At 65.2% G+C, this 56291-nt stretch carries 54 protein-coding genes and 1 pseudogene (1 of these 55 running past the window's edge); 33 read left to right on the forward strand and 22 right to left on the reverse strand.

Annotated elements, in window-relative coordinates:
* Positions 1-560 (reverse strand): annotated as a pseudogene (locus LV82_RS15170) (IS6 family transposase); the annotation flags it as partial.
* A gap of 236 nt (positions 561-796) precedes the next feature.
* Between LV82_RS15170 and LV82_RS13045 the strand changes: the two are divergent.
* The 7 genes from LV82_RS13045 (at position 797) to lpxK (ending at position 5520) form a co-directional block, all read left to right on the forward strand.
* The gene (locus LV82_RS13045) at positions 797-1126 is read left to right on the forward strand and encodes a hypothetical protein (protein WP_104072396.1); all 330 of its coding nucleotides are present in this window, start codon (positions 797-799) and stop codon (positions 1124-1126) included.
* 85 nt (positions 1127-1211) lie between these two features.
* Positions 1212-2120, forward strand: a complete 909-nt coding sequence (locus tag LV82_RS13050) for a thioredoxin family protein (protein WP_104072397.1) — start codon at positions 1212-1214, stop codon at positions 2118-2120.
* Between the two features lie 19 nt (positions 2121-2139).
* The gene (locus LV82_RS13055) at positions 2140-2778 is read left to right on the forward strand and encodes an LON peptidase substrate-binding domain-containing protein (RefSeq protein ID WP_104072399.1); all 639 of its coding nucleotides are present in this window, start codon (positions 2140-2142) and stop codon (positions 2776-2778) included.
* Positions 2779-2804: 26 nt separating this feature from the next.
* The gene (locus LV82_RS13060; RefSeq protein WP_104072527.1) at positions 2805-2957 is read left to right on the forward strand and encodes a Trm112 family protein; all 153 of its coding nucleotides are present in this window, start codon (positions 2805-2807) and stop codon (positions 2955-2957) included.
* Between the two features lie 86 nt (positions 2958-3043).
* The gene (locus LV82_RS13065) at positions 3044-3289 is read left to right on the forward strand and encodes a DUF4170 domain-containing protein (RefSeq protein WP_104072528.1); all 246 of its coding nucleotides are present in this window, start codon (positions 3044-3046) and stop codon (positions 3287-3289) included.
* A 15-nt stretch (positions 3290-3304) separates the two neighbouring features.
* Positions 3305-4528 (forward strand): 3-deoxy-D-manno-octulosonic acid transferase, encoded by a 1224-nt coding sequence (locus tag LV82_RS13070; RefSeq protein WP_104072401.1) that lies wholly within the window; start codon positions 3305-3307, stop codon positions 4526-4528.
* A complete protein-coding gene (lpxK, locus tag LV82_RS13075; protein ID WP_104072403.1) occupies positions 4528-5520 on the forward strand; it encodes a tetraacyldisaccharide 4'-kinase in 993 nt (330 codons plus the stop codon). Before LV82_RS13070 ends, lpxK begins: the two co-directional genes overlap by 1 nt.
* On the opposite strand, the gene LV82_RS13080 is transcribed toward lpxK, so the two are convergent.
* From LV82_RS13080 to LV82_RS13090, 3 genes are read right to left on the reverse strand one after another with little or no spacing between them, the layout of a single operon-like run.
* Positions 5517-6659: a CaiB/BaiF CoA transferase family protein gene (locus LV82_RS13080; RefSeq protein ID WP_104072405.1), complete on the reverse strand. Its 1143-nt coding sequence runs from the start codon at positions 6657-6659 to the stop codon at positions 5517-5519. The two genes, lpxK and LV82_RS13080, sit on opposite strands and share 4 nt — an antisense overlap.
* A complete protein-coding gene (locus tag LV82_RS13085) occupies positions 6656-7339 on the reverse strand; it encodes a DsbA family protein (RefSeq protein ID WP_104072407.1) in 684 nt (227 codons plus the stop codon). The genes LV82_RS13080 and LV82_RS13085 overlap by 4 nt, the downstream gene beginning before the upstream one ends.
* Positions 7340-7343: 4 nt before the next feature.
* A complete protein-coding gene (locus tag LV82_RS13090; protein ID WP_104072409.1) occupies positions 7344-7853 on the reverse strand; it encodes a DUF721 domain-containing protein in 510 nt (169 codons plus the stop codon).
* Between the two features lie 118 nt (positions 7854-7971).
* On the opposite strand from LV82_RS13090, the gene LV82_RS13095 reads away from it, so the two are divergent.
* Together LV82_RS13095 and LV82_RS13100 are read left to right on the forward strand one after the other, a co-directional pair.
* Positions 7972-9039, forward strand: coding sequence for an A/G-specific adenine glycosylase (locus LV82_RS13095; protein WP_104072530.1), 1068 nt, complete (start codon positions 7972-7974; stop codon positions 9037-9039).
* A 62-nt stretch (positions 9040-9101) separates the two neighbouring features.
* Positions 9102-10259 carry an alkane 1-monooxygenase gene (locus LV82_RS13100; RefSeq protein WP_104072532.1) on the forward strand — a complete coding sequence of 386 codons (1158 nt, stop codon included), beginning with the start codon at positions 9102-9104 and terminating at the stop codon, positions 10257-10259.
* Positions 10260-10400: 141 nt separating this feature from the next.
* On the opposite strand, the gene LV82_RS13105 is transcribed toward LV82_RS13100, so the two are convergent.
* The 3 genes from LV82_RS13105 to LV82_RS13115 all read right to left on the reverse strand — a co-directional run bounded on the left by LV82_RS13105 (position 10401) and on the right by LV82_RS13115 (position 12888).
* Entirely contained in the window at positions 10401-11510 is a 1110-nt protein-coding gene (locus LV82_RS13105; RefSeq protein ID WP_104072411.1) for a site-specific DNA-methyltransferase, read from the reverse strand.
* A gap of 89 nt (positions 11511-11599) precedes the next feature.
* Positions 11600-12235 (reverse strand): ribonuclease HII, encoded by a 636-nt coding sequence (locus LV82_RS13110; RefSeq protein ID WP_104072413.1) that lies wholly within the window; start codon positions 12233-12235, stop codon positions 11600-11602.
* 146 nt (positions 12236-12381) lie between these two features.
* Positions 12382-12888, reverse strand: coding sequence for a hypothetical protein (locus tag LV82_RS13115; protein ID WP_104072415.1), 507 nt, complete (start codon positions 12886-12888; stop codon positions 12382-12384).
* Between the two features lie 189 nt (positions 12889-13077).
* Here LV82_RS13115 and LV82_RS13120 point away from each other — a divergent pair, with 189 nt between their 5' ends.
* The 4 genes from LV82_RS13120 (at position 13078) to LV82_RS13135 (ending at position 16529) form a co-directional block, all read left to right on the forward strand.
* Positions 13078-13320: a hypothetical protein gene (locus LV82_RS13120; RefSeq protein ID WP_104072417.1), complete on the forward strand. Its 243-nt coding sequence runs from the start codon at positions 13078-13080 to the stop codon at positions 13318-13320.
* 44 nt (positions 13321-13364) lie between these two features.
* Entirely contained in the window at positions 13365-14054 is a 690-nt protein-coding gene (locus LV82_RS13125; RefSeq protein ID WP_104072534.1) for a winged helix-turn-helix domain-containing protein, read from the forward strand.
* Positions 14055-14140: 86 nt separating this feature from the next.
* Positions 14141-15235, forward strand: coding sequence for a carboxynorspermidine decarboxylase (gene nspC / locus LV82_RS13130; RefSeq protein ID WP_104072419.1), 1095 nt, complete (start codon positions 14141-14143; stop codon positions 15233-15235).
* Between the two features lie 52 nt (positions 15236-15287).
* On the forward strand, positions 15288-16529 hold the full coding sequence (locus LV82_RS13135) for a saccharopine dehydrogenase family protein (protein ID WP_104072421.1): 1242 nt from the start codon (positions 15288-15290) through the stop codon (positions 16527-16529).
* Between the two features lie 226 nt (positions 16530-16755).
* Here LV82_RS13135 and serB read toward each other — a convergent pair whose 3' ends face one another.
* On the reverse strand, positions 16756-17628 hold the full coding sequence (serB, locus tag LV82_RS13140) for a phosphoserine phosphatase SerB (protein ID WP_104072423.1): 873 nt from the start codon (positions 17626-17628) through the stop codon (positions 16756-16758).
* 155 nt (positions 17629-17783) lie between these two features.
* On the opposite strand from serB, the gene LV82_RS13145 reads away from it, so the two are divergent.
* The 4 genes from LV82_RS13145 to LV82_RS13160 all read left to right on the forward strand — a co-directional run bounded on the left by LV82_RS13145 (position 17784) and on the right by LV82_RS13160 (position 22676).
* Complete coding sequence (locus LV82_RS13145) at positions 17784-18941, forward strand: phosphoserine transaminase (protein WP_104072425.1); 1158 nt, start codon at positions 17784-17786, stop codon at positions 18939-18941.
* Positions 18942-18987: 46 nt separating this feature from the next.
* Entirely contained in the window at positions 18988-20583 is a 1596-nt protein-coding gene (gene serA / locus LV82_RS13150) for a phosphoglycerate dehydrogenase (protein ID WP_104072427.1), read from the forward strand.
* Between the two features lie 63 nt (positions 20584-20646).
* The gene (locus LV82_RS13155) at positions 20647-21387 is read left to right on the forward strand and encodes a metallophosphoesterase family protein (protein WP_104072428.1); all 741 of its coding nucleotides are present in this window, start codon (positions 20647-20649) and stop codon (positions 21385-21387) included.
* Positions 21388-21497: 110 nt separating this feature from the next.
* Positions 21498-22676 carry an acetyl-CoA C-acyltransferase family protein gene (locus tag LV82_RS13160; protein WP_104072536.1) on the forward strand — a complete coding sequence of 393 codons (1179 nt, stop codon included), beginning with the start codon at positions 21498-21500 and terminating at the stop codon, positions 22674-22676.
* A 64-nt stretch (positions 22677-22740) separates the two neighbouring features.
* Here LV82_RS13160 and recQ read toward each other — a convergent pair whose 3' ends face one another.
* Entirely contained in the window at positions 22741-24804 is a 2064-nt protein-coding gene (gene recQ, locus LV82_RS13165) for a DNA helicase RecQ (RefSeq protein ID WP_104072430.1), read from the reverse strand.
* Positions 24805-24820: 16 nt separating this feature from the next.
* Positions 24821-25114, reverse strand: coding sequence for a YggT family protein (locus tag LV82_RS13170; RefSeq protein WP_104072538.1), 294 nt, complete (start codon positions 25112-25114; stop codon positions 24821-24823).
* Between the two features lie 141 nt (positions 25115-25255).
* On the opposite strand from LV82_RS13170, the gene LV82_RS13175 reads away from it, so the two are divergent.
* From LV82_RS13175 to LV82_RS13205, 7 genes are all read left to right on the forward strand, one after another.
* A complete protein-coding gene (locus LV82_RS13175; RefSeq protein ID WP_104072432.1) occupies positions 25256-25786 on the forward strand; it encodes an acyl-CoA thioesterase in 531 nt (176 codons plus the stop codon).
* A gap of 90 nt (positions 25787-25876) precedes the next feature.
* Positions 25877-27226, forward strand: coding sequence for an MFS transporter (locus tag LV82_RS13180; RefSeq protein WP_104072434.1), 1350 nt, complete (start codon positions 25877-25879; stop codon positions 27224-27226).
* Complete coding sequence (gene mepA / locus LV82_RS13185; RefSeq protein ID WP_104072436.1) at positions 27223-28113, forward strand: penicillin-insensitive murein endopeptidase; 891 nt, start codon at positions 27223-27225, stop codon at positions 28111-28113. The genes LV82_RS13180 and mepA overlap by 4 nt, the downstream gene beginning before the upstream one ends.
* Positions 28086-28976 (forward strand): esterase-like activity of phytase family protein, encoded by an 891-nt coding sequence (locus LV82_RS13190; protein ID WP_104072438.1) that lies wholly within the window; start codon positions 28086-28088, stop codon positions 28974-28976. The genes mepA and LV82_RS13190 overlap by 28 nt, the downstream gene beginning before the upstream one ends.
* Before the next feature lie 96 nt (positions 28977-29072).
* A complete protein-coding gene (locus LV82_RS13195; protein ID WP_104072440.1) occupies positions 29073-29699 on the forward strand; it encodes a queuosine precursor transporter in 627 nt (208 codons plus the stop codon).
* 267 nt (positions 29700-29966) lie between these two features.
* Positions 29967-30386, forward strand: a complete 420-nt coding sequence (gene arfB / locus LV82_RS13200; RefSeq protein ID WP_104072441.1) for an alternative ribosome rescue aminoacyl-tRNA hydrolase ArfB — start codon at positions 29967-29969, stop codon at positions 30384-30386.
* 72 nt (positions 30387-30458) lie between these two features.
* Entirely contained in the window at positions 30459-31895 is a 1437-nt protein-coding gene (locus LV82_RS13205) for an oligosaccharide flippase family protein (protein ID WP_104072443.1), read from the forward strand.
* A gap of 20 nt (positions 31896-31915) precedes the next feature.
* Here the strand turns inward: LV82_RS13205 and LV82_RS15235 are convergent, their stop codons facing one another.
* A complete protein-coding gene (locus LV82_RS15235) occupies positions 31916-32479 on the reverse strand; it encodes an acyltransferase (protein ID WP_104072444.1) in 564 nt (187 codons plus the stop codon).
* Positions 32480-32535: 56 nt separating this feature from the next.
* Here LV82_RS15235 and LV82_RS13215 point away from each other — a divergent pair, with 56 nt between their 5' ends.
* The 3 genes from LV82_RS13215 to LV82_RS13225 all read left to right on the forward strand — a co-directional run bounded on the left by LV82_RS13215 (position 32536) and on the right by LV82_RS13225 (position 36061).
* On the forward strand, positions 32536-33450 hold the full coding sequence (locus LV82_RS13215; protein WP_104072446.1) for an esterase-like activity of phytase family protein: 915 nt from the start codon (positions 32536-32538) through the stop codon (positions 33448-33450).
* 99 nt (positions 33451-33549) lie between these two features.
* Entirely contained in the window at positions 33550-34863 is a 1314-nt protein-coding gene (locus LV82_RS13220) for a nucleotide sugar dehydrogenase (RefSeq protein ID WP_104072447.1), read from the forward strand.
* Entirely contained in the window at positions 34847-36061 is a 1215-nt protein-coding gene (locus LV82_RS13225; protein WP_104072449.1) for a glycosyltransferase family 4 protein, read from the forward strand. Before LV82_RS13220 ends, LV82_RS13225 begins: the two co-directional genes overlap by 17 nt.
* Here the strand turns inward: LV82_RS13225 and LV82_RS13230 are convergent, their stop codons facing one another.
* The 6 genes from LV82_RS13230 to LV82_RS13255 all read right to left on the reverse strand — a co-directional run bounded on the left by LV82_RS13230 (position 36062) and on the right by LV82_RS13255 (position 43730).
* Entirely contained in the window at positions 36062-36676 is a 615-nt protein-coding gene (locus LV82_RS13230) for a rhomboid family intramembrane serine protease (protein WP_104072451.1), read from the reverse strand.
* 5 nt (positions 36677-36681) lie between these two features.
* On the reverse strand, positions 36682-38277 hold the full coding sequence (gene xrtD, locus LV82_RS13235; protein WP_104072453.1) for a VPLPA-CTERM-specific exosortase XrtD: 1596 nt from the start codon (positions 38275-38277) through the stop codon (positions 36682-36684).
* A 66-nt stretch (positions 38278-38343) separates the two neighbouring features.
* On the reverse strand, positions 38344-39762 hold the full coding sequence (locus LV82_RS13240) for a hypothetical protein (RefSeq protein ID WP_104072455.1): 1419 nt from the start codon (positions 39760-39762) through the stop codon (positions 38344-38346).
* A gap of 21 nt (positions 39763-39783) precedes the next feature.
* The gene (locus tag LV82_RS13245; RefSeq protein ID WP_104072457.1) at positions 39784-40419 is read right to left on the reverse strand and encodes a polysaccharide biosynthesis/export family protein; all 636 of its coding nucleotides are present in this window, start codon (positions 40417-40419) and stop codon (positions 39784-39786) included.
* Between the two features lie 129 nt (positions 40420-40548).
* Complete coding sequence (locus LV82_RS13250) at positions 40549-43041, reverse strand: tetratricopeptide repeat protein (protein ID WP_104072459.1); 2493 nt, start codon at positions 43039-43041, stop codon at positions 40549-40551.
* Positions 43041-43730: a sugar transferase gene (locus tag LV82_RS13255; RefSeq protein ID WP_104072460.1), complete on the reverse strand. Its 690-nt coding sequence runs from the start codon at positions 43728-43730 to the stop codon at positions 43041-43043. Before LV82_RS13255 ends, LV82_RS13250 begins: the two co-directional genes overlap by 1 nt.
* 429 nt (positions 43731-44159) lie before the next feature.
* Between LV82_RS13255 and LV82_RS13260 the strand changes: the two genes are divergently transcribed.
* The 3 genes from LV82_RS13260 to LV82_RS13270 are packed head-to-tail and all read left to right on the forward strand — an operon-like array spanning position 44160 to position 47448.
* The gene (locus tag LV82_RS13260) at positions 44160-45053 is read left to right on the forward strand and encodes an ExeA family protein (protein ID WP_104072540.1); all 894 of its coding nucleotides are present in this window, start codon (positions 44160-44162) and stop codon (positions 45051-45053) included.
* The gene (locus LV82_RS13265) at positions 45050-46594 is read left to right on the forward strand and encodes a GumC family protein (protein ID WP_104072462.1); all 1545 of its coding nucleotides are present in this window, start codon (positions 45050-45052) and stop codon (positions 46592-46594) included. The genes LV82_RS13260 and LV82_RS13265 overlap by 4 nt, the downstream gene beginning before the upstream one ends.
* Before the next feature lie 20 nt (positions 46595-46614).
* The gene (locus LV82_RS13270; RefSeq protein ID WP_104072464.1) at positions 46615-47448 is read left to right on the forward strand and encodes a CpsD/CapB family tyrosine-protein kinase; all 834 of its coding nucleotides are present in this window, start codon (positions 46615-46617) and stop codon (positions 47446-47448) included.
* 75 nt (positions 47449-47523) lie between these two features.
* On the opposite strand, the gene LV82_RS15180 is transcribed toward LV82_RS13270, so the two are convergent.
* Positions 47524-48186, reverse strand: a complete 663-nt coding sequence (locus LV82_RS15180; RefSeq protein WP_245873167.1) for a VPLPA-CTERM sorting domain-containing protein — start codon at positions 48184-48186, stop codon at positions 47524-47526.
* A gap of 363 nt (positions 48187-48549) precedes the next feature.
* Between LV82_RS15180 and LV82_RS13280 the strand changes: the two genes are divergently transcribed.
* Positions 48550-49416, forward strand: coding sequence for a glycosyltransferase family 2 protein (locus tag LV82_RS13280; RefSeq protein ID WP_104072466.1), 867 nt, complete (start codon positions 48550-48552; stop codon positions 49414-49416).
* Between the two features lie 55 nt (positions 49417-49471).
* On the opposite strand, the gene LV82_RS13285 is transcribed toward LV82_RS13280, so the two are convergent.
* Positions 49472-51211, reverse strand: a complete 1740-nt coding sequence (locus LV82_RS13285; RefSeq protein WP_104072468.1) for a right-handed parallel beta-helix repeat-containing protein — start codon at positions 51209-51211, stop codon at positions 49472-49474.
* 367 nt (positions 51212-51578) lie between these two features.
* On the opposite strand from LV82_RS13285, the gene LV82_RS13290 reads away from it, so the two are divergent.
* Positions 51579-51839 carry a spike base protein, RCAP_Rcc01079 family gene (locus tag LV82_RS13290; protein ID WP_104072470.1) on the forward strand — a complete coding sequence of 87 codons (261 nt, stop codon included), beginning with the start codon at positions 51579-51581 and terminating at the stop codon, positions 51837-51839.
* Positions 51840-51911: 72 nt separating this feature from the next.
* On the opposite strand, the gene LV82_RS13295 is transcribed toward LV82_RS13290, so the two are convergent.
* The 3 genes from LV82_RS13295 to LV82_RS15240 all read right to left on the reverse strand — a co-directional run bounded on the left by LV82_RS13295 (position 51912) and on the right by LV82_RS15240 (position 55611).
* Entirely contained in the window at positions 51912-54146 is a 2235-nt protein-coding gene (locus tag LV82_RS13295; RefSeq protein ID WP_104072472.1) for a LamG-like jellyroll fold domain-containing protein, read from the reverse strand.
* Between the two features lie 190 nt (positions 54147-54336).
* Entirely contained in the window at positions 54337-55059 is a 723-nt protein-coding gene (locus tag LV82_RS13300; RefSeq protein WP_104072474.1) for an SGNH/GDSL hydrolase family protein, read from the reverse strand.
* Positions 55060-55062: 3 nt separating this feature from the next.
* Entirely contained in the window at positions 55063-55611 is a 549-nt protein-coding gene (locus LV82_RS15240; RefSeq protein WP_211289220.1) for an acyltransferase, read from the reverse strand.
* A 158-nt stretch (positions 55612-55769) separates the two neighbouring features.
* Here LV82_RS15240 and LV82_RS13310 point away from each other — a divergent pair, with 158 nt between their 5' ends.
* Positions 55770-56291 carry the 5' portion of a glycosyltransferase family 2 protein gene (locus LV82_RS13310; RefSeq protein ID WP_104072541.1) on the forward strand. The gene runs 444 nt beyond the window's last position, so the window shows 522 of its 966 coding nt (coding positions 1-522); it begins with the start codon at positions 55770-55772; its stop codon lies off the right edge, out of view.

The raw sequence follows: 56291 nt of genomic DNA on the forward strand, positions 1-56291 counted from the left end.
ATCTTCTCTCGCCGTCGGGTGTGTCGGTGCGATGCCTCGGCCCGATTGTTCAACCCCCTTGTGGTCACCCTTGTGGGCCCGGTGATCGGCGCTCGTGCAAAGCGTGAGTCGGGCCACGCCGTAGCTGGGCAGCTTGTCGGTGACCAGCACGCGCGGCGGTCCCCAGCGGCGCATCAGCTTGCGCAGGAACCATTTGGCCGCTTTGGCATTCCGGCGACTCTGCACGAGGATCTCCCCTGTATCGCCCCTGGCGTCGACAGCGGCCAGAGCCAATGCTTCCGGCCGCGAATCGAGATCACCACCCCATCGAGATGCCGCTTGTCCGCCGCGCCGGGCCGATCCCGCCGGATACACCCGCCGGATACATGCGGCAAACTGCGGCCCGAAGCGGGCAACCCAGGCTCGGATCGTCTCGCAGCTGACTGCACGCCCTGCTCTGCCAACAGGCCCTCGACATCGCGCAAGCTGAAGGCAAACCCGTGATACGCCCAGACTGCATAAGCGATGATTGAGCGCGGGAAGCGGTACCCTTCGAGCGAGGGAGCTTCGATGGTGATCATCCAGACCTGCCAGGCGCCAGACCACGCCTCGTCAACCTGACAGAGCCTGTCAAACTCCCAGCGGGTTTCACCGCACAGGCAGCGGCCGCGTTTCGTCATGATGTCCTCCGCCGCCTTTTCGTGACCAGTCTGACCGGACGAAGGGCCCGGGCGCGTCAAAAAGCGACACGGCATCCGGGAACAGCGTCCAGCTGCCAAGCTTGACCAATGACCGGCCCCCGGCTAAGGGCCACGGTATGGAAAAGCAAAAGAAACCTTCGCGCCAGCAGGTCTATACCCTGCTGGTTCAGGTCGGACGGAAGAAGGGCGACGGCCTGCCGGATGGCGCGACCGGCGCGGCGCTGATGTGCTATGCCAGCGGCGTGGACGAGGCCGAGGCCGTGCGCGAGACGGTCGCGATCCTGCGGCAGGCCGACATGGCGCCGCTGGATGTCACCGGCCACGGCACGATCGAGGAACGCGAGGCGCGCGGCGAAGAAATCCCGCCCGAGGAACGCGCGCTGATGGATCGTGCCCTGCGCGAGAACGCGGTCATCGTCGCGCAGGTGACGCCGTTCTACGACTGATCCGGGCTGCCCCGTCCGGGGGGGCTTGGAGTCGCGCGCCTGCGCACTCATATAGATTGCGACTGACATTCACACGGGGGCAGACATGCTCGAACTGGGACAGAAACAGCCTTCGGCGCAGGCGGGCGATCTGGTGCGCGACGTGACCGAGGCCGAATTCATGAAGGCGGTCATCGAGGCCAGCCAGGAAGTGCCCGTGATCGTCGATTTCTGGGCGCCGTGGTGTGGCCCGTGCAAGGCACTGGGCCCGGCCCTGGAGGCCGCGGTCGTCGCGGCCAAGGGAAAGGTCCGCATGGCCAAGGTCAATGTGGACGAAAACCAGATGCTGGCCGGACAGCTGCGCATCCAGTCGATCCCGACGGTCTATGCCTTCTGGCAAGGGCGTCCGGTTGATGGCTTTCAGGGTGCGTTGCCCGCATCCGAGGTCAAGGCGTTCGTCGATCGCGTCGCGGCGCTGGCCGGTGACGGTGGGCTGGGCGAGGCCATCGAGGTCGCCGAGCAGATGCTGACCGAGGGCGCAGCCGTCGACGCGGCCGAAACCTTTGCGGCCATCCTGGCCGAAGACCCGAAGAACGCCGCGGCCTATGGCGGCCTGATCCGGGCGCATCTGGCCGCCGGCAACACCGAGCAGGCCGAACAGCTTCTGGCCGCCGTTCCCGCCGAAATCGCGTCGAGCGCCGAGATCGAGGCCGCGCGCGCCCAGATCGAACTGGCGCAACAGGCCCGGAATGCGGGACCGATCGCCGAGCTCAGCCAGACGGTCGAGGCCGATCCGAACGACCATCAGGCCCGCTTCGACCTGGCGCTGGCCCTGCACGCGGCAGGCAGGGTCGAGGAAGCGGTGGACACTCTGCTGGAGCTTCATCGCCGTGCGCCCGACTGGAATGACGGCGCGGCGCGCAAGCAGCTGTTCACCATCTTCGACGCGCGCAAGCCAACCGATCCGATCGTGCTGAAGGGGCGGCGCAAGCTGGCCTCGATGCTGTTTGCCTGATCTTGCGCGAGGGCAAGGCATGAGACTGCGCGGCGGCCTGCCGGACAAGATCCCGCTTTTCCCCTTGCCGGGGGCGATCCTGTTGCCGCGCATGCGTCTGCCGCTGCAGATCTTCGAGCCGCGCTATCTGGCGATGCTCGAGGATGTGCTGAAGACCCCGCACCGGCTGATCGGCATGATCCAGCCCCGGCCGGGCCCCGAAGGCCAGCCGCAACTGGCCCGGATCGGCGGGGCGGGGCGGGTCACGGCCTTCAGCGAGACCGATGACGGGCGTTACATGATAACCCTGACCGGGATATCGCGCTTCAGGCTGATGCGCGAAGTGTCGGGCTTCGCCCCCTATCTGTCGGGCGAGGTCAGCTGGGACGACTTCGCAACCGATCTTGCCGGCGCGGAGGAGGACCCCGACTTTGATCGCGAGCAGTTCCTGCGCCTGTTGTCGCGCTATTTCGCGGCGCATGACATGCGCGCCGACTGGGACAGCCTGCGCGAGGCCGATGACGAGATGCTGATCAATTCGCTGGCCATGCTCAGCCCCTTCGAGCCCGAGGACAAGCAGGCCCTGCTGGAGGCCGCAACCCTTGGCGAAAGGCGCAGGATGCTGGAGACGCTGATGGAATTCGCCCTGCGGGGCGGAGGCGAGGAGATCGTCCAGTGAGCGAGGAAATCCGATTCGATCGCAGGATGCTCGAGGCCCTGGTCTGCCCGGTCACCCACGGCCCGCTGACCTATGACGCCGAACGGCAGGAACTGGTTTCACGCGCGGCGCGGCTGGCCTTTCCGATCCGCGGGGGCATCCCGATCATGCTGGTCAGCGAGGCGCGCGCGCTGGACTGAGCCGCCCAGCGATGCTTGAGCCCGACGGCGCGATCGCATAGGGTCCGCGCAGCATGAACACCCCTTTCCACGCAACGGAGATCTTCATGGCACAGCGCCTTCATCTCGTCTTTGGCGGCGAGCTTGTCGATCCGTCGAAAAACGTCTTCAAGGATCCCAGGAACATCCACATCGTGGGCATCTTCCCGAACTACCAGGAGGCCTATAACGCCTGGAAGGCCGAGGCCCAGCGCACCGTGGACGACGCCCATACGCGCTATTTCATCGCGCATCTGCATCGCCTGCGCGACGAAGAGCGCGAGGCCGGCCCGACCGAGGAGCTGGGCGACTGATCGCCCCGGTGCAGGATGAGCTGGTCGCCCGCGCTTGCCCTGTATCTGATCGCCGCCCGGCGCGGGGCGGCGCGGAGCGTGGCAGCACGACCGGAACGGCCCGGCGAGCGGTTGATCTGGCTGCATCCTGGTGGAAGCGGAACGCCGCGCCGGCTGGCGCAACTGGCGCTTCGCATCACGGCGCGGGACGATCCGCCCGCCATTCTGGTCACGGGCCAAGAGGGTGCCGCGCCGGAGCTTGACGATTTTCCCGACGGAACCTTGTTCGACCTGCTGCCGCCGGACCGGATTGCGGATCTTCGCGCATTCCTGCGGCATTGGCGGCCCGATGCCCTTGTCCTGACGGAAACGGAACTGCCGCCCGCGCTGATCGTCGAGACGCATCGGCGTGGAATCCCGATTCTTCTGGCCGATGCCGCGATCGGGGCCGCGGAAGATCGATTCTGGCGTCGGGGAATGGCGCGGGCCCTGCTCTCGCGGATCGATCGGATCCTCGCGCGCGATCCCGAGAGCGCCGAGCGGCTGCGCCGTCTTCTTGGTCCGCAGGCGCCTGTGGAAGTGGCAGGGCGGATCGAGGAAACGACCGATCCGTTGCCTTGCAAGGACTCCGATCGTGAATGGCTGGCGGAACTGACCAGCGCGCGCCCCGTCTGGCTGGCGGCATCCTGCCCGCAGGGCGAAGAGCCCGCGGTCATCGCCGCGCATGCCGAAGCGCTGCGGTTTGCGCACCGCACGCTGCTGGTCGTCGTGCCGGATACGCCCGCGCGTGCGCCCCTCCTGGCCGCAAATCTGCGGGCTCAGGGCTGGATCGTCGCCGAGTGGGACAAGGGCGAGGAACCGGCCCGGGACGTGCAGATCCTGGTCGCGGCCGACGAGGCCGATCTGGGCCTGTGGTACCGCCTGGCCCCGGTGACCTTCATGGGCGGAACGCTGCTGGCCGAAGGTGCCGGGCGTTCTCCCTTCGAGCCCGCCGCTTTTGGCTCGGCGATCCTGCATGGTCCGCATTTCGGTGCCTATCCCGAGGCCTATGCCCGGCTGATCGAGGCGCGCGCCACCCGGATGGTGGACCAGGCCGAGGAGCTCGCGCGCGCCGTGACCGACATGATGGCACCTGATCGTGCCGCGATCCTGGCGCATAATGCCTGGGCGGTGTCCTCGGGCGGGGCCGAAGTGGCCGAGCGCGTGGCCCGCGCCGTCCTCGATCTGATCGAGGCCCGGCCCCGGACGGAGGTTGTCTGATGCGTCCGCCCGCTTTCTGGTATCGTGATGCGGCGCATCCCGGGCTGACGGCACGGCTGTTGTCCCCGCTGGGGCGTCTTTATGCGCGGGCGACGGCGCGCCGTCTGTCCCGGGAAGCGGCGCTGCGGGCGGATGTCCCCGTCATCTGTATCGGAAACCTGAATGCGGGCGGCACCGGCAAGACCCCGACCGTCATCGCGCTTGTCCAGCGCCTGGCGCAGCGCGGGATCGCGGCCCATGTCGTCAGCCGCGGTCATGGCGGCCGCCTGACGGGACCGGTGCGGGTGGACGAGCGGCGGCACTCGGCCGGCGAATGCGGCGACGAGCCCCTGCTCTTGGCGGGATTCGCCCCGACCTGGGTCGCGCGCGACCGCGCCGCTGGCGTGCGCATGGCACAGGATGCGGGCGCGCAGGCCATACTTCTGGACGACGGGTTCCAGAACCCCTCGGTGCACAAGGATCTGTCAATCGTCGTGGTGGATGCCGCGCGCGGCTTCGGCAATGGGCTGTGCCTGCCCGCGGGGCCGCTGCGCGAGCCAGTTCCCGTGGGTCTGGCGCGCGCGGATTTCGTGCTGTCCATCGGCGACGAGGACGCCCAGCGCAGATTCGTTGCCCAGTGGGGATGCGCGTTGCCCTGCCCGCACCTGACGGGCCGGCTGCGCCCTTTGCAGACCGGGATGGATTGGCAGGACCTGCCGGTTCTGGCCTTCGCTGGGATCGGTCACCCCGAGAAATTCTTTGCCACGCTGCGGGATCTGGGCGCGCGGATCGTGCGCAGCGTGTCGCTGGATGATCACCAGCCGCTGGCACCCGCATTGCTGCGCAGGCTCGAGGCCGATGCCGAGGCGATCGGCGCGCAATTGGTCACGACGGAGAAGGACGCGGCCAGGCTGCCCGCCGAATTCCGCCCCAAGGTGTTGACCCTGCCCGTCCGGCTGGAGATCGACGACTGGTCCGCCCTTGATGCCGCGCTGGAGCGGCTGGGGCTTTAATCCGACTTCTTTCGACTGCTCTTGAATTCGGCATCGTGACTGCCAAGCCGTGGCGAGGCACGGTTCAGGGAAAGCTCGGCCTCCGAGAACCGGAAGGGCGAGCGGACGCCGGGAATGCCCTCGGGCGCGATCCGCATGGCGCGGGCCGCGATCTGCGGATCGGCAAAGACGTCGCGCATGTCGTTGATCGGACCTGCGGGAATTCCCGCGGCCTCGCACGCCGACAGAAGTTCGTCGCGCCTGCGCTGGCGCGTGGCGTCGGTGATCAGGGCCGTCAGCTCTTCGCGGTTCGCGACGCGGTCGGCATTGGTGGCAAAGCGCGGGTCGGTGGCCAGCGCGGCCAGGTCCAGCAGCTCGCACAGCCGGCGATATTGCGCATCGTTGCCCGTGGCGATGATGATCCAGCCATCCGCGCAATCGAACACCGAATAGGGCACGATATTGGGGTGCGCATTGCCCATGCGCGAGGGCGGCTTGCCCGAGACGAGGTAGTTCATGGCCTGGTTCGCCATGATCGCGGTGGCCACGTCGAACAGGGCCATGTCGATATGCTGACCGCGTCCGGTACGGTTACGTTGATGCAGTGCGGCCAGGATCGCGGTGGCGGCATAGATGCCGGTGAAGATGTCGGTCACCGCGACGCCGACCTTCTGGGGCTGACGATCCGGCTCGCCCGTCACGCTCATCAGGCCGGACATGCCCTGGATGATGAAGTCATAGCCCGCGCGCGGCGCATAGGGTCCGGTCTGGCCGAACCCGGTGATCGAACAGTAGATCAGCCGGGGATTGAGTTTCATCAGGCTGTCATGGTCCAGCCCGTATTTCCTGAGCCCGCCGACCTTGAAGTTTTCGATCACCACATCGGCGTCGCGGACCAGTTCGCGCACGAAAGCCTGGCCTTCGGGCGTGCGGAAATCCGCGGTTACGGATTTCTTGCCGCGATTGCAGGCGTGGAAATAGGCGGCCGAGCGGTCGCCTTCGCGTTCGACGAAGGGGGGACCCCAGCGGCGCGTGTCGTCGCCTTCGGGAGATTCGACCTTGATGACCTCGGCGCCCAGATCGGCAAGCGTCTGGCCGGCCCACGGACCGGCCAGGATCCGGGCCAGCTCGATCACGCGCAGGCCCGAAAGTGGCGTCATTCGGCCTTTTCCGCCAGCTTCTCGTCCAGGATGGCCGAGAAATCGGCATAGGACATGTTGGAATATTTCGTTCCGTCGATGACGAATGACGGGGTCGAGTTGATGCCGTCCCGCGTGGCATTGGCCTGATAGGTGGCGATCATCGCCTTCATCTGGTCCTCGTCGCGCAGGCAGGCATCGACCTGTTCGGCCGTCATCCCGGCCTTGATGCCGATCTTGCGCAGATTGTCGGCGATGGTGGCGGGTGTCCCGTCGCCGATCCATTCCTTCTGGGTGTCATAGATCATGTCGGCCACGGCGAAATACTTCTCGGGCCCCGCACAGCGCGCGACGGCCGCGGCCCACAGGCCGAACCGGTCGAAATAGACCTCGCGATAGACGAAGCGCACCTTGCCGGTGTCGATATAGTCGCGCTTGAGGTCGTCAAAGACCGTTTCGTGGAAATGTGCGCAATGCGGGCAGGTGAACGATGCGTATTCGATCACTTCCACGGGCGCCTCGGCAACGCCCAGCACCATGTCTGGCACGCGCTGGGCCTCGGCGCTGGGGGTGGCTTCCTGCGCGAGTGCGGCGGTCGAGAAGCCTTGCGTCAGCGGCGTTCCGGCCCGGTTGGCCGACAGCCCGATACCGGCAAGCACGGCAAGCGCGGCACCGGCGGCGATCATGGAGGTTTTCGACATAGGCTCAACCCTTGTTGTTGCGTGAGCGAGATAAGACCTTTTCGGCCAGCGCTTCAAGCGCGGCCCGCAGGGTCGGGTCCTGGACCTCACCCGAAAGTGTTCGCGCCGTGAGCCGGATTTCGGGGTCGGGCGGGGTTTCGTCGGCCTTGGGCCGGGGCGCGAAGGCCACCTGGCCCTCGGCAAAGCCAGTGGGCGCGGTCTGGGTCACCGTGATGCGCGAGACCGCGTTGTAGCCGTAACAGGCGTTCACCCGCTCGCGGATCTGGGGCAGACGCATCTGCAGGATTGGCGCCTGCGCGCCCGTGGTCAGCAGGGTCAGCGTGCCGCCCATTCCTTCGCGGCCATAGGAAATGCGCACCGGCACGGCCATGGCGGCGATGTCTTCACCCACGATCTCGGGCCAATGGGTCAGCAGGCGGGACACGGCAAAGCCGCGGGACTCGCCGACGGCGCGGATACGCTTGCGCAGCAGCCCCCCGGCCGGCACGAAGCCCCGCCCGCGTCGTTCGGTCATGGTTGCGTTCACGCCCTTTTCCTGTCCTTGATCCTGGCATGATCATCCTAGAGCCAAAGGTGGGGTTTGCCCACCATCCACGTCAACACGGATGCCCCCAACACGGATGCTTCGGGCCATGACGCACGAACGGCGCATCGCCGCAACCCTTCTGGCCTGGTATGACGCCAATGCACGCGATCTGCCCTGGCGGACCGGGCCGGATGCGGCGCGGGCGGGCCTGCGTCCCGATCCCTATCGCGTTTGGCTGTCAGAGGTCATGCTTCAGCAGACCACCGTGGCGGCGGTGCGCGACCGCTTCCTGCGTTTCGTCGAACGCTGGCCGGACGTGGCCGCGCTGGCCGCCGCGCCCGATGCCGAGGTGATGGCCGAATGGGCCGGGCTTGGCTATTACGCCCGGGCGCGAAATCTTTTGGCCTGTGCGCGGATCGTGGCCCGCGACCTTGACGGGCAGTTCCCCCGAAGCCGCGCCGGGCTGCAGGCCCTGCCCGGGATCGGCCCCTATACGGCGGCGGCCATCGCGGCGATCGCGTTCGACCTGCCCGAATGCGCGGTCGACGGCAATGTCGAGCGGGTCGTGGCGCGGCTCTTCGCGGTTGCCGAGCCCCTGCCGGCTGCGCGGGCGCGGATCGGGTCGCTGGCCGCCGCACTGGTTCCCGGCGACCGGCCCGGGGACCACACGCAGGCGATGATGGATCTGGGCGCCACGATCTGCACGCCGCGCAATCCCGACTGTGACGCCTGTCCGCTTCGGGCGTTGTGCGGCGGCCATGCCCGGGGGATCGCCGCCGACCTGCCGCGAAAGGCGCCGAAGGCGGCCAAGCCCGTCCGGCGCGGCATCGCCTATGTCGGGCGCCGCGCCGATGGCGCATGGCTGCTGGAACGTCGGCCCGCGCGCGGGCTGCTGGGCGGCATGCTGGGTTGGCCGGGCACGGAATGGACCGTCTCGCCCGCACGTCCTGCCCCGCCCGCCCGGGCCGAATGGCGCGCCGTTCCCGGCGAAGTGCGTCACACCTTCACCCATTTCCATCTGGCCCTGTCGGTGATGGTGGCCGAACTGCCTGCCGGGGCCAACCCGGAGCGTGGTGAATTCATCGCGTCCGACCACTTTCGCCCGGCCGATCTGCCCACCGTGATGCGCAAGGTCCATGCGCATGCCTTGGCCGGTGGATTCGAAGGTCATTGAGCACGAAGGCCCGGGCGCCTAATCTGCGGGCAGGCATGACGGATCAAGGCAGAGGCAAGCCCATGTCGGACATCACCGCCACATCGTCGCGGCGCGCCGGGGGCATAAAGGCCGCCGCGCCCTTCTGGATTTCCCTGCTCATGGTGCCGCTGGCCGTGGCAGGCGCGGCTTATGGCGGATGGACGGTTCTGTTGCTGCCGATCTATGGCTGGATCGGCACGACGATCCTGGATGCGCTTGCCGGGCACGATACCTTCAATGCCGATCCGCAAACGCCCGAACGCGAATTGTTCTGGCATCGGCTGATCACGCTGCTGTGGTTTCCGATTCAGGCCGCGGTTCTCTACGGGCTGATCTGGTACGTGCCGCGCGCCGCCCATCTGGGCACGGCCGAAAAGATCGGTCTGTTCTTCGGAGTCGGTGTCATCTCGGGCTCCATCGGCATCACCTATGCGCATGAGCTGATGCATCAGCGCAACCGGCTGGAGCGCTGGCTGGGCGACCTGCTGCTTGCCACGGTCCTGTACAGTCATTTCCGCACCGAGCATCTCCTGGTGCATCACCGCTATGTCGGGACACCGCGCGATGCGGTGACGGCGCGCTACAACGAAGGCTTCCATCGGGCCTTCCTTCGCGTGCTGCGCGACTGTCCGCGATCGGCCTGGCGGGCCGAAAGGATGAAGCTGGCCCGCGCGGGCCGGCCGGTCTGGCACCGATCGAACCCTTTCTGGCGTTACGCGATCCTTCAGCTGGTCGCGCTGGGCCTGGCCTTCGGCCTGGGTGGCTGGCAGGGGCTGGCGCTGTTCTCATGGCAGGCCCTTGTCGCGATCTGGCAGCTGGAGCTGGTGAACTACGTCGAGCATTACGGCCTGACCCGGCGTCATCTGGGCGATGGCCGCTACGAGCATGTCCTGCCGCGACATTCGTGGAATGCCGATCACAAGGTCACGAACTGGCTCTTGATCAACCTGCAGCGCCATTCCGATCATCACTACAAGCCGGACCGGCGGTTTCCCCTGTTGCAGACCTATCCCGAGGACGAGGCGCCGCAGCTTCCCATGGGGTATCCCGCGATGACGGCGCTGGCGATGATCCCGCCCCTGTGGCGGCGCAAGATGAATCCGCGGGTGCGGGAATGGCGGCGCCGTCACTATCCCGACATCACGGACTGGAGCGACTACAATCGCGGCACATTGCCTATGCCGCGCGGTTCGGTCTGAGGCCGCGGCATCAAAAAGGCATCAAAAATCCCCGCCGGACCTGGGCCGGCGGGGTCAGTTCGTGCCCACGCGCGCGCTCCGCGCCTTTCGCGGCGCGGGCGGGTGGGCACCGGCGGTTCGATGGATGCCCGCGATATCCGGTCAGTTCGGGCGCGCGCCGCTCATCTCGGCGCGGATCTGCTGGCGCAGCATGTCGATCGGGACCAGCTTGCCGTCACGCTTGAAGTGCCAGTAGGTCCAGCCGTTGCAGGATGGCGCGCCTTCCAGCTGGGCTCCGACCTTGTGGATCGAGCCCTTGACGTCCTTGCCCACCAGCGTCCCGTCCGCGCGCACCTTGGCGCGGAAGCGGTTGCCAAGCGAATAGAGCTCCTCGCCCGGGCGCAGAAGTCCCCGCTCAACCAGCTGGCCGAAGGGGACGCGGGGTTCGGCGCGTTTCGAGGTAGAAACCTCCAGCACATCCGCGGGCAGGGGGCGGACCTTCTCCAGCCGCCGCTCGGCGATCTCGCGATATTCGGCCTCGCGCTCGATTCCGACATAGTTGCGGCCCAGCATGCGCGCTACGGCGCCCGTCGTTCCGGTGCCGAAGAACGGGTCCAGCACCACGTCGCCCGGATTGGTCGTCCCGATCAGGATGCGGTGCAGAAGGGCTTCGGGCTTTTGCGTCGGGTGGGCCTTTTCGCCGCGTTCGTTCTTCAGCCGCTCGGACCCGGTGCAGATCGGGATCACCCAGTCCGACCGCATCTGGACGCCCTCGTTCAGCGCCTTGAGCGCCTCGTAATTGAAGGTATAGCGGCTGTTTTCGCTTTTCGACGCCCAGATCAGCGTTTCGTGCGCGTTGGTAAAGCGCTTGCCGCGGAAGTTCGGCATCGGGTTGGACTTGCGCCAGATCACGTCGTTCAGGATCCAGAAGCCCTGGTTCTGAAGTTCGGCGCCCAGACGGAAGATGTTGTGATACGAGCCGATGACCCAGATCGCCCCGTCGGGCTTGAGCAGCCTGCGCGCGGCGGCCAGCCATTCGCGGGTGAAGTCGTCATAGGCCCTGAAGCTGTCGAACTGGTCCCACGCATCGTCCACCGCATCCACGCGGCTGTTGTCGGGGCGATGCAATTCGCCGCGAAGCTGCAGGTTGTAGGGCGGATCGGCAAAGATCAGGTCGACACTCTCGGCGGGAAGCGCGCGCATCACCTCGATGCAGTCGCCGCCGAGAATCCGGTTCAGCGGAAGCTCGGTTCTGGTGGTTTCTTTTTTCATCACTGCCTCATGTTCCGGCCTCTCTGTGCCGGTCTTGTTATGCAGGCAGGATGCCGCCCAGCGGATTCCGCGTCAATTTCTTTTTTGAATCAAGGGGTTACACTTTTCGCTTGGCACAACATCTTGTGTACGGGGGCGAAGGAACGTCTATGATGTGGGGTGACCCCAAGATCTTGGAGCGCCCGAAGGTGGTCCTTCGTGGGATAGCCCGCGTTGCGTTCCCAGCCATAGCCCGGATGGCGGCGGGCAAGATCGTGCATGATGCGATCGCGCCACACCTTGGCCACGATCGAGGCCGCCGCGATCGACAGCGACAGCGCATCGCCCTTCACCACCGCCCGTCCCGGGCAGGGCAGTTCGCGGGGAATCATGTTGCCATCGATCAGGGCCAGATCCGGTGGCGCCGGCAGCGCGCCAATCGCGCGGCACATCGCCAGATGGCTGGCCCGCAGGATGTTCAGCTCGTCGATCTCGGCGACGCTGGCCTCGCCGATGCCGACCTCGGCACAGGCCATGATCTGGTCGAACAGGGTTTCACGGCGCCGGGCCGTCAGCTTTTTCGAATCGTTCAGCCCATCGGGCAGGCGGGCGGGGTCCAGGCGCACGGCCGCGGCGACGACAGGGCCACAAAGCGGGCCGCGACCGGCCTCGTCCACGCCGACGATCCGGGCAATGCCCTGGCCCAGGGCCTCGAATTCCATGGACAGGTCTGGTCGGGTACGCATGGCAGGCAGATTGCCGCCCTTCGACGCGGGTGCAAGTACGATTCATCGCCTGCGTCAAAAAAGAGGGGCGGGCAATGCCCGCCCTCAGGTCACGGCGCATGCGTTGGCGCCGACTGCTCGATCCGGTTCCTTTTCATGCCGCCCGATCAATCGTCGCGGTCATGCTTGTGCCGGTGGGAATCGTGGCCATGGCGGGCATGCCTGTCGAAGCGGAAGCCATAATTGCGCAGGCAGCGCGTGTCATAGACCGTGCGCTTGCCCCAGCGAGTTCTGATCTTGAAACCGCATCCGTCCGGCAGGTGGCTGCGGACGCCGAATTCCTCCATGCAGCGCGCCGAGACGACATCGCGCCCGCCGACCGGAAAGACACAGGCCGCCGGAATGGCACGCGGGTGGTACCGACCGGGCCGCTTGTCGCGGTGAGATTCGGTTTTCCAATCGTCCAGCCGTCGGGTTTGCGTCGAGCCGGATTTCGAAACCTTCTTCTTGTCGTTGTCCTTGCTGATCTCGTTGATCAACAGGCCGATTGCCGCCGCGCCCAGTAGCACGCCCAAGGCCTCCTGGTTCCTGTCGGCCGACAGGGCCGGTGCGGGGGCAAGACCGGCCATCGCGACGGCGATTGCGGCAAGGGCGGAAATCATCATGCGTTTCATCGGGTCTCTCCCGTTCTGGGGGCGGGGGCTCTCGCTGGATGTGTGGCGCCCGCCTTTGATGACCCGACCCTGCGGCCACAGCGCGCGGCAGCACAATAACGCCGGGTTGCTAGCCGATAACAGACGAACGGTGCGCGCCATGCGCCGCTGGTTATTGATTAGCGGCCCGCGCCGGCGCATCTTCGGGGCATGAAAACGCATCGTCTGATATCCGCCCTGATCGCGATCGCGCTGGCTGGCCCGGCGCTGGCCGATTGCCGCGTCGAATACAAGGCCAAGCAGGACAATCCGCTGCGCCTGAGCTTTGGCACCGCGACGCTGCCCGAGAAGGCCTGCGCCGACAAGAAGGCGGCGGCCCGCGCATTGGCGCCGCAGCTTGCGAAACAGGGCTGGACGCTGCTTTCCATCGTGTCCATCCTGCCCGACAAGTGACGACAGGCAGCGAGGGCCGCGTGAGCGACACCCGAAAGGCAAGGATGGACCGTATCCGAACGGCCCTGGACGGCAATCGCGTCGTGGTCTGGGGCGTCGTGGCCATCGTGGCGATCCTGGCCGCGGCGGCGGTCATGCTGTTCCTGTCGCTGCCCGATGCCAACGCCTTCAACGAGAGGGTCGAGCGGATCTTCGTCGAGAATGACGCCTTGCGCACGGCCGAGCAGATCCGCCTGCTGGAGATCCTTGCCCAATCCGGCACCGCCTTTTCCGAGGTTCTTGCCAGTTACCGGATGATCATCTTCGTCCTGCTGGTCTTTGCCGTGGCGCTGATGGTGGCGGCGATCATCTTCCTGGTCACGATCGCCGTTCTGAACCGCCGCATGGAGGAAATCGAACGTCAGGGGATTCGCGTCTCGTCGCTGATGATCAGCCGCGAGGAAAACTCGGTCATGCTGAATGACATGGCCTTTCGCCTGACGCCCGCCGCGATCGAGACGCTCTCGGTCCTGGCCGAGGCGCGTCTGGACGGCGACATCATGTCGGGGGCCGAGATCGAGGCCGTCATCTCGGGCAAGGATCCGGCCGATTGCGACGAGGCCGCGGGCGCCATGCGGATCAAGCGCCTGCGCGATGCGCTGGGCAACCAGATCGTGTCCGAGCTTCTGGTGCGCAACATCGCCCGGCGCGGCTATGTCCTGGCCGTCGAGCCCGAGAAGATCCGCATGATCTGACGCCCCGCCGCCGCGGTCGGCGCCCTTGCGCGCGCGGTCCGGGGTGGCTATATGCAGCCTTCAACCTGACCGGTGGGGGGACGCCCGTGATCCAGACGCCCTACTATCTGATCGACAAGTCGAAGCTGTTGCGCAACATGCAGGTCATGGACCGGCTGCGCGAAGGGTCGGGGGCGAAGACGCTGCTGGCGTTGAAGTGTTTCGCAACCTGGTCGGTCTTCGACCTGATGCGCGAACACATGGATGGCACGACGTCGTCCTCGCTGTTCGAACTGCGCCTTGGGCGCGAGAAGTTCGGCGGTGAAACGCATGCCTATTCCGTGGCCTGGGCCGATCACGAGATCGACGAAGCGGTGTCCTATGCCGACAAGATCATCTTCAACTCGATCGGTCAGCTGACCCGGTTCGAGGCGGCCTCGGCCGGCATCCAGCGCGGCCTGCGGCTCAACCCGCGCTTCTCGACCAGCGGCTTCGACCTTGCCGATCCCGCCCGGCCCTTTTCGCGCCTGGGCGAATGGGACGTCGGCAAGATCGAGACCGTGATGGACCGCATTACCGGTTTCATGATCCACTACAATTGCGAGAACCGCGATTTCGGCCTGTTCGACGAACAGCTGGGCCGGATCGAACGCGAATTCGGCCGCCTCTTGGAGCGCGTGCAATGGGTCAGCCTGGGCGGCGGCATCCACTTCACCGGCGAAGGCTATCCGGTCGATGACCTGGCCGCGCGGCTGAAGGCCTTCGCCGAGAAGTTCGGCGTCCAGGTCTATCTGGAACCGGGCGAGGCCGCGATCACCAACACCACGACGCTGGAAGTCACGGTGCTGGACCTGCTCAACAACGGCAAGGATCTGGCGATCGTCGATTCCTCGATCGAGGCGCATATGCTGGATCTTCTGATCTACCGCGAGCAGGCCAAGCTGCCCCGGACGGGCGATCACGAATACCAGATCTGCGGCAAGTCCTGCCTGGCCGGCGACGTCTTCGGCGATGCGCGCTTCGAACGCCCGCTGCAGGTCGGCGACCGGATCTCGATTCAGGACGCCGCGGGCTATACGATGGTCAAGAAGAACTGGTTCAACGGCGTCAAGATGCCGGCCATCGCGATCCGGGAACTGGACGGCAGCATCCGTCTGGTGCGAGATTTCGGCTACGAGGATTATGCCTCGAGCCTGTCGTGAGCGCAGCTTGCGCTCTCCTTCAACTGGCCTCTGACGAAAGGAGACAGCCGAAGTGAAAAAGAACGTGCTCATCATCGGCGCGGGCGGCGTGGCGCAGGTCGTCGCGCACAAATGCGCGCAGAACAACGACGTTCTGGGCGACCTGCATATCGCCAGCCGCACCAAGGCGAAATGCGATGCGATCATCGACAGCGTCCGCGAGAAGGGCGCAATGAAGGTGCCGGGCACGTTCGAATCGCATCAGGTCGATGCGACCGACGCGACCGCAGTGGCCGACCTGATCAAGGCGACGGGCGCGCAGATCGTGATCAACGTGGGTTCGGCCTTCGTCAACCGCCATGTGCTCGAAGCCTGCATCCGCACCGGCGCGGCCTATATGGACACCGCGATCCACGAAGAGCCCGACAAGATCTGCGAAACCCCGCCGTGGTATGCGAACTACGAATGGAAGCGGCGCGAGGATTGCGAAAAGGCCGGCGTGACGGCCATCCTGGGCGTGGGCTTCGACCCGGGCGTGGTGAACGCCTATGCGCGGCTGGCCGAGGACGAATTCCTCGACACGATCGAATCGATCGACATCGTGGACATCAATGCCGGCAGCCACGGCAAGTATTTTGCCACCAATTTCGACCCCGAGATCAACTTCCGCGAATTCACGGGCACGGTCTGGTCGTGGCAGAACGGCCAGTGGCAGGCCAACAAGATGTTCGAGATCGGCCGCGAATGGGATCTGCCGGTGGTGGGCAAGCAGAAGGCCTATATGACCGGCCATGACGAGATCCATTCGCTGTCCCAGCGCTATCCAAATGCCGATGTGCGTTTTTGGATGGGATTCTCGGACCATTACATCAACGTCTTCACGGTGCTGAAGAATATCGGATTGCTGTCCGAACAGCCCGTCAGGACCGCCGAGGGTCAGGAGGTCGTGCCGCTGAAGGTCGTCAAGGCCTGTCTGCCCGATCCCGCCAGCCTTGCGCCGAACTATACCGGCAAGACCTGCATCGGCGATCTGGTCAAGGGTACGAAGGATGGCAAGCCCGCCGAGGTCTTCATCTACAACGTGGCCGACCACAAGGAAGCCTATGAGGAAGTCGGCAGCCAGGGCATTTCCTATACCGCGGGCGTTCCGCCGGTGGCCGCGGCGATCCTGGTCGCCAACGGCACCTGGGATGTGGGCAAGATGGTCAATGTCGAGGATCTGGACCCCAAGCCCTTCATCAGCCTGCTGAACCGGATCGGCCTGCCGACCCGGGTCAAGGACGAACAGGGCGACCGTCCGGTGGATTTCGCCTGACCCACTGTCGCCGCAAGCCAGTCTGCGACGCCCGGCCCGAAAGGGTCGGGCGTTTCGCTTTGACCCGGCGGCATCGCCGAAGGCCTGCGCCCGTCAGCCGCTTCCTGACGCCCCCCAGCCATTGAAGACCCCATGCCGGTCCGGCCGGGGCTGTGTGAGGCAGGGCGCATTGTACCGGACCCGCCAAGCTGCCCGATCCCGCTGCCATGGGCGCGGCGGGCGCCTTTCAGGCGAATTCCGTAACAGCATAGCCCTGCAGGTACAGCAGGGCGGTCAGGTCGCCGTGGTTGATGCGCACATCGCACTGCGCGGCAACCGAAGGCTTGGCATGTAGCGCGACCCCCGTACCGGCAAGGCCCAGCATCCCCAGGTCGTTTGCCCCGTCGCCCACGGCGATCACGTCGTCGGGCGTCAGACCCAGCCGTGCGGTGATGTCGTGCAGGGCCTGCACCTTGGCCTCACGCCCAAGGATCGGGCGCGCGACATCGCCGGTCAGGCGCCCCTCCCTGGCCAGCAGGACGTTGGCACGGTGTTCATCGAAGCCCAGCGCGCGCGCAACCGCTTCGGTGAACGCCGTGAACCCGCCCGAAACCAGGGCCGCATAGCCGCCATTGGCCTTCATCGTCGCGATCAGCTCGCGTCCGCCGGGCGTCAGGGTGATGCGCTCGCGCAGCACATCCGAAATCACGCTTTCCGGCAGGCCGCGCAGCAGGCCCACGCGCTCCAGCAGCGCTTCCTCGAAGTTCAGTTCGCCGTTCATCGCCCGGGCGGTGATCTGCGCCACGCGCGGCCCGACGCCCGCCATGTCGGCCAGTTCGTCGATGCATTCCTGCCCGATCATGGTCGAATCCATGTCCGCCAGCAGCATCCGCTTGCGGCGCCCTTCGGCCGGTTGCACCACAAGATCGATGCCGATGCCCTGCAGCCCTTCCCAGACCTGCCAGCGGTTCTCGGGCAGCCGGTCGATATCGAATTCCGCGGCGATGCCGGGATTGAGCCAGCGCGCATGGCCGCCCCCCCAGGCGTCTCGCAGGGCTTCGACGGTCGCGCGGTCGAGATCCGCGCGGGCAGGATTGGCAAGCAGGGTGGCAACGAACATGAAGAAAGTTTCCGATAGTGGTCGGGACGGGTCGCAATTGATATCCGATGCGCCGACTTAAAGCAGTTTTCCGGCTTGTGCCAGAGCGCGCATGGTCATATGCCCATCGGCGGGACACCCCTCCCCAACGAGGGGCGCATATCTGGAAGGATACCATGACAGATCAGACGATCCCGGCCGCGCGGCCGGCCAATCCGCGCTTTTCTTCTGGCCCCTGTGCCAAGATCCCCGGATTTACCCTGGACATGCTGTCGGACGCGCCGCTGGGCCGTTCGCATCGCTCGGCGCTGGGCAAGGCGAAACTCGCCGAGGCCATCGACCTGACGCGCGAGATCCTGGGCGTGCCGGCCGATTACCGCATCGGCATCGTTCCGGCCTCGGATACCGGCGCGGTCGAGATGGCGATGTGGAACCTGCTTGGCCAGCGCAAGGTCGATATGCTGGCCTGGGAAAGCTTTGGCGAGGGCTGGGTGACCGATGCGGTCAAGCAGCTCAGGCTCGACGCCAATGTGCATCGCGCGCCCTATGGCCAGATCGTCGATTTCGCCAGGGTCGATTTCGACAATGACGTCGTGTTCACCTGGAACGGCACCACCAGCGGCGTGCGTGTCCCTTCGGGCGCTCTGATCCCGGCCGATCGCCAGGGCCTGACGATCTGCGACGCCACCAGCGCGGTCTTCGCCATGGACCTGCCCTGGGAGCGGCTGGATGTCGTGACCTTCAGCTGGCAGAAGGTGATGGGCGGCGAGGGCGCGCATGGCGTCCTGATTCTGTCGCCGCGCGCCGTCGAGCGGCTGGAGAGCTACAGCCCCGCCTGGCCCCTGCCGAAGATCTTCCGCCTGACCAAGGGCGGCAAGCTGATCGAGGGCATCTTCCGCGGCGAGACGATCAACACGCCGTCCATGCTGTGCGTCGAGGATTACCTGGTCGCGCTGAAATGGGCGAAGTCCATCGGCGGGCTTCCTGCCCTGATCGCGCGCGCCAATGCCAATGCCGGCGTGGTGGCCGATTTCGTCGCAAGCCGTGACTGGATCGCGAATCTCGCCGAGGACCCGGCGACGGCCTCGACCACAAGCGTCTGCCTGAAATTCACCGATCCGCGCATCAGGGACGGCGCCGCCTTTGCCAAGGCCGTCGCGAAGCGGCTGGAGAAGGAAGGCGTGGCCTTCGATATCGGCGCCTATCGCGATGCGCCTCCGGGTCTGCGCATCTGGTGCGGCTCGACCGTCGAGACATCGGATGTCGAGGCCCTGATGCCATGGATCGAATGGGCCTTCGAACAGGAACTTGCCGCGCAGGCCGAAGCGGCCTGACGGCGCCCCCGACATCGCAATCCATCCCAATCAAGGAGCCACGACAATGGCACCCCGTGTTCTCGTGTCCGACAAGCTGTCGGAAACCGCCGTCCAGATCTTCCGCGATCGCGGGATCGAGGTCGATTACATGCCCGATCTGGGCAAGGACAAGGATCGCCTGCTGGAGGTGATCGGCGATTATGACGGCCTGGCGATCCGCTCGGCCACCAAGGTGACCGAAAAGCTGCTGGAGCGGGCAAGCCGGCTGAAGGTGATCGGCCGCGCCGGCATCGGCGTGGACAATATCGACGTGCCCGCGGCCTCGCGCCGTGGCGTGATCGTGATGAACACGCCGTTCGGCAACGCGGTGACGACGGCCGAACATGCGATCGCCATGATGTTCGCCGTCGCCCGCCAGCTGCCCGAGGCCAGCGTCTCGACCCATCAGGGCAAGTGGGAAAAGAACCGCTTCATGGGGGTCGAGCTGTTCAACAAGACTCTGGGCGTCATCGGCGTGGGCAATATCGGCTCGATCGTCTGCGACCGGGCGCTTGGCCTGCACATGAAGGTCATCGCCTATGACCCCTATCTGTCCGAGGAACGCGCCCAGAAGCTGGGCGTGACCAAGGTCGATCTGGACGAGCTTCTGGCCCGGGCCGATTTCATCACGCTGCATGTGCCGCTGACCGAAAAGACGCGCAACATCCTGTCGGCCGAGGCGATCGCCAAGACCAAGAAGGGTGTGCGGATCATCAACTGTGCACGTGGCGGCCTGGTGGACGAGGCCGCGCTGGCCGAGGCGCTGAAATCGGGCCATGTCGCCGGCGCCGCCTTCGACGTGTTCGAGAAGGAGCCGGCCACCGACAGCCCGCTTTTCGGCCTGCCGAATGTCGTCGTCACGCCGCATCTGGGCGCCTCGACCACCGAGGCGCAGGAAAACGTCGCCATCCAGGTGGCCGAGCAGATGTCGGACTATCTGCTGACCGGGGCGGTGCAGAACGCGCTGAACATGCCGTCGGTCACGGCCGAGGAGGCCGCGGTGATGGGCCCGTGGCTGAAGCTTGCCCAGCATCTGGGCGCCTTTGCCGGCCAGATGACGCAAGAGCCGATCACCGCCGTCAACATCCTGTATGACGGTGTCGTCGCGGGCATGAATCTCGAGGCGCTGAACTGCGCGGCCATCGCGGGACTGATGAAGGTGGTCAACCCGGATGTGAACATGGTGTCGGCCCCGATCGTGGCGCGCGAGCGCGGCATCAGGATCTCGACCACGCACCAGGAAAAGAGCGGCGCATTCGAAGGCTATATCAAGCTGACCGTCGTCACCGATGGCCGCGAACGGTCGATCGCCGGCACGGTCTTCTCGGATGGCAAGCCGCGCTTCATCCAGATCAAGGGCATCAATATCGATGCCGAGATCGGCGCGCACATGCTCTATACCACCAACGAGGACGTGCCCGGCATCATTGGCACACTGGGCCAGACGCTGGGCGAGGCGGGCGTGAACATCGCCAACTTCACCCTTGGCCGCGCGGCGCCGGGTGGCGATGCGATCGCCCTGCTGTATCTCGACAAGCCGGCCGATCCCGCCGTGCTGGACGCGCTGCGTGCCACGGGCAGGTTCCATCAGGTCCAGCCGCTGGAATTCGACGTCGCCTGAACCGGTTGCGTGGCGTCATCGTGCCGCGCTAGGGTCCGCCCGGACAACAGGGGGCGGACCCGGATGCGGACCTATGCGATCGGCGACATTCACGGCCATCTGGACAAGCTGGAGCAGGCGCATCGCCTGATCGAAGAGGACCGGGCGCGGGTTGGCGACAGCTCTGCGCCCGTCGTGCATCTGGGCGATCTGGTCGATCGCGGGCCGGATTCGGCGGGTGTCGTGGACTATCTGATCCGCGGGATCGAGGCGGGCGCGCCGTGGATCGTTCTGAAGGGAAACCACGACCGGATGTTCACCGGGTTCATGTCCGATCCGGATCACCAGGATCCCGGCCTGCGCGCCGATCTGCACTGGACCCATCCGCGGCTTGGCGGCGATGCGACGCTGGCTTCTTACGGCGTGCCGGGCGCGGGCGAGCGCCTGTTGCACGACCTGCACGAAGAGGCCCGGGCCCGCGTGCCCGAACGCCACCTGCACTTTCTGCGCGCATTGCCGTCACGGGCGCTCATGGGCGAGGTCCTGTTCGTTCATGCGGGCATTCGTCCCGGCATCCCGCTGGAAGATCAGGTCGAGGACGACCTTCTGTGGATCCGCCGTCCCTTCCTCGACTGGACCGGGGATCACGGCGTTCTGGTCGTCCACGGCCATACGGCGGTCGACGCGCCCGAACATCACGGCAATCGCGTCAATCTGGACAGCGGCGCGGGCTATGGCCGGGCGCTGACCGCGGCGGTGTTCGAGGAACGGCGCGCCTTCATCCTGACCCCCGAAGGCAGGATCGAACTGGCCCCGGCGACCTGAACGCCGTGCCGTCACGTCGCGGCGCGTTTGCTCTGGCAACACCGCCGCGCGGGGCGTAGCCTGTCCGAAAGTCAGGGAAATCCGCCCGGATGGGCGGCAAGGAGGGGCAAATGACCGACGATATCGTGATCCTGTCCGGCGCCCGAACGGCGATCGGGACCTTTGGCGGCACGCTTGCGGGCATGGCGCCGATCGACACGGCGACCGCGGCCAGCCGCGCGGCGCTGGAACGCGCGGGCGTCGAGCCGGGCCAGATCGGCCATGTCGTCTTTGGCCATGTCATCAATACCGAGCCGCGCGACATGTACCTGTCGCGCGTGGCCGCGATGCAGGCGGGCATTCCCGAAACGACCCCGGCGATGAACGTCAACCGGCTGTGCGGATCGGGCGCGCAGGCCATCGTCTCGGCCGTCCAGAGCCTGATGCTGGGCGATGCCGACTTCGCCGTTGCCGGCGGGGCCGAGGCCATGAGCCGCTCGCCTCATGCGATCCAGACGGCGCGTTTCGGCCAGAAGATGGGCGACACGCGCGCCGTGGACATGATGACCGGGGCGCTGACCTGCCCCTTTGGCACGGGGCATATGGGCGTGACGGCCGAGAATGTCGCACGGGAACACGGGATCTCGCGCGAGGATCAGGACGCCTTCGCGCTGGAAAGCCAGCGCCGCGCGGCCCGCGCCATCGCCGAGGGACGCTTTCGCGACCAGATCGTGCCGGTCGAGATCTCGACCCGCAAGGGCGCGATCGTCTTCGACACCGACGAGCATCCCAAGGAAACCAGCGCCGAGGCGCTGGCCGCCCTGCGACCCGTCTTCCAGAAGGATGGAACCGTGACGGCGGGCAATGCCAGCGGCATCAATGATGGCGCGGCGGCGCTGGTCCTTGCGCGCGCCTCGGCCGCGGCGGCACGCGGATTGACGCCGCGCGCGCGGGTGCTGGGCTATGCCCATGCGGGTGTTCGCCCCGATGTGATGGGCATCGGCCCGGTCCCCGCGGTGGAATCGCTGCTGAAGCGCACGGGCCTGTCGGCCTCGGATTTCGACGTGATCGAATCGAACGAGGCCTTTGCCGCGCAGGCCATCGCCGTGACCCGCGCCCTGGGGCTGGACCCCGAGCGCGTCAATCCCAATGGCGGTGCAATCGCACTGGGCCATCCGGTCGGCGCGACCGGCGCGATCCTGACGGTCAAGGCTCTGTACGAGCTGGAGCGCACCGGCGGGCGTCATGGCCTGATCACGATGTGCATCGGTGGCGGGCAGGGCATCGCGATCGCCATCGAACGGATCTGACGCGCGGCGGGCCGCGCCTTCCGGGGGCGGCCCGGTCCGTGGATGGAACCCCCGAAATCGTGGATCATTCCTCGGACAGGATCTGCAGGAACGCGGCGCCGAAGCGCTCGACATGCTGCGGCCCCATGCCCGGGATGCGGGCCAGGGCGGACAGGTCGCGCGGGCGCAGCTCGGCGATCTTGCGCAGGGTCGAAGCCGAGCAGGCAAGGTAACGCCCCGTCCCGTCCTCTCCGCGCACCAGTCTGGCCTGGGCCTCTTCCAGCCTGTCATACAAGGTCCCCGCGCGCGTTCCGGCAAGCTTGCGCCGCGCGGGGTGCAGTTCGGGCGTGGCGCCCGCGATGACCTGCAGGAAGTCGCGGCCATGGCGTTCCAGCTTCTTGGCGCCCACGCCATTGATGCGCGCCATCTGGTCGAGGTTCGCGGGCCGCTTCTCGGCCATCTCGATCAGGGTGCGATCGGGAAAGATGACATAGGCCGGCACACCCGCAGCTTCGGCCAGCGCACGACGCTTGGCCTTCAGCGCCGAGAGAAGCGGCGCGTCTTCCTCGGAAACCAGCATCCGTACCGCCGGGGTCTTGCGCGCCCGTTTCAGCGAATCCCGGCGCAGGGTGATACCGGCCTGGCCGCGCAACAGCGGCAGCGCGTTGTCCGTCATGCGCAGCGCGCCATGCCGCGCGGGATCGGGGCGGATCAGGTCGTGGCCCATCATCTGACGAAACACCGCCTGCCATTCCGCGCGGCCAAGATCGCGGCCCACGCCAAAGGTGGGAAGCGTCGCATGCCCGTGCTGACGCACCTTGTCGGTCTCGCGCCCGATCAGGATGTCGATCAGATGCCCGGCGCCAAAGCTTTCGTTGGTGCGCAGGATCGCCGACAGCGCCTTGCGCACCGGTTCGGTCGCATCGAAGGTTTCGGGCGGGCTGTCGCACAGGTCGCAATTGCCGCAGGGCGCGCTTTCCTCGCCGAAATAGGACAACAGATGCTGGCGGCGGCAAGTGATCGCTTCGGCAAGGCCAAGCAGGGCGTTCAGGCGCGCATGGTCGGCCATCTTGCGTTCGGGCGGGGCCAGGCCCGCGTCGATCTGGGTGCGCCGAAAGGCGACATCCTCGGGGCCGAACAGGGTCAAGGTCTCGGCGGGCGCGCCATCGCGGCCGGCCCGACCGATCTCCTGATAATAGGATTCGATGGATTTCGGCAGATCCGCATGCGCGACCCAGCGGATGTCGGGCTTGTCGATCCCCATGCCGAAGGCGATCGTCGCGACGACGATCAGCCCGTCCTCGCGCTGAAAGCGCTCTTCGACCGCGCGCCGCAGGTCGGGATCCATGCCGCCGTGATAGGCGCAGGCAGACAGGCCCTCGTCGCACAGCGCCCGGGCCAGGCTTTCGGTCCGCGCGCGCGTGCCGCAATAGACGATCCCGGCCTGGCCGGGCCGCGCGCGGGCAAAGTCCAGGATCTGGCGGCGCGGGCGGTCCTTGGCGGCAAAGGCAAGGTGGATATTCGGCCGGTCGAAGCCGCGCAGGAAGATCCGCGGTCGATTGCCCCCGAACAGGCGCGCGACGATTTCCTCGCGCGTTTCTTCATCGGCCGTCGCGGTAAAGGCCGCCAGCGGGACGTCCAGCATTCGGCGCAGCTCCCCGATGCGCAGGTAATCGGGGCGGAAGTCATGGCCCCACTGGCTGACGCAATGGGCCTCGTCCACGGCGATCAGGGTTGTGCCGATCCGCGCCAGCATCGCCCGCGTCGCGGCCGAGGCCAGCCGTTCGGGCGCCATGTACAGCAGTTTCATCTGCCCGGCGTCCAGCGCATCGAACACGGCGTCGCTTTCGTCCTGGCTGTTGGCCGAGGTCAGCGCCCCGGCCGGCACGCCGGCTTCCCGCAGGGCGCGCACCTGGTCGCGCATCAGCGCGATCAGCGGCGATATCACGACCGTGACGCCCGGCCGGATCAACGCGGGCAGCTGGTAGCACAGCGACTTGCCGCCGCCCGTGGGCATGATCGCCAGCGTGTCGCGCCCCGCGATGACGGCGTCCACGATCTCGCGCTGGCCGGGGCGGAACCGGGCAAAGCCAAAGACCTCGGACAGGATCTGCTCGGGCGATGCGGCGGGCGCGGCTGTATCGGGCATTCCGGCCTTCCCCGGTCTAGTAGCCGTAGAAGAAGCCCGCGTTGTTGATCAGTGCGCGTTGCAGGATGATCAGGATGATGAAAGCCACCAGCGGGGCGAAATCGATGCCGCCCGTCTGCGGCAGGAAGCGCCGGATCGGGCCATAGATCGGCTCGAGCACACGGTTCAGGCCATACCAGATCTGGGCCACCATCGGCTGGCGCAGGTTCAGCACGTTGAAGCTGATCAGCCAGGACATGACGATATGGGCGATCATGATCCACCAGATCACGTTCAGGATCAGCATCAGGGCCTGGAACAGCGTTATCATCATTCTCTCCGCATCTGGGTGTTGGAGACAGGTAAGCGCAGCGGGCCCGTCGCGCAACCGGGTAACGCGACGTTTCGGCTTGACGCGCGGGGCGCGCTGGGCCACCCGAAGGGCATCAGCCAGCTTTCCGGGGGTGTGCGCATGTATCCTTTTCTTCGCATGATCAAGGAGATGTGGAAGTATCGCAAGGCACCGCCCCTGGACCTGACCGAGGCGCATGTGTCGCACCACATCTGCTGGCCCTGGGATCTGGACATCTGGATGGAGCTGAACAACGGCCGGACCCTGACCCTGTACGATCTGGGCCGCATCCCGATGGCGCAGCGCACGGGCCTGATCCATGTCATGCGGCGCGAGGGTTGGGGCATTACCGTGGCGGGCAATTCCGTGCGCTATCGCCGCCGGGTGCGCGCCTTCGACCGGATCGAGATGGTCAGCCGCCTGATCGGCTGGGACGAACGCTTTTTCTACATGGAGCAGAGCATGTGGCGAAAGGGCGAGTGCACCAGTCACATGCTGTTGCGCGCCGCAGTGACCGATCGGAACGGCATCGTGCCGACCGCGCGGGTGGCCGAGGCGATGAAGCATGACGGGCCATCGCCCGAACTGCCGGACTGGGTCCGCGCCTGGATCGAGGCCGACGCGAAACGCCCCTGGCCACCCCTGCGATAGATCGCGGCCCGACGGGGGATCGCGGTCTCGGGGATTGCCAGAACGCCGCTTTTCGGGCTTGATCGCCGAAAAGGCAGCAGGGGGCGGCGCATGTTCAGGCAGGTATCGAAGCGGGTCTGGGGCTGGTGGTTCTTCGATTGGGCCAGCCAGCCCTATAACACGCTGCTGCTGACCTTCATCTTTGGCCCCTATGTCAAGGAACTTCTGGGCGATGGGACACGCGCCCAGGCGGCCTGGGGCTATGGCGTGGGGATCACCGGGCTGATCATTGCGATCCTTTCCCCGGTCCTGGGGGCGATCGCGGACCGGGCCGGGGGACGGATGCGCTTCATCTGGCTGTTTTCGGCGATGTATGTCGTCGGCGCCTGGGGCCTGTGGTGGGCCGCGCCCGACAATTTCAACCTGGTGCTGATCCTGCTGTCCTTCGGGATCGGACTGATCGGCATGGAATTCGCCACCACGTTCACCAATGCGATGCTGCCCGATCTTGGTTCGCGCGAGGAGATCGGGCGCATTTCCGGGTCGGGCTGGGCCTTTGGCTATGTCGGCGGGCTTCTGGCGTTGATCCTGATGCTGGCGGTTTTTCAGACCGATCCGCAGACCGGCAAGACGATGGTCGGGTTGCCGCCGATGTTCGGGCTGGACCCCGCCGCGCGCGAAGGCACGCGGATCGTGGGGCCGCTGACGGCCATCTGGTACGTCGTCTTCATGATCCCCTTCTTCCTGTGGGTGCGCGAGCCGCGCAAGCCCGACGCCCTGCCCATGGCCGAGGCTGTCCGCCGGGCTGTGCCCGAGCTGAAGGAAAGTCTGCGGCGCCTGCCGCGGAATCGCAGCCTGTCGGCCTTTCTGCTGTCGTCGATGTTCTACCGCGACGCGCTGAACGGCATCTTTGTTTTCGGGGGGCTGTATGCTGCCGGGGTGCTGGACTGGAGCGTCGTGGATACCGGCAAGTTCGGCCTGCTGGCCATCGTGACCGGAGCATTGTTTGCCTGGATCGGGGGGCGGGCCGATGACCGTTTTGGACCCAAGGCGGTGATCGCGCTGTGCGTGATCGTGCTGACAGCGCTTGCGCTGGCGGTCGTGTTCGTTTCGCGCGACAGCGTGTTCGGCATGCCGGTGCCACCCGAGTCCAATCTGCCCGACATGGTCTTCTATGCGATCGGCGGGATGATCGGCGCGGCCGGTGGCGCATTGCAATCGGCCAGCCGGTCGATGATGGTCCGCCAGGCCGAACGGGGCCGCATGACCGAAGCGTTCGGACTGTATGCGCTGGCCGGAAAGGCCACGTCCTTCATCGCGCCCTTGTCGATCGGGATCGTGACCGACATGACGGGCAGCCAGCAACTTGGTATCCTGCCGCTCATTGCCCTGTTCCTGGTCGGGCTTTTCCTGCTGGGCCCGGTCGATCCCAAGGGCGCGCCAGAGGAGGCCCCGACATGATCCGTCCCCTGCTGTCGCTGACAGTCGCGATTCTCATGGCCCTGCCCGCGCAGGCCGAGACGCGCGCCTGGGAATTGTTCGGGGCGCAGAAGACCGCTTCGCGCCACCAGCCCGAGGCGATCGGGTCCTATGCGCGGGGCTGCGCGGCCGGGCTGGTGCAATTGCCCGAATCCGGCCCGACCTGGCAGGCGATGCGCCTGTCGCGCAATCGCAACTGGGGCCACCCCGAGCTGGTGCAGTTCCTGATCGACCTGTCGCAGACCGCCCGAAGGCTGGGCTGGAAGGGGCTGTATATCGGCGACATGAGCCAGCCGCGCGGCGGCCCCATGACCAGCGGCCATTCCAGTCACCAGATCGGCCTTGATGCCGATATCTGGATGCTTCCGCCCCGCAGGCTGGATCTCAGCCGGGCCGAGCGCGAGAAGATCAGCTCGATCTCGGTCCGCACGGCCGACCAGAAGCGCGTGAACGAGAACTGGACGCCCCAGCACCACGCCCTGCTGAAGGCGGCGGCCCTGGATCCACGGGTGGACCGCATCTTCGTGGCCGCGGCGGTCAAGATCGAGATGTGCCGGACACGAACCCGCGCCGACCGCGCCTGGCTGCAGAAGATCCGGCCGCTTTACGGTCACAACACCCATTTCCACGTTCGCCTGAAATGTCCGAAAGGCGCGCGCTTTTGCGAACCGCAAAAGCCGACCGTGGCGCAGCTGTCGAAGGGTGGCGATGGCTGTGACGAAACGCTGAACTGGTGGGTGACCGAGTATCTCGATCAGCTGCGCAACCCGCCCAAGCCGCGCAAGGACGCGCCGCGAAAGAAGGGCGCGCGCGACTTCACGCTTTCGGATCTGCCGCGTCAATGCGCAACCGTGCTTTCCCTGGACTGATCACGGCGCTTGTGCTGCTGGCTGTCGGCGGGGCTTCGGCACCGCCGCGCGCCGTGTTCGTGGCCAGCTATGCCTGGTCCATCCCGCATGAACGTTTCGGCGGCTTCTCGGGGCTGGAGATCACGGGGGACGGGGACGATTTCATCACGATCTCGGACTCGGCCGCCATCTGGTCGGGGCGGCTTGTCCGCGATCCGTCCGGTGCCATGATCGACGTGCGGGCCGAAGGTCCGGTCCTGCCGAAATCGTGGCGCGGCCGTCCGTTGCGGCCGCCCATGGACGATGCCGAGGGGCTGGCGCTGGGCCCCGACGGCACACTGCATGTCGCGTTCGAGACGGAAAACCGCATCAATCACTATGCCGATGGCGGCCGCCGCTGGCTGGGCGAGGACTGGCCGCCGGAATTCCAGCATCTGAAGCTGAATGCCGGCATCGAGGCCCTGGCCGTCGCGCCCGACGGGGCCTTGTTCGCCTTGCCCGAGGAATATGGCGAGGAGAACACCCCGATTCCCGTCTTTCGGCTGAAGGATGGCGCGGTCTCGGTGCCGTTCCGGCTGCGCCGTGATCCGCGCTGGCGGCCGGTCGGCGCGGATTTCGGTCCCGATGGGCGGCTCTATCTGCTCGAGCGCGACTTCTGGCCACTGCTGGGCTTCAAGAGCCGGCTGCGCCGGATCACGCTGTCGGGGGACAGGGTCGTTCAGGACGAGGTCTTGTTCCAGACCACGGCCGGGGTGCATGACAATCTGGAAGGTATCGCGGTATGGCGCGATCCGGGCGGTGCGATCCGGGTCACGATGATCTCGGATGACAACTTCCTGCCGTTCCAGCGCACGGAATTCGTGGATTACCGGATCGAGGAATGACTTGACCGGACGCGCGCATGGGCCTATGCGCGGTCCGTTCCCGGCGGATGGTCCGTGGGAACCAAGTCTCCGCAACCTTGTAAAAACGGATCCGACATGACCCGCAAGCTTCTTCCCGGCATCCTTGCCATGGCCGCCATCGTCGTGGCGGCGAACATCCTGGTCCAATTCGTGATCGATGGCCTCTACCTGACCTGGGGCGCGTTCACCTATCCGTTCACCTTTCTGGTCACCGACATCACCAATCGCCTGTATGGCCCCGCCGCCGCGCGCCGGGTCGTCTTCGTGGGTTTTGTCGTGGGCGTGATCTGCTCGCTGATCGGCACGCAGATCGTCGGCGAATTCGGCCCGCTGGTGACGCTGCGCATCGCCATCGGCTCGGGCGTGGCCTTCCTGACCGCCCAGCTTCTGGACGTGGCGATCTTCCACCGGCTGCGCGACGCCGCCTGGTGGCGGGCGCCGCTGGCCTCGACGCTGGTCGGCTCTGCGGTCGATACCGCGCTGTTCTTCACGATCGCCTTCGCAGCCTCGCTGAGCTTCCTCGAGCCGGGCAACGACGTGTCCTGGGCCGGGGGCGCGGTGCCGCTTCTGGGCTTTGGCCCCGAGGCCCCGTTGTGGATGTCGCTGGCCACCGCGGACTGGATCGTGAAACTGTCTCTGGCGATCGTTGCACTGGTGCCATTCCGGGCCATTGTCGGCCGGTTGAGCGCACAGGTAGCGTAAAAGATTTTGACAAACACAAAATCTGTGGCAGCCTGTCATCAACGGCAACCCGGAGAAAGGAGGTGATCCAGTGTCTAGAGTGATATTGGAGAGAGGCGTCGGGACAGTCAGGGGAGCCGTGACCTGAGGGCAGCCCCGAAGGTTGTGAACCCTGACTGGGCCTGTCGATCTTCGGCACCCTAACTGGCCCATCTCCGTAGATCTCGGAGGGCCGCTCCAACCCGGAGTGGCCCTTTCCGTTCGCCCCAATCCCCCGGAGCACGCGCCATGCTGCGCATCAATGACGACATCGCCATCGCGGAATGGGAGCTGACCGAAAGCTTCACGCGCTCGGGCGGGCCGGGCGGGCAGAACGTGAACAAGGTTTCGACCGCCGTCGAACTGCGGTTCGAGGCCGAGCGCAGCCCGCATCTGAGCGATGCCGTCAAGCGGCGGCTGAAACGTCTGGCCGGACGCCGCTGGACGCAGGACGGGGCAATCGTTCTGCGGGTCGAAGAGACGCGCAGTCAGGCCCAGAACCGCCAGATCGCCCGCGACCGGCTGGCGGACCTGATCCGCGCGGCGCTGGTCGTGCCGCGCCGCCGTATTCCTACCCGGCCCACCAAGGGCAGTATCCGCCGCCGGCTGCAATCCAAGGCAACACGGGCCCAGATCAAGGCGCTGCGCCGTCCGCCGGGCGAAGAATAGCCAGCCGCGATCTTGCGCGGGCCGTGCTTTGGGCCCACAACGAAACGACATGTTCGGAAAGCCAGGGCGCCCATGTTGAAGAAGGCCGTGATGCTGGTGTCAGGCAACGCCTTTGGCTCGGCGCTCAACCTTGTGCGCAATCTGGTCGTCGCGCGGATCCTCAGCCCCGAGGATTACGGCGTCGCCGCGACCTTTGCGATCACCATGTCGCTGGTCGAGATGCTGTCCTATCTGGGGCTGAACCAGATGATCGTCGTGGACCGCGACGGTGACGATCCCGAGATGCAGCGCGCGCTGCAAGGCTTTCAGCTGCTGCGCGGCCTGTTTTCCGCCACCGTCCTGTTCGTGATCGCGCGGCCCTATGCGGCCTTTCTGGGCGTTCAGGATATCGCCTGGGCCTATCAGGCCATGGCGGTGATCCCGCTTGTCAACGGGTTGCAGCATTACGACATGCACCGGCTGAGGCGGCACATGCAGTTTCGTCCCGCCGTGATCGTGCAATCGGTTGCGCCGCTGGTCGCCTTGCTTTCGGTTGGCCCCCTGGCGCTGATCTGGTCGGATTTCCGCATCATGCTGGGCGCGCTGATCGTTCAATCCTGCGCCATGGTCGTACTGTCGCATCTGACGGCGCGGCGACGCTATGGGCTGCGCTGGGATCTGTCGATCATGCGCCGCGCGACGATGTTCGGCTGGCCGCTTCTGCTGAACGGGATGCTCTTGTTCGTTGTCTTCAATGGCGAAAGGCTGATCGTGGGGCGCGAGCTGGGCATGGCGCAGCTGGCCGTCTTTTCCATGGCGATCACCTTGACGCTGACGCCGACGCTTGTCCTGGCCGGGGCGTGCCAGAGCCTGTTCCTGCCCGCACTGTCGGCCGCGCGCGAGAATCCGGGCGCCTTTCGCTGGCTTGGGACAGCCTCGATCGAGGCCGGGCTTGCGATCGGGGTCTTGCTGCTGTTGGGGGTGGCGTTGATCGGCGGGCCGCTGGTGCATCTGCTGCTTGGCGGAAAATATGACGCAATCCTGTCCATCCTGCTGCCGATTGCGGTCGTTCAGGTCATTCGTGTGGCCAAGTCCGGCAGCGCGACGGTGGCGCTGTCTGTCCATCGGTCGGGCAATGCCGCGCTGTCGAACGCCTTTCGCGCGGCATCCGTGCCCATTTCGTGGGCCGCGCTGGTCCAGACCGGCAGTTTGATGGTGGTCATCCATATCGCCATGGCGGCCGAGCTGATCGGCTATCTGGCGGCGCTGGTGCTGGCCGCGCGCCGCGCGGGGCTGGGTCTGGGCGCGATCCTGCTGCCATCGGGCATGGTCTTTCTGACGCTTTCGGCCGCGCTGGTCCTGAATGTCGCCTATCCGCCGCGCCAATTCCTGCTGCCGCATCTGTCCTCGCCCGCGCCCTGGGTTCTGGCCGTGCTGTCCGTTCTGTCGCTGGCGACGATGTCCCATCTGCGCCGCTATGTGGTCGGCAAACTGCGCGCACGCTGGGCGCGCCGCGGCAAGGATGGTTAGGGAAGATAAGATCCTCGCGCTCAGCCGGACCGGCGCATGCGGATCAGCCGCGCGGGATTGCCGCCGACCACGGCCATCGGCGCGACGTCGCGGGTAACCACGGCGCCCGCGGCGATCACGGCCCCGTCGCCGATCCGCACGCCGGGCAGGATGATCGCGCCGTGGCCGATCCAGACATCGCGCCCGATATGGATGTCGGATTCGTCCATTGACTGCGCGGTGACCGGGCTGCCGTCATCGAACCGGTAATTCGCCGCCGTGATCATGACCGAGGTCGCGATCAGCGCGTCATCCCCGACCACGATCCGCGCCGTTCCCGGGCCGGCCCACAGACATGTATTCGCGCCGATGCTGACGCGGTCGCCCAGTTCGATATTGTGGCCATTGGCAAGGCTCGCGGTCGGGCTGATGTTCTGCCGCCCGCGCCGGGTGATCTTTCGCAGTTCGGCCACGTGGGTATAGTTGTAATAGTTCACCACCTTGATCACGTGCGCCCATGCGCGCGGATCAAGGCTGGCGCCGATCAGCCTCAGGAACCTTTGGCCGCGCGACAGGCGGCGCTTGTGCGGGTGTGGCGTGGACATGGCCTGTCCCCTATCCTTTCCCCGAACACAATCCGATTTGCGACCCGAGGTAAAGCGTGACCGTATCGATCAAGGCCAGTCTCTGCCGGCTTGTGGCGTTCGGCGCGTTGCTTGCCGGTGTGATCTGGATGGCCCATGCGCAACAGGGCCCGGCCGATCACGGCGCGCAATTGCGAGGAACCTATGTGTGGTCGCAGTCGGACCCGGAATTCGGCGGCCTGTCCGGCCTGGTCATGGCGGACGACGGGGCCGCGCTTCATGCCGTGGGGGATACGGGCTGGTTGTGGCATGCGAGTGTCTGGCGGGATGACGCGGGCGCGATCAGGCAGATCACGACCCTGTCGCGCACCCGTCTGCGCGACAATCACGGAGAAGAAGTCGCCGATTTCCGCGCCGATGCCGAGGCGCTGGCGCACGGCCCGGATGGCCGTCTGTATGTCGCCTTTGAAGGCTATACCCGTGTTGCGGCCTTTCGCCCGCCCGACATGACGCCCGAGCCGCAGAATGCCTGGGACAGGTTTCGCGGCCTGTGGGGCAATAGGACGATCGAGTCCCTGGCCATTCGTTCGGACGGTCTGATGCTGGCGGTCGTCGAAAAGGCCGAGGATCGGGCCTACCGAACGCTGATCGGGCGCAAGGGCGACTGGCAAGAAGGCCCCGACCTGCCGACGGGCGGCGGATATGACGCGACCGATGCGACCTTTGGCCCGGATGGCCGGCTGTATCTGCTGGAGCGGCGATGGACGGTGTTGGGGCGCTTTGCCACGCGCTTGCGGCGATTCGAGATGCGGGAAAACGCGTTCGACCAGGGCCGCACCCTGCTGGAGACGCGTCCCGGTGAGCTGGGCAACATGGAGGGCCTGTCGCTGTGGCGCGGTCCCCATGGCGGTCTTGTCGCGACATTGGTCGCGGACGACAATTTTCTGCCCTTTCACCGGACGATTGTCGCCGAATTCGATCTGAACGACTGATTTCCGCGTCAGGCGTTTGCCTTTGCCTTGCCGATCGGCGATGGCTAGGTTCGGGACGGGCGGTCCGACTGCCCGAATGGCCGCAAGCGGGGCGAAAACGTGAAGATTGCCGTATTTGGACTTGGCTATGTGGGAATCGTCTCGGCGGCGTGCCTCGCGCGTGACGGGCATCAGGTGATCGGCGTCGATCCGCAGGCAACCAAGGTCGACCTGGTCAATGCCGGGCGACCGCCGATCGTCGAGAAGCTGGTCGGCGAGCTGATCGCCGAGGCGGTCGGCAATGGCGCGCTTCGCGCGACACAATCAGCCGAGGAAGCCGTCTCGTTTGCCGATCTCAGCCTGATCTGCGTCGGTACGCCTTCGCGCCGCAACGGGTCGCTGGATACCGGCGCGGTCGAACGCGTCTGCGAACAGATCGGTGCCGCCGTTGCGGCCAAGGGGCGCGATCACGTCGTCGTCCTGCGATCGACGGTCCTGCCGGGAACGATGCGGGGGCTTGTCATTCCGACGCTGCGCCGCGCCGCGGGCGATGCGGCGGGGCATCTGAAGATCGCCAACAATCCCGAATTCCTGCGCGAGTCCACCGCCGTCTATGACTATGACCATCCGCCCAAGACCGTCGTGGGGGCGGATCGGCCGGAGGTGGCCGAACTGGTCCTGTCGCTGTACGAGGACCTGCCCGGGCCCAAGATCGCGACCCGCCTGGAAGTCGCCGAGATGGTCAAGTACGCCGACAATGCCTGGCACGCGGTCAAGGTGTCTTTTGCCAACGAGATCGGCAATATCGCGCAGGCCGTCGGGGTGGACAGCTGGGAGGTGATGGACATCTTCTGTCAGGACACCAAGCTGAACATCTCGCCCTATTACATGAAGCCGGGTTTCGCCTTTGGCGGCTCGTGCCTGCCCAAGGACGTGCGCGCGCTGACCTACAAGGGGCGCGATCTGGATCTGGATCTGCCGCTGCTGAATTCGGTCCTGCCGGCCAATGCGCGCCAGATCGAACGGGCAATGCAGATCGTTTCCGATTACGGGCTGCGCAACGTGGCCTTTCTGGGCATCAGCTTCAAGGCGGGTACGGACGATTTGCGGGAAAGCCCCCTGGTGGCCTTGGCCGAACGGATGATCGGCAAGGGGTTGAATCTGCGCATCTATGATCGCAACGTGCATCTGTCGCGCCTGATGGGGGCGAACCGCGCCTATATCGAGGAGACGATCCCGCATATCGGCCAGATCCTGTCCGACGACCTGGACCAGGTGCTGGAGCATGGCGAGCTGGTAGTCATCGGAAATCCCGCGCCCGAGTTCAAGACCGTGGCCGAGCGTCTGCGCCCGGACCAGAAGGTCCTGGATCTGGCGCGCATTCCCGGTCTCGCGGCACGTTTGGGGGACAGGTATCGTGGCATCAACTGGTAAGGGGCAGGGGCGGCGCGTCCTGATCGTCGTCGAAAACCTGCCTGTCCCCTTTGACCGGCGCGTCTGGGCCGAGGCCACGACCTTGGCGGATGCGGGCTATACGGTTTCGGTCATCTCGCCCAAGGGCAGGGGGTTCGACGCGGATTACGAGTTTCTGGACGGCGTGCATGTCTATCGCCACGACATGCCGGCCGAGGGCAATTCGGCGCTGGGATATCTGCGCGAATACGGCGCGGCGCTGTGGCACGAATTGCGTCTTGCCCTGCGGGTGCGGCGCGAACGCGGCGTCGATGTCCTGCATGGGTGCAACCCGCCCGATCTGATCTTCCTGGTGGCCTGGGCGATGCGACCCCTGGGCGTGCGTTACCTGTTCGATCACCACGACATCTGCCCCGAGCTGTACGAGACGAAGTTCGGGCGGCGGGGGCTTTTGTGGCGCGCGATGCGGCTGTTCGAATGGCTGACCTTCCGCACGGCCCTGGTGTCGATTGCCACGAATGAAAGCTATGCCGAGATCGCCCGGCGGCGCGGTGGCATGGCGGCCGAGGATGTCTTCGTGGTCCGTTCGGGCCCCAAGATCGAGAAGTTGCAGATCCGGCCGCCGAAACCCGAACTGAAGAAGGGCGCGCGCTTTCTGATCGGCTATGTCGGCGTGATCGGCCAGCAGGAAGGGCTGGATCTTCTGGTCCAGAGCGCCGAACACCTGATCCGGGTCATGGGGCGCGATGACGTGCATTTCGGGATCGTCGGTGGCGGGCCGGCGCTGGACGAGATCCGGCAGTTGGTACGCGAAAAGGGGCTGGAGCCCTGGTTCACCTTCACCGGCCGCGCGCCCGACGATCTGTTGCTGGACATGTTGAACACGGCAGACATCTGCGTGAACCCCGATCGCGTGACGCCGATGAACGACCTGTCCACGATGAACAAGATCATGGAATACATGACACTGGCCAAGCCCATCGTGCAGTTCGAACTGAAGGAAGGCCGGGCCAGCGCGGGCGAGGCATCGCTGTATGCCAGGCCCAACGATCCGGTCGATTTCGCCGAGAAGATTGCCCAGCTGATGGACGACCCCGATTCGCGCGAGCGCATGGGCCGTATCGGCCGCCAGCGAATCGAGACTAGCCTGAGCTGGGCGCATTCGGTGCCCAATCTGCTGGCCGCCTATGATCGCATCTTCCAGAAGATGGGCCGCTGATCAGCGGCGCAGCAAGATGGGGAGCAGCGCCCAGCCGGCAACGAAGCCGCCCAGATGCGTCTCCCATGCCAGAAGGCCCCCCATCGCCCACCAGAGGACGGTGTTCAGAACCGCCAGGCCGACCAGCGACTGAACGACCGGGATCGTGCTGGCCCCCAGCCTGCGGCGACGCATCCAGTCGATCCTGAGCCATGCGCCCAGCAGCCCGAAGACCGCGCCCGACGCGCCGACCATCGGCGCGCCGACCGTGCCCAGGGCGCCAAAGGCCGCAGCCCCCGCGACCAGCGATGCCAGATAGAGCATCGCGAAACGTGCCTGGCCCAGGACCGGCACCAGCGCGCGTGCCAGCGACACCATGACGGTCATGTTCATCACCAGATGAAGCATCCCGCCATGCAGGAAGCCATAGGTCACATATTGCGCGACGGGCTGACCGGGATAAAGCGCTTGACCCGGCCCAAGCCCCTTCCAGAACGCGCCAAGCGCCAGGGCCGTGCCGCGCCAGTCACGGCTGCCCCACAGCCCCAGATCCGCGCCGGTCAGGATCAGCTCGGGCAGGGTGCACAGGATCAGGATCGCCCAGGTCACCGGGGCGAGCGGGGAATCACGTCTCATGCGGGTCAGAAAGGCACGAAGCGCGGCAGGTGGACAAGGGTCTGTTTCATGAAGCCGATCAGGCGCGTCTCGGCCTGTGCATCGGTCTCGTCGCTGCCGATCGGGGTGACAAAGCGCACAAGCGCCCCGTCGCTGCGCCCGACCGTCAGGCTGTCGGAGAGAACCGCCAGCTTGGCGGATACGTCATTGGCAACGCGGCGGCCTCGGCCTTCGAACCAGTAGATGACCAGCTGGCGGTCAAGTTCCTTCTGGATCACGGCGCGCATGGCATGGAACCGGCCATAGCCCACGTCGCGCAGATCCATCGCGGTTTCGGTCAGCGACCAGACCTCCCACCCGCCTGTCGGCAGGCAGACCTCGGGCGAATGTATGCCCTGGCCCTCGGTCTGGCGGTCATACCATGCGACGAACAGGCTGACGGGCGGACTGTCGGGGCGTTGGTAGAAAGCATTGAGATAATCGTCGGCGCCAAGGATCCGCTCGATCTTCGGGTCCAGCGCCTCGGTCAGCCCGCGCCAGTCGCCGATCTGGCGGGGAAACAGAAGCAGCGGATCGCGGGCCACCGGGGCCGATGGCGGCGCGGGCAGCGTGAGCCATGCCGCTGATGTCGCCGCCGTCACCGCCAGCGCCGTCACAAGCGCCGGGCCGGGCAGCACATCACGGACCCGACCGATCACCGCGCCGAAATCCTGAAAGTCGAGGTCGATCGCTTCGGACAGGGGAAGCGGATCTGGCGTCAGCCGCTGCAGCGCCATGGCCATGGCAAAGAGGATCAGTACGCACAGAAGAAAGATGACCCAGCCCTCGAACAGGTGAAGGAAGCCTTCGGCCATCTCGATCCCGTGGCGATCGACGAGCACGCCGATCACGGCAATTCGCACCGCGTTCATGGCCACAGTCAGCGGCGCCGCCGAAACCAGCAGAACGATCTTGTGCCACAGCGGCCCGCGATAAAGGATCGCGAAGAGATAGGAAAAGGACAGGATCGGAAACAGGTAGCGCAGGCCGGAACAGGCCTCGGCCACTTGCAGCTTGTAGATCCCGAGGTCGATGACATTGCCCTCGAGGTAGACGGCAACGCCCAGCTTCGTCAGGATCCAGACCCCCAGCGCGGACGAGATCCACTGCAGGAAGATCGTCAGCTTCCAGTACAGGATCTGCGGCAGGGGCAGCATGAACACAAGATGCAAGACAGGCAGCTGGTGCCGGCGCCCACGTTGCCAGCCCATGACCGTCAGCACAACGCCGCCGATCCAGAGGATCAGGGCATAGGTCACGATGTCGGGCACGCGCATCAGGTTGCCCAGGACCGCAAGCCCCAGCGCCGCGACGATCACGGCGACGCCCGGCCATCTTGCGCCCGCATCTCCGCCCGTCCGGGGCGCGCGCCGCAATTCGCGCACGAAGAGGTAAAGCGAAACCAGCGGTATGAGCGGCCCGTGTGAGTATTCGGGCGTCGTCCAGGCCCTGATCAGCGATTCGAGACCGATCCAGAACACCGGCAGGGACGCTGCGACCAATGCGCCCAGAAGGAACGCCCCGCCCGATCGGCCAAGCAGGGGACGAAGGCCAACACTGGCTGGATCGTGGGCGTCGGTCATCCCGGCCTCATTGACAGGTCGCGCCGGGCGGCACAGCCCGGGCGCGGGGATCTGGCACGTTTTCGATCAGGGCCGATAGCTGAACGTCCGGCCAAGCGTCATGAAGACGGCGTTCGAACGGGCATCGCCCGTGGCCGATGAATCCTTCCGGTCGCGCAGCTGTATGCCCGTCGTCATCGCCCAGTCCCTGGTCAGGCTACGACTGTAGGCGGCCCGCAGGGTGGTGCGCGTCACCGTGGGAACGGTGGACAGGTCGTCGGCCGATGCCGAACGTCCGTAATTGAGCGTGACGTTCAGGCTCGAGACGCTGTTGATCTGATAATCGTAGCCCAGCGCAAGGCGTGTATCGACGATTTCCTCGTCCAGATTGTTGGTCGACACGTCGCGGCGCAGCGATACGGTCAACGTGCTGGAGGCAAGGTTGTGGCTGTAGCTGACCGCGCTGTTCCAATCGGTGTTGCCGGCCGGCGTGCGCGTGACGCCCAGCGAGGCCGACAGCGCGCCCCGCGGCAATTGCAGATCGCGCCCGAAGCGCAGAGAGGTCCTGGTCCCCGTCGTGTTCACGGTCGAATCGACGGATGCGAAGATCGATCCCGTCGGCAGGGTGCGCGTCAGCTTCAGAAGGCCCGAAGCGCCCGACCGGCTGCGCGTTCCGTTTGTGTCGGCAATGTCGATTTCGGTCCAGCCAAGCCGTGCATCGAGAACGAGAACCGGGTTGATGTCATACACGGCGCCGATGCCGTATGTCAGTGTCTGACGCTCGGTCTGCACGGAATCATCGGCGCTGTAATCGCTGTAGCCCAGATCGAAATCCAGCACCGCGACGGGTGAAATCCTGGCCGTGACGACCGCGTTCACGCTGTCGGTGCGGGTGTCGAACAGCCGGGTGTTCAGGATCGACAGGTCCTCATAGCTCTTTTCGTCGTGTGTCACGGTGATCTGGAAGCCAAGCGGCGCATTGATTCCCGTGCGGTAGCCGATCGAGGCATTGCGCACCGTCAGCGTGCCGCCGCCGGCGAACAGCCCGGTTCCGGCCAGAAGCTGTTCTTCCTGTTCGACCTGGAAGGGGTCCAGGAAATCGCGGTCCGATCGGCGATAGCGCGCGCTGAGCGTGAACTCGCTGTCCACCGCCTGCAGACGGTAGGAGAGGCGCAGAAGCGGGTCTTCGAAGCCCGACATGGTGCGCCCCGGAATGTCCGCATAACGCAATACGGTCGAGCCGAACAGGCGCAGGTCTTGCGTGGGCGTGATGCTGGACAGATCAAAGGTCAACGTATTGTCGAAAATGGTCGAGGTGCCGCCCGAATTCGGTGAAAGCTGGAAGTTGTCGTCGATGCTGAGCGACGAGCTGACGCCGAGATCGATCTGAAGACCGCCGGGGTTTCCCGTATTGGCCTGCTGGCCTGCCGATTGTGCCTGTGCAAGCAGTGGCCAGGCCGCGCAAAGCGCGGCCCAGACTGCAATGGTGCTGTTGAATGTTTTCATGTCCGTTGCGATTTCCGCTGATTATTCGAACAGTCGCCGTTCGGGGACCACGATCACGTCACCTTCGCGCAGGACGATCACGGGCGCCTTGGCGCCGTTCTGAACGGCCTTGTAGTTGAACTGATAGACCGTTTCGGTCCCGGTCTTGGTATCGGCGCGCCGCAACTGGATGCGCTTGGTGGCCGCGAACCGCGTCAGGCCGCCGGATTCGGCAAGGAACTGCAGCAGTGTCGTGCCACGCTCGACATCCAGACGGCCGGGTGTATTGACCTCACCGACCACATAGACCGCGACGGTGCCATAGGGCCGCACCTTGCTGGCCACGGCCTGGGCCGCGGCATTGTTGACAGCGGTCGTTACCGGGTTCAGCTGACCGACCGTCAGGAAAACTGTGGGCTCCGAGGCAAAATTCGGCGCCAGGGCCGAGGCAATGGACTTGCGCAGCGAATCAATCGTCTTGCCGGAGGCGCGCACCGAACCGACCAGCGGCAGGCTGACCGTTCCGTCGGGCAGAACCAGAAGGCTGCGGTTCAGGCTGGGATCCTCGAGAACCTCGAGCTGAAGCACGTCTCCGGACTGAACCCGGTAGCCGCCTTGCGCGGCGGCGGTCGTGGCAATGAAGACGGCCGCAATCAGGCCAAGCAATGCTCTAATCATTTTCGTCACCCGATCATTTCAATGTTCCGAGCCTAAGCCCTTTCGACCAGAAAACAAAACGTCCTGTCGGAATCGACCTTCGCAAACCGGGCGGAAAGGCGCATCTTGTGACACTTGCGCACCGCTTCCTCAGTTCGCGACTGCCCCGTTTCCGGTGGCGAGATCCGCCAGCGCGGCCTTGATTCTCTTGGCAATCTCGCCGTCAGGATCGGCCACAAGGCCTTGCGCGCGCTCCAGCACTGCGCGGGCCTGGTCGCGTCTGCCGCGTGACAGGTGCACCATGGACATGTGGTACTGGACCATCGGATCGTCGGGTAGCGCCTGCGCCGCGCGCGCGAAGTGGCGTTCTGCGGCATCAATGTCACCGCGCAGATAGGCGATCCAGCCATAGGTATCCTGATAGGGCGCGTCGTCGCTGTCGCGCAGGCGGCGGGCGATGATCTCGGCGCGTGCCAGGCTGTCGGGGTCGCTGCGATGGTTCGACAGCAGGCTGGCCAGGTTGTTCGCGATGACGGGATTGGCCGAATTCGTCCGGTAGAGATCTTCGTAAACCGCGATCGCGGCGTCGATCTGTCCCAGACGCTGCAACAGGCTGGCGCGCGCCCATTTCAGATCGGCCGCATCCGGGAAAAGTTCCTGTGCCTGGTCCAGAAGCCTTGCGGTTTCATCCGATCGCGCGGGGTCGGTCGCGACGATGCGGATGAGTTCGGCCCATGCGGGCTGCATGTGCGGCTGGCGCGCCACGAGATCGCGAAGCCGCTGTTCGGCGCCGGAAAGGTCGCCCGTCAGGCTGAGAACCGACGCGTCCAGAAGGCGCAATTGCGGATCATCGGGCGAGTCGGCCAGCAGGCTGGCGGCATAGGCGCGGGCCTTTTCGATATCGCCATTGTCCAGATGGGTCCTGAGGATGGCGATCCGGGTTGCGCGTCCGCCTTCTCCGCTTTCGGCAAGATCGGTCAGATAGCGCAGGGCCTCGGTCGTGTCGCGTTCCTGCGCAAGGATCGCGGCGCGAATTTCATGGGCCCTTGCGCGAGCGGCGGGATCCGAGGTTGCCTCCAGCGCGTCGGCCACCGAGCGCGCCCGCGGCCAGTCCTGAACGCGCAGATAGATCTCGCCCAGCGCGCCCAGCAATCCCGGATGGCCCGGCGAAATGCGCAGCGCATCGATCAGGACCGATTCGGCCGGAAGATAGCGGCCTTCATTGGCCAGGAATTGCGCATAGCGAAGCGATTCGATGGGCGCGGCATTGGACAGTTCGACCGCGCGCGACAGACTTTCGCGCATCAGGTCGCGGTTTCCGTCGCGTTCATAGGCCTCGGCCATCAGGGACAGGATGTCGGCATCGCGCGGGGCGCTGGCCAGGGCGCGGCGAAGCACGGCGATGGCGTCGCCGACCCGATCGTCGCGGATCAGCGCGGCTGCCTGAAGCTTCAGGGCTTCGGGATGTACCGGGTTCCTTGACAGGACCGAGTCGATGAGGGTGGCCGCCCTGTCGTTCTGGCCCGCCACCGTCAGCATCCGGGCCAGCGCGACGCGGGCGTTGAGCGCGTCGTCATCCTCGCCAAGCGAGTCGACGAGTTCCTGCATGCGCGCGATGGCGTCGTCGCGGCGGCCCATGTCAAACAGAAAGGCGGCATAGGCCGACAGATAGGCCGGTGACGCGCCCTCGTGGGCGATGACGCGTTCGAGTTCGGTAACGGCGGCATCTGGCCCGCGCCATGTGGCCAGAAAACGGACGAGGTTCAGCACATCGTCGCGCTCGATCGGTCCACCGCTGACGCGGCTGCGCAGAAAGGCCTCGGCCTTGTCGATTTCGTTTCGCGCAAGATGCCAGCGGATCAGCGTCGCGCGCAATTCCGGCGCATCGGGGTGGCGCGCGATCATCTGATGAAGGGTCTGCTCGACATCCGCGTCCCTGCCCAAAGCTGCCAGCGCGGCGAGCTTCTGCGCATAAAGCGGCCTGTCATCGGGGAACAGGGCAAGCGCATGGTCGATTTCGGCAAGGGCGTCCTCGAATCGCTGGGCGCGCATCAGGTCATCGATCACCACGCGGCGCAGCAGCAGGTTGCCGGGAAGCCCGTCAAGCAACCGGCGCGCCTGTTGTGCGGCACGGGCGAGGCGGCCCACGTCGTTCGACTGAATCGCAACACCGTATTCGGCGGCGGTGCGAATGGCCAGCAGCTCGGGATTGCCGGGTTCGATACGCAGCGCCTTGTCGGCATTGTCCAGGGCGGCGGCCCAGTCGCTGCCCGTCGCGGCGATCTCGGCCAGTGCGCGCAAGGCGTCCAGATCGTCGGGATATTGTTCGACCAGGCGCAGGTACTGGGCATAGGCCTCGCGCAGATGGCCGCGCTTGCGTTCTGCCTCGGCATAGGTGCGGCGTGCCTCACGATGGCTGCCATCAAGCTTGAAGACATTGCGAAGCTCGACAAGTGCCCGGTCGATGTCGCCGGCCTGCAGGTATTCAAGCCCGGCCTGGAAGTGACGTTCGGCACGCTCTTCGGCCGTGTCGCAGGCCGTCAGCGCCAATGTCAGGACCAGCGCCGAGGCCAGCGCCGAGACACGCCGCGCGACCGGACGGCGGCCTGCGGAATCGGCGGGGCGCTGTCGTTCGTGCCGCATCAATACCCCGTACCCGACAGGACGACCCGGACGGTCCCAAGCAGTATCCGCAGGTCCGTTCCGAAGCTCAGCGCCGCGAAATAGGCGTTGTCATATTCGACGCGCCGGGCGAATTCGCTTTCGTTGCGCACCGAGATCTGCCACGCGCCGGTGATCCCGGGGCGCATGAAGTAATAGGCCTTGCCGCGATAAAGCTTCTGCTGGTTTGGCATCATCGGTCGCGGTCCGACCAGGCTCATGTCGCCGATCAGGACGTTCCAAAGCTGTGGCAATTCATCAAGCGACGACTTGCGCAACAGTCGGCCAAGCCTGGTGATGCGCGGATCGCATTTCAGCTTCTGCGTGCGGTCCCATTCAAGCCGCGCGCCCGGATCGCGGGAAAGATGGCGCTCCAGCGCCTTGTCGGCATCTGGCACCATGGTGCGCAATTTCAGCATCCGGAAGATGCGGCCGCCTCGACCGACGCGCTCGCTCCAGTAGAAGGGCGATGCTCCGTCCAGCGAAATGAGTGCCGCCAGAATGGCGACCATCGGCAGCCAGACGACCGCCATGATCAGAACCACGCCGACATCGAAGAGCCGCTTGAGGCCCGAACCATACAGCCCCCTGGCCCGGCCGATCAGCGCCAATTCGTGCACTCCGTTGGCACGGCCGGTTTCCTCAAGGGGATCGTCCGTATGAAAACTCATCCAAGTACCCAAATCCACAATCGTCGCCCCAAGGGGCAAGGCCGGCCAGGGCCCGAGAAAAAGCAGCGTCTTTCGAAATCGAAGCGATATGCCACCCACGGCATGGTCAGGATACCATTTTTTTGCCATATTCCTACACCGGATTTGCCAGAATGATCGAAAGGAACGAAGTGGCCGCCCGCAGGCGCCTGGGGCCACAGATCGCCTCCGTCAACGGACAGGAATCGGAAACAGGCGCAAGGTTTGGCGGGAATTGTTCGCCTCAGGGCGCGAATCGGGCGGGATGCCTTGGGATCGCGGCGCATTGCACGTCACTGAGAGCGGTGGTTTCTGGACGCCGGGCGACAGCCGGGCTTATATGATGTATTGATTGAATGGCGTGCCGCGCGCCCGTCGGGCGGCAACGCTGGTTATGGAAACGGATTTTTGATGAACAAGGTCGTCGAGACCGAGACGAATATCGGCGATAACGTCAGCTTCTACATGGAGTTCTACGGATTCCACGAGCGTCCCTTCACGCTCGTGCCCGATCCGGATTTCCTGTTCTGGTCGCCACAACATCGCCGGGCCTATTCCGTCCTCGAATTCGGCATCCTCAGCCGTGCGCCGATCACCCTGGTGACGGGCGGGGTAGGATGCGGAAAGACGACGCTTTTGCGCGAATTGTTGCGCCAGTTTGGCGACAAGGTCACCGTCGGGCTGATCTCGAATGCCCAGGGGGGGCGCGGCGAGCTGATCCAGTGGGTCCTGAATGCCCTCGCCGTGCCCTTCGATCCGGCCGCGGGCTATGTGCCCCTGTTCCAGAAACTGCAGGATTTCCTGATCGAGGAATATGCCGCGGGCCGGCGCGTGGTGCTGATCTTCGACGAGGCGCAGAACCTTTCGCCCGAAAGCCTGGAAGAGCTGCGCATGCTGACCAACATCAACTCCGGCAAGGATGAGGTCATCCAGCTGGTGCTGGTCGGCCAGCCCGAACTGCGTGACATGGTCCTGCGGCCCTCGCTGCGCCAGCTTGCCCAGCGCATCGCGGCCAGTTTCCACCTGCGCCCGCTGGAGGCCGACGATGTCGTGGCCCTGATCCGCCATCGGCTGCGCTCGGCCGGCGGTACCGGCGAAGAGGTGACCGAGGCGGCGGCGCGCATGGTTCACAAGGTGACCCATGGCGTGCCCCGTCTGGTGAACCAGCTATGCGACATGGCCCTGCTTTACGGGTGGAGCATGGACATGGCGCAGGTGGATGAGAACGTCGTCCAGGCCGTCCTGGATGATGGAGTGTTCTTCGCGGCTCAGATCGCGGCAGAGGAAGAAGAAAAGGCAACATGAATCTGGATCTGTCCTTCTGGTTCGCGGTGTTCCTGCGCAGGATTCACTATTTCATCCTGACATTCGTGCTGGTGACCGCCGCCTCGCTGGCCGCCGCGTTCCTTTTGCCGCCGGTCTATACCGCAAGTTCGACGCTGCTGGTCGAATCCTCCTCGATCCCCGGGCCCCTGTCGGCACCAACCGTTCAGGCGCAGGCCCTTGAAAAGCTGCAGACGATCGAAAAGCGTCTGATGACGCGGGCAAACCTTCTGGAGATTGCCAAGAAGCTGCGCGCCTTCAAGGACATCGACAAGATGACGCCGGACGAGATCGTCCAGGCGATGCGGGACAATACACGTATCGGAAAGAGCGCCGGCCGAGGTCAGGCCACGATCATGACGATCTCGTTCGATGCGGAACGCCCCGCCGTCGCCGCGGGGGTTGTCAATGAATATGTGACGCTGATCCTGCAGGCCGATGTGGAGTTGCGCACCCGCAATGCCGAAGACACGGTAGAGTTCTTTCGCCAGCAGGTCGAAAAGCTTTCGGGCGAGCTGGATATCATGAAGGCCAGGATCCTGGACTTCCAGAACGCCAATGCCGACGCTTTGCCGAACACGCTGAACTTTCGCATGAACCAGCAGCAATTGCTGCAAAGCCGGCTGAGCGTCGTCGAACGGGATATCGCCACACTGAAAGACCAGCGCGAGCGCATGCTGGCGATCTTTGAATCCACCGGTCAGGTCACGGGCAGCACGATTGCCCAGACCCCCGAGGCACGCCAGCTGGACCAGGCGCGTCAGCAACTGACGACCTTGTTGTCCACGCTTTCGCCCCAGCATCCACGGGTGCGTCAGCTACAGGCGCAGATCGCATCGCTGGAAGAGATCGTGCGCGCGCAAATGCCAACGTCCGGTGCCGGAGGGCAGCCTGGCGGCACCGCGGCCAGCATGCTGGACATCCAGCTGGCGGATCTGGACACGCGCATCCAGCTGCTCGAGGAGGAGCGGGTGCGGATCATCGACGATCTGGAAAAGCTCAAGGTGTCGATCGACAAGACGCCGGCGAACCAGATTGCACTGGACGCCTTGACCCGCGATTACAACAACATCCAGCAGCAATACAACATTGCGGTGGACAAGCTGGCCAAGGCCGAGGCGGGCGAGGAAATCGAGGTCCGCTCGAAGGGAGAGCGCGTTGTCGTGGTCGAGCCTGCCTCGGAACCCACGCGGCCGACCAGGCCGAACCGCGTCCTGATCGCCGGAATGGGCAGCGTGGCGGGCATTGCCCTGGGCGTTGCAATGGTTGTCCTGCGCGAGCTGTTGAACAGGGCTGTGCGACGGCCCACGGATCTTGTCCGCGCCTTCGGGATCACGCCGATCGTGACGATCCCCTACATACGCACCCCGCGAGAGACGCGCATGAGACGGGCGGGCTTTGTCGCGCTGCTGGTGCTGGTCGCGGTGGGCATTCCGGCGATGATCTATGCCGTACATGTCTATTACCAGCCGCTGGATCTGATTCTGCAGCGCGCGGCGGCCCGTTTCGGAATACGGCTGTAGGCTTGGGAGAGGGCGAAGGGATGGAAAAGCTCGAAGCGGCGCTGGCCAAGGCCAGGCAGATGCGACAGCAGGCCATGGGCACAAGGCGGCCCGTGACGCCGGGTGAAGCCGACAAATCCCGCCCCGAATCTCGCGCGGACGCCTGGATCGACGCCTTTCAGGAAATCGTCCTGGACCCCGCGCGGCTGGAACGGAACAGGATCACCGCGCTTGCCGGAGGCCGCGAGGCCACGCCATATGACATGCTGCGTTCGCGCAGTCTGCGTTTCATGCGGGAAAAGGAATGGAACCGGCTGGCGATCACCTCGCCGGGCGCCGCATGCGGCAAGACGACCATCGCCGTCAATCTGGCGCTGAGCCTGGCGCGGCAGAAGGACCTGAAGGTGATGCTGTTCGATCTGGACCTGCGGCGTCCCGCATTGCATCGTGTGCTGGGGCAGGCGCCATCGGTCTCGTTTCACGAAGTCCTGACCGATCGGGCCTCGTTCCAGGATAATGGCCGCAGGATCGGCGACAATCTGGTTGTCGCGATGAATGCGGGTCCCGCACGCATGCCGGCCGAGATCCTGCAGGCCGAGCGTACGGCCGAGATCCTGGACGAGATCGAGCGCCGCTGGCAGCCGGACATCATGATCTTCGACACGTCACCCTTGCTGGCAACCGATGACAACGTGGGATTCCTGTCCAACGTCGACTGCGCCTTGCTGGTCGCGGCGGCCGAGAAGACGACGCTGCCCAACATCGATATCTGCGAAAAGGAACTGGCGCAGCTGACCAATGTCCTGGGGGTCGTTCTGAACAAGTGCCGATATCCCGACACGCTTGCCGGGTATGACTACGAGTATTACGGCTGAACGGATGCCCCGGCCGCAAGCAGAAAGGCCGGGCGTTTGTCCGGCCTTTTGCGTTTCGCGCTGATCGTTGCCGCTTCAGGCCGTCTTGCGACGGCGGCGCAGCGCGGCAAGTCCGCCCAGTCCGCCAAGCAGCAGAAGTCCCGCGGCCGGTACCGGAACCGGCGCGATGCCGATGCCTGCCAAGGCCCCGTCGGCATAGCCATAGGCGTCATTGCTGCTCATGACCGTGAAGAAGATCTCGGTCACCGAGATGGCGGCAAAGGTTGCCCCCACGAAGCCTGGCGCGCCCGTGCCCGCGACATCGGTTGCATACATCGATATCACGGGGAAGCCGCCGTTGATCGATGCCTGAGCCACCTCGAGCGACGAGCCGTCCTTGGCTTGGAAGAGGTCAAGGAAATAGAGCGCGTCCACCATGACGGGCGCCGAGAACGACACCTTGACCCATTCCCACTTGTTGTTGGCGTAATTCGTGATTTCGTCATCGTTCTTGCCGACGCCATACCCGTCTGTCTCGAAGGACAGGCCGGTGCCGGATGGCATGGAGTTGCCGTCAAATGCCTGGCTGTTGTTGAGAACGTCACTTGCCGTCATCGTCCAGCTGACCGAGCCACCATAGAGAGTGCCGGACGCCCCCGTCGATGCCTTGGTGAAATCGATCACATAGGCGCCGGATGCAGTTGCGGCGCAAATCGTGCCAAGTGCCATTGCGGCCGCGGTAAAGACCTTCGAAACCATAATTCCCACCCTTCAGACGCGGAACGCGCCAGTATCGATTAAACAATCGCTAATCTTTTTAGCATGAAGCCGCCCGATCTCCAACATGAATTGCCACAATTGCGCCAAAATTGGGCGCTTCCATCCGCGACGGATGGCTAACCGTTCAGCCTGCATGAACAATTGCGCGTCGTCGCTGAAAGACGGGCTTGTGGTCCGGGCGGGAGATGTTCGAAACAGTGATTGTTAGGTGATAAAATTGGAGCTTATTGCAAAACAATGGCGTGGGCGGCGGGGCTGATCGATGGCCGGGCGCGCGGGGTACTGGACAAACCCTGACCCGGACTCGCAAAGTCGGCGGGAACCATTCAGGCAGGCCGCGTCATGAACATCGCGATCATCATACCGCACTACAACGACGCGGCGCGGCTGAGGCGCTGCCTCGATGCCCTGGCGGCTCAGGACCTGTCGGGGTCCGAGATCGTGGTCGTGGACAATGGCTCGACCCAGCCGCTTGACGATATCGCCGCATCCTTTCCGCAGGTCCGTTTCGTCACCGAACACGGGCGGGGCGCCGCCATGGCTCGCAATCGCGGCGTGACCGAGACGCGGGCTGAACACATCCTGTTCCTTGATGCCGACTGCATTCCGTCACCCGGATGGCTGAATGCGGCCCGCAGCGCGATCGGCAAGGCCGATATCGTCGGCGGTGCAATCGATGTCTTTGACGAAACACCCCCGCCCCGCAGCGGCGCGCAAGCCTTCGAGACGGTCTTTGCCTTCAATTATCGCCGCTATGTGCAAAAGAAGCACTTTTCGGTGACCGCGAACCTGCTTACCCGGCGGCGGGTTTTCGATGAGATCGGTCCGTTCCGCCCCGGCCTGTCCGAGGACGAGGAATGGTGCCAGCGCGCCCGCGGCAGGGGTTTTTCGATTGCGTTGGCCGAGGACATGCGGGTCGCGCACCCCACGCGGTCGGATTGGCCGGCGCTGCGGCGCAAATGGAAGCGCCTGACGTCCGAGATGTTCGCGCTGAACATGACCAACCATCCGGAGGCCCGGGGAAGGTTGCTCTGGGCTGGACGGGCGCTTCTCATGCCGGTGAGCATATTGGTGCATCTGCCGCGTATCCTGTTCAGTCCGCGCCTGAACGGGTGGGGTGAACGCCTGCGCGGAGCCGTCACTCTGGCGCGGTTGCGCCTGTTGCGCATGGCATGGATGACGCGCCAGGCGTTGACCGGGCGCCCCTGAAAAAAAAGAACCCCGCCGAGAGGATCGGCGGGGCAGTTGGGAGCATTCCGAAAACTCAGAAACTTTCGTATGCGCCGGCATCCGGTGCCTTGCCCAACGGGCGGCTGGCCCCCGTGATGTCCTTGGGTGGCGCGTATTGGGGATCGCCCGCATCGACACCGGCGGCCTGCGGATTGGACAACCCGAAGTCCAGCCCCTTGAAGTCGACGAATTGCGATGCGTGATTGCGCACGATCACGTTGTTGGTTTCCACGATTCCTCTTTGAGCGTTCGTGCTGACCTTGTTGCCGTTCACCAGGTTGTTGGCGACGGTCACGTTTTGCGACGGCGTGCCGTTCTTGTGGGGTGACAAGCGAATCCAGGGCCAGTTGTCCGACGTGCCGTCGATGTTCACGACCGTGTTGTTCACGATCATGCTGTTGAGCGCGCCGTTCATCGTTATCCCGTGATAGGCGCGGCTGACGATGAGATTGTTCCGAATCGTGAAGCCGTCATACATGCCATCGAACATCGACAGCCCCTGCAGCTTGCAGCGCAGCGGATTCGATCTGCTGGCGACCCACTCGACGATCTTGTTGTTCTCGATCGTCATATTGCGCACGGTTCCGGTGCCGGGCTTGCCATTGGCCCCGATCGAGAAGGACTGGAAGCCGTCGGCATGGTTGCCATTGATCTGGAAGCAGTTCTGAACCTTGTTGCCCCGCACGATCGTGTCATCGCCATTGGCGCGCAACCCATCGCCCGAAAAGCCGTCCACGATGTTGTCTTCAACCAATGCGTTGTCGGCCAGGCTCTGAATGCCGTGATAAATGCCCGTGACCCGATTGCGCGCGATCGTCATCGTGTTGCCATCGATGTAAAGACCGTTGCGCTGGTTGGCCAGCCACTCGCTTTGCGTCCATTGCAGGTAGTTGCCGGAATCCGGAACCGCGCGGACGTCAAGATCGATGAAGGCCAGATTCGACGTGTCGGGGTAGCTGCGGATCAGCGCACCCGTGCCGGCATTGACCGAGGTGGCCCAGACCTTCAGCCCCTGGAACACGATGTTGGAAGAATCGCGCACCGTGATCGAATCGACATGGGCGACTGCGCCAGCCATCGGCGCGATCACGACCGGCGAAGCGAACTTGTAACCCTTGATCGTGATCGGTCCGTGATAGCCGTCGAGCAAGAAGATCCGATCCCCGCCTTTCACCTGCCCCGAGGCCAGCAGGTTGCCAACCGACGGCCAGGTCTTTCCGGTCACCGCGGTGGGTGCAGAGCCGCTGGGTGCCACGGGTGTCGGCGCTGGCGCCTGGCCTCCCGTTGTCGGCGCGGATGGAGAGGTCGTGCCGGGCTGGGTGGCGCTGCCTTCGGTGCCCTGGCTGGCGCTCGTGCCGGTGTCGTTGCCCCCCGAGGTCACCGGCGTTTCGGTTGCAATGCGTCGTTCCCGGCGCGTCATGGTTTTCCTGGGCGATACCCACTTGGCGCCTGAACTGTCGATGATGGTCACCGAGCCTTCGCCGCCGTTCGTGGAAGAATCGGCGGGTTGCGTCGCGCCTTCCGTATCCGTCCGGGTGTCGCTCTGGGTCCCCCGACGCAGCAGATACCAACGCTGCGCACGGCGCTTCTTTCTTTTGACGTCTTCGTCCGCGGGTGTTGCGTCAAGCGAGGCCTGCAGGGTCACGACACCCAGCGGGGTGCCCGCGACCGGACCTGGTTTGAGTGGTTGAACGAAAAAGTCGGTGGCAAGTGCAGTCGATCCCAGCAAGGCCGCCGCCGTTGCCAGCATCGCATGCGAGCAGAATCGTTTCATTGCATGTCCCTTCGTTGCGCGAATGGTCGCCGCGAAATGTCTCCCCACCCCGAACAATGAGTCCAAAAGTGGCCAGACTTTGGCGCGAATCGCGCCCGTTCATGACGCAAGGCCAGGGTGCTGACTTCGAAACGCTTGCAGGCGCCGATTCTGGGCATTTTCTTGCCGACTGCGGCTGTCGGGTCGGCATCTTTTGGACACCTGTTGCGCGCGCTGCGTTTCGCTGCGGTTAACGCGGCTTGTCTAGACAGGCCGTGCGGGGCCGATCTTGCACCACTCGCGGATCAGGAGCCTTGCGCGGCGAGGCGATTCCCGAACCGCGCATGTCCCCGCGCATGGATGGCTCAGACAGTATGAGATGACAGGCATGGATCCATTTTCCGATTTTCCGACAACCCTGACGTCGCCCGCGCGCGAAGCGATGAACGTGACCCCCGACGATGCAGAGGATCTTGGCTATCTGCCACGGGCGATCTACGTGGGCGTGGGTGGTGATCTTTCGGTGCGGATGCCCTCGGGGCAGACTGTCCTGTTCCAGGGCGTCGCCCCGGGCACCGTGTTGCCCCTGCGTGCGGCCGGGATCAACGCAACCGGTACGACGGCCGGAGGCATCGTCGCACTCTGGTAAGGCAAGGGCGCAGGTCAAGGTGCAGGCAAGGCGCACGATTGCTCGTGCGCCTTTTCTTTCGTCCTTTTCGGTTCAGCTGGCGTCGGCGTCCATTTTCCAGGGGTCCGAGTTCGCGGCCGTTGCCGGTCCGGTGATGACCTTGTAGGGCGTGGATGCGGGGGCCGAACCGTCGGCCGTAGCGGACAGCCAGGTCTTCAGATACTCGACCCGCCCCACGAATTGCAGTGCCCCGCTGTTGCGCGCAAGCCAGCTCAGCGCCCTGTTGCTCTGGAACTGGCCATCTCCTGTCGCCGAGAAGGGCAGGGTGGCGATCAACGCACCATCCACCATGACCCGACAGACCTGGGCCCCATGATCGGCCGATACGACGATGTCGTACCAGACCCCCGGAACGAGCGCTGCGGACACAACGGCCGACGAGATCAGGCGCAGGCCCGTTCCATCTTCCAGCGTGATCCGCAGATTGCCCGTATTCATCAGCTCGACATCGAAACCCGTGGCCGCCTGGGCAAAAAGGATGGCGCTTGTCGCCGGCAGGGCGTCCAGTCGGATGCGTGCGGCATGCGTGATCGCCACGGTTCCCGCAGGGACGGGCTGAGGGTCAAGGAAATAGGGGCCGCTTGCGCTGGTGGCAAAGCTGGGCGCAGTGACCGGAAGGGTATTGGCTGTCACGGCAGGGTCGGGAAGTGGCCGGACGGGAATGCCATCCAGCCCGGGCGCCCCGACATCCACGATCGGCAGATTCTTCCAGGTCTCGGCGATCATGTCATCAGGATAGGCGATCATGCCGGTCGCTCCGCCTTCGCCGAATGTCACCGTGTCGGCATGGGTGAAGCTGCCGGAATCGGGATAAACCCTGACGCGCCCCGCGACAATTTCGGCCCGCCGGGCGGGCCGGCCATTGATCTGGAATCCCATGACCTCCGTCCAGTGCGGGTGGGTGGTTCCAAGCGCGGGCTCGCCACGTTTCCTGCGCGTGGTTGTTACCGGGCCGGCCGAGCACCAGAACTCGACCCAGGCGCCGGAAGGTTCCCACAGGCAATTGTCGAACTCGGGTACCGGCCAGCCGACCAGCCCCGCCGATTGCAGGATGGCCAGCGCGGTCAGGCGGGCGAATGCCTGCGTCCCGTCCGGCGTGTCGCCCGCGGGATGGGCAAGATCGGTCCAGCCGCCCGCACCATCGTCACGACCGTTCACATAGGTCAGAGGCTCGAGCCCCAGCGGCAGGAACATGGTCGCGTCGGGTAGGCTCAGCATCGCCCTCCAGCTGGCGCGCGCGGCTTGCTTGTTCGCCAGGTTCACATGCAGGCCACCGCCGACATAATGCGTGGCATCCTGCATGTCGGTATCAATGTCGAAACGGTGCGGCCCATAGGCCACCCATCGGGTATGGGCATAGTCGTAAAGCTCGCCGAACCAGTGATCCGCGTGATACGTTCCAGCCCCGGTCTGGATCGTTGCGGGGAAGCTGACCGCCGTGCCGTCGATTGTCTTGCCCGAAAACAGGGGAAACAGCGCTTCGGCATAGCTTGCCCCAAGATTGCCGGGTGCGGCAAACCACGACATGGCCGCGATGCCGACATGGCTGCCGTCAGACGTGACGACGTCATGCAGGGCACGGTCATTCGCCCAGGCCCGCGATGGATCGCCGTCGTCCACCAGGCTGCGCGGATCCGTCCCCGGTACGGTGTGAAAGACCAGGGCGAATTTCTCGCCCGGCCGTGCGGCGACAAGGGTCTGCGCCAGCGCCGCCGCGGCCGCAGTCACCGGGTTTGCGTTGCTTACGAAGTCTCGCTTCGGGTTGCCTGCTGCCCCGGAAAAGATCTGTACGGCCTCGCCATCGGCAATCGTTGGCGGAGTCGTTCCGTCATGTACCGTCGAGAGGATCCGGTCCGGTTCGGACTGGCCCCAGATCGCAATCACATGTCCCACGCCAAAGCGCATCGTGCCCCGGACAACATTCGACGGATCGGAAGCCAGCCGAATTTCCGGCAAGAACCAGCTTGACGCGCGCGGCACGTTGATCACGCCCGCCCAGGTTCCATCCTGGCCGACCGTGGCAATGTCTGCCCATGCGGTCGAGCTGGCCCCACCGTCATCGACCGAAACTGCCCGCGCCTGAATGGTCGCACCGGGCTGACCATGACCGCGCAACGGAACATCGGCGGCATTGCGTCCCACGGCCACACCGCTGTCAAACAGCGTGCGATCGCGACTGAAGGGATTGAGGCCAAGGCTTCGCGCGACCCCGGCAATGGGGCGCACGGGATTGCTTGCCGAAAGACCGATTGACGAAGGTGAGATCATTGCGTGCTCCCGCTTGCGGGGACGGCCGCCAGATCTGCCGCCAGACCGGACGGCAGGGCGGCTCGTCCGGTTGCGGGCGGGGCATCGAATTCGACACGGCCGATCAAGGATCGACCTGCCCCGCCAGACGTCCTGATTAGCACCGCCATGCCCGGTGTTGCGGAATCCGCGAATGCCCCGAGCGGCGGCTTCAGAACCTGGTTGGGGACTCACATGCCTCTTGGAACACGTCCTCGATCAGCCCGATCAGTCCGGCCTCATAGAGGTCTGCCTCGATCGCGGGATCGGGGTGCAGACCGTCTGGCAGCGTGGCTTCATCCAGTGGATGATAGGACCAGCGCGCTTCGCCATCGAACAGACTTGCCCCCGTTTCACGCGCGATCTCGACCAGGTCGGAATAGTGACGCGACAAGAGCGGTCGTTTCAGCTCTTGCAGGCCTCGGACCGGGTTGGTCGTCATCAGAATGACCGCGATGTCGGGATAGGCCTCCCGAAGCTGCGTGATGGCAGAAATCCAGGCGTTCCAGGCCTGCCTGCGCGACAGGCCATCGAACAGGTCGGCATCGTTGATGGCGAATTCCATGACGGCGATATCCACGCCGCCGCCCGTACGAGCGACCGACTCGGCGATCAGGGCGCCCGCGCGCGACACGTTCGCACCGGGCTGAGCGACCACATGGACCGATTCGATGATCCAGCCGCAGTCCAGCCGCCGTCCCGCCAGCCGCTCGGGCCACAGGGCGCGATGCGACAGGCTTGTTCCGATCACAAGCAGGTCGATCCGGCCATCGGCAATCTGACGCTGTGCCGGTCGGATGACATCGCGTGGAGCCAGCGCATCGTGGCGGCTCAGCCCCAGAGTGATCGCCGCAATCGCAAGACCCGCAAGGCAGACGGCAATCACGCGACGCATGGGTCAGGTCAACCCCTGGTCCGCCAGGCGCGCTTCGGTCAGGTCGGCATCGGCAAAACGCCCATAAGGACCGACTTCGATCCCCGAGCGCATGATCCGCGCGGGGTTCCCCGCGACGACCGAGTTCGGCGGAACCGATCGTGTCACCACCGATCCCGCTCCCACCACGCAATTGTCGCCGATTTCCACACCCGGCAGGATCAGGCAGCGGCCGCCGATGAAGCAGTTCCTGCCGATCCGCGTGTGAAGATACAGCCCGCGCGTGCGGTCATGCGTCAGGATCCGGGCTTCGAACGCGACATAGGAATACGCCCCGACATGGACGCCGATGGGAAAGGTCCGGTCGAACTTCGCTGAGAGGGAAAACTGCGCCGTCGGGTGAATATCCATGCCCCAGACCCGGCGCAGCCAGAGCCTGCGCAGATCGACCAGAAGGTTGCGCAACCATGACAGTCTGTTCAGGCCGCGCCGTCGTGCCTTGGCCAGTTTCGGCGCAGGCCCGATGGGCCTGTCCTCGCCGTTTCCCATGTGTATCGTTCGATGGATGGTCATGGCGCAACCGCCCCTGTCTAACCCTGAACGGACGGTCACCGAAAATGGTAAACCATGCGTTTACGAACATTCAACTCAGTTTGCACTGGCCGTCCCGGCTTGCGTCATGCCAAATTCGACCCCTGTAGCAAGATTTCAGGGCAATGGCGGATGGCCGGATGATCGAAGAAGTGGAACTGCCTGGCGCCGGTGCACCCGAACTGACGATCATCATCGTAAGCTACAATACCCGTGAACTGACGCTGACCGCCCTGCGCACGCTGTTCCAGACCACCCGCAAGACGCGGGCAAGGGTTGTCGTGTTCGACAATGCCTCGACCGATGGTTCGGCCGATGCGATCGCCGACGCCTTCCCACAGGTCGAACTGATCCGCAGTCCCGAAAATGTCGGTTTCGCAAGAGCCAACAATATCGTTGCCGCGCGCGCGACGACCGAGTGGCTGTTGCTTCTCAATCCCGACACCGAGGTTCATGAAGGCGCGGTGGACAATCTGATGGATTTCGCGCGCGCCCATCCCGAGGCGGGAATCTATGGCGGCCGCACCGTCTTTCCCGATGGTTCCCTGAACAAGGCATCGTGCTGGGCACGCATCACGCCGTGGAGCCTTTTCTGTTCGGTGGCCGGTCTTTCGGCGGTGGCGCCGGAATCGACCCTGTTCAACCCGGAAACGATGGGCGGC

The sequence above is a fragment of the Albidovulum inexpectatum genome (genome assembly GCF_002927635.1).
In the GTDB taxonomy this organism is placed as follows: Bacteria; Pseudomonadota; Alphaproteobacteria; order Rhodobacterales; family Rhodobacteraceae; genus Albidovulum; species Albidovulum inexpectatum.

Excerpts from the sequence above, each read along its gene's own strand:
- LV82_RS13250 (WP_104072459.1), bottom strand. The coding sequence starts at position 43,041 with ATGCGGCACGAACGACAGCGCCCCGCCGATTCCGCAGGCCGCCGTCCG.
- LV82_RS13045 (WP_104072396.1), top strand. The coding sequence starts at position 797 with ATGGAAAAGCAAAAGAAACCTTCGCGCCAGCAGGTCTATACCCTGCTG.
- serA (WP_104072427.1), top strand. The coding sequence starts at position 18,988 with ATGGCACCCCGTGTTCTCGTGTCCGACAAGCTGTCGGAAACCGCCGTC.
- LV82_RS13175 (WP_104072432.1), top strand. The coding sequence starts at position 25,256 with ATGTATCCTTTTCTTCGCATGATCAAGGAGATGTGGAAGTATCGCAAG.
- LV82_RS13110 (WP_104072413.1), bottom strand. The coding sequence starts at position 12,235 with ATGCGTACCCGACCAGACCTGTCCATGGAATTCGAGGCCCTGGGCCAG.
- LV82_RS13270 (WP_104072464.1), top strand. The coding sequence starts at position 46,615 with ATGGAAAAGCTCGAAGCGGCGCTGGCCAAGGCCAGGCAGATGCGACAG.
- LV82_RS13125 (WP_104072534.1), top strand. The coding sequence starts at position 13,365 with ATGGACCGTATCCGAACGGCCCTGGACGGCAATCGCGTCGTGGTCTGG.
- LV82_RS13255 (WP_104072460.1), bottom strand. The coding sequence starts at position 43,730 with ATGAGTTTTCATACGGACGATCCCCTTGAGGAAACCGGCCGTGCCAAC.
- xrtD (WP_104072453.1), bottom strand. The coding sequence starts at position 38,277 with ATGACCGACGCCCACGATCCAGCCAGTGTTGGCCTTCGTCCCCTGCTT.
- LV82_RS13065 (WP_104072528.1), top strand. The coding sequence starts at position 3,044 with ATGGCACAGCGCCTTCATCTCGTCTTTGGCGGCGAGCTTGTCGATCCG.
- LV82_RS13260 (WP_104072540.1), top strand. The coding sequence starts at position 44,160 with ATGAACAAGGTCGTCGAGACCGAGACGAATATCGGCGATAACGTCAGC.
- LV82_RS13070 (WP_104072401.1), top strand. The coding sequence starts at position 3,305 with ATGAGCTGGTCGCCCGCGCTTGCCCTGTATCTGATCGCCGCCCGGCGC.
- LV82_RS13055 (WP_104072399.1), top strand. The coding sequence starts at position 2,140 with ATGAGACTGCGCGGCGGCCTGCCGGACAAGATCCCGCTTTTCCCCTTG.
- serB (WP_104072423.1), bottom strand. The coding sequence starts at position 17,628 with ATGTTCGTTGCCACCCTGCTTGCCAATCCTGCCCGCGCGGATCTCGAC.
- LV82_RS13080 (WP_104072405.1), bottom strand. The coding sequence starts at position 6,659 with ATGACGCCACTTTCGGGCCTGCGCGTGATCGAGCTGGCCCGGATCCTG.
- LV82_RS13285 (WP_104072468.1), bottom strand. The coding sequence starts at position 51,211 with ATGAAACGATTCTGCTCGCATGCGATGCTGGCAACGGCGGCGGCCTTG.
- LV82_RS13180 (WP_104072434.1), top strand. The coding sequence starts at position 25,877 with ATGTTCAGGCAGGTATCGAAGCGGGTCTGGGGCTGGTGGTTCTTCGAT.
- LV82_RS13120 (WP_104072417.1), top strand. The coding sequence starts at position 13,078 with ATGAAAACGCATCGTCTGATATCCGCCCTGATCGCGATCGCGCTGGCT.
- LV82_RS13170 (WP_104072538.1), bottom strand. The coding sequence starts at position 25,114 with ATGATAACGCTGTTCCAGGCCCTGATGCTGATCCTGAACGTGATCTGG.
- LV82_RS13105 (WP_104072411.1), bottom strand. The coding sequence starts at position 11,510 with ATGAAAAAAGAAACCACCAGAACCGAGCTTCCGCTGAACCGGATTCTC.
- LV82_RS13280 (WP_104072466.1), top strand. The coding sequence starts at position 48,550 with ATGAACATCGCGATCATCATACCGCACTACAACGACGCGGCGCGGCTG.
- LV82_RS13100 (WP_104072532.1), top strand. The coding sequence starts at position 9,102 with ATGTCGGACATCACCGCCACATCGTCGCGGCGCGCCGGGGGCATAAAG.
- mepA (WP_104072436.1), top strand. The coding sequence starts at position 27,223 with ATGATCCGTCCCCTGCTGTCGCTGACAGTCGCGATTCTCATGGCCCTG.
- LV82_RS13050 (WP_104072397.1), top strand. The coding sequence starts at position 1,212 with ATGCTCGAACTGGGACAGAAACAGCCTTCGGCGCAGGCGGGCGATCTG.
- LV82_RS13245 (WP_104072457.1), bottom strand. The coding sequence starts at position 40,419 with ATGATTAGAGCATTGCTTGGCCTGATTGCGGCCGTCTTCATTGCCACG.
- lpxK (WP_104072403.1), top strand. The coding sequence starts at position 4,528 with ATGCGTCCGCCCGCTTTCTGGTATCGTGATGCGGCGCATCCCGGGCTG.
- LV82_RS13240 (WP_104072455.1), bottom strand. The coding sequence starts at position 39,762 with ATGAAAACATTCAACAGCACCATTGCAGTCTGGGCCGCGCTTTGCGCG.
- LV82_RS13160 (WP_104072536.1), top strand. The coding sequence starts at position 21,498 with ATGACCGACGATATCGTGATCCTGTCCGGCGCCCGAACGGCGATCGGG.
- LV82_RS15180 (WP_245873167.1), bottom strand. The coding sequence starts at position 48,186 with ATGGTTTCGAAGGTCTTTACCGCGGCCGCAATGGCACTTGGCACGATT.
- LV82_RS13090 (WP_104072409.1), bottom strand. The coding sequence starts at position 7,853 with ATGACCGAACGACGCGGGCGGGGCTTCGTGCCGGCCGGGGGGCTGCTG.
- LV82_RS15240 (WP_211289220.1), bottom strand. The coding sequence starts at position 55,611 with ATGACCATCCATCGAACGATACACATGGGAAACGGCGAGGACAGGCCC.
- LV82_RS13145 (WP_104072425.1), top strand. The coding sequence starts at position 17,784 with ATGACAGATCAGACGATCCCGGCCGCGCGGCCGGCCAATCCGCGCTTT.
- LV82_RS13205 (WP_104072443.1), top strand. The coding sequence starts at position 30,459 with ATGTTGAAGAAGGCCGTGATGCTGGTGTCAGGCAACGCCTTTGGCTCG.
- LV82_RS13115 (WP_104072415.1), bottom strand. The coding sequence starts at position 12,888 with ATGAAACGCATGATGATTTCCGCCCTTGCCGCAATCGCCGTCGCGATG.
- LV82_RS13195 (WP_104072440.1), top strand. The coding sequence starts at position 29,073 with ATGACCCGCAAGCTTCTTCCCGGCATCCTTGCCATGGCCGCCATCGTC.
- LV82_RS13155 (WP_104072428.1), top strand. The coding sequence starts at position 20,647 with ATGCGGACCTATGCGATCGGCGACATTCACGGCCATCTGGACAAGCTG.
- LV82_RS13085 (WP_104072407.1), bottom strand. The coding sequence starts at position 7,339 with ATGTCGAAAACCTCCATGATCGCCGCCGGTGCCGCGCTTGCCGTGCTT.
- LV82_RS13190 (WP_104072438.1), top strand. The coding sequence starts at position 28,086 with ATGCGCAACCGTGCTTTCCCTGGACTGATCACGGCGCTTGTGCTGCTG.
- LV82_RS15235 (WP_104072444.1), bottom strand. The coding sequence starts at position 32,479 with ATGTCCACGCCACACCCGCACAAGCGCCGCCTGTCGCGCGGCCAAAGG.
- arfB (WP_104072441.1), top strand. The coding sequence starts at position 29,967 with ATGCTGCGCATCAATGACGACATCGCCATCGCGGAATGGGAGCTGACC.
- LV82_RS13095 (WP_104072530.1), top strand. The coding sequence starts at position 7,972 with ATGACGCACGAACGGCGCATCGCCGCAACCCTTCTGGCCTGGTATGAC.
- LV82_RS13300 (WP_104072474.1), bottom strand. The coding sequence starts at position 55,059 with ATGCGTCGCGTGATTGCCGTCTGCCTTGCGGGTCTTGCGATTGCGGCG.
- LV82_RS13060 (WP_104072527.1), top strand. The coding sequence starts at position 2,805 with ATGCTCGAGGCCCTGGTCTGCCCGGTCACCCACGGCCCGCTGACCTAT.
- LV82_RS13265 (WP_104072462.1), top strand. The coding sequence starts at position 45,050 with ATGAATCTGGATCTGTCCTTCTGGTTCGCGGTGTTCCTGCGCAGGATT.
- LV82_RS13290 (WP_104072470.1), top strand. The coding sequence starts at position 51,579 with ATGGATCCATTTTCCGATTTTCCGACAACCCTGACGTCGCCCGCGCGC.
- LV82_RS13230 (WP_104072451.1), bottom strand. The coding sequence starts at position 36,676 with ATGAGACGTGATTCCCCGCTCGCCCCGGTGACCTGGGCGATCCTGATC.
- LV82_RS13295 (WP_104072472.1), bottom strand. The coding sequence starts at position 54,146 with ATGATCTCACCTTCGTCAATCGGTCTTTCGGCAAGCAATCCCGTGCGC.
- recQ (WP_104072430.1), bottom strand. The coding sequence starts at position 24,804 with ATGCCCGATACAGCCGCGCCCGCCGCATCGCCCGAGCAGATCCTGTCC.